This window comes from Bdellovibrio bacteriovorus, from assembly GCF_048286975.1.
Classification (GTDB): Bacteria; Bdellovibrionota; Bdellovibrionia; order Bdellovibrionales; family Bdellovibrionaceae; genus Bdellovibrio; species Bdellovibrio bacteriovorus_H.
The window spans coordinates 346030-402061 of record NZ_JBLVRT010000003.1; the positions used below are offsets into that span (position 1 = coordinate 346030).

The following is a 56032-nucleotide window of genomic DNA, read 5'->3' on the forward strand; positions in this document are numbered from 1 at the left end:
TGCGCAGATAAAACACGTGATCCTGCTTGATCCCCGGAATCGGCGGATGAATCGGGTCCCCACCGGTCGCCAGCAACAGTCGGTCATAACGTAAAGTTTTTCCATTTGATAAGAACACACTGCGCCTGTGAGCATCGACCTTTTCTGCCTTGGTCGAAAGTTCAAAATGAATTTTGTGAGTCTGATAGAATTCCTCGGTCTCCAAAGGCACCCAATCTTCCGGCACATTCCCCGCCAGATAGTCCTTCGACAGATTAGGACGGTCATAAGGCAAGGACTTGTCTTCGCTGACAATAGTGATCGAACCAATAAAACCCTGCTTGCGCAGCATGATTGCCGCAGCGGTCCCCGCTGCACCGGAACCCACGATGACGTACCTTTGCGATTCGCTCCACTCCCGCGGTCGCACCGTGCTTTCTTTTTTACCGGTGACAAAAACTTTGCTCCCGCGCACTTCCACATTATAGGCCGAAACTGGATTCAAAGCCGGAGCCTTCAATGCCTCCCCCGTGCGCAGATCAAAGCAGGCATGGTGCCATGGACAGTGCACAGTTTCTCCGACCACCAGTCCTTCGGAAAGAGGGCCGCCATAGTGGGAACAGGTCGCACCGATGGCAAAGTACTCTTCGTCGTGGCGAACCAGCATCACAGCTTCTTCACCCACATAACCCAGCAGACTTTTATCTTCACGCAGCTGGCTGAGATCCACTCCCTTGGAAAAGTTCGGTCCTTTCAATTCAGCACTTGTTCCCATAAGACGCTCCTTTGAATGCGGATATCATAGTAATTTTCCGCTTCAGGCTGGAGCAGGACCTCGACGAAAATGCTAAAAAGCAACACAGTTGCAACGTAAATAAAAATAAATGTATTTTTCGCCGTTTCAAGATGAGACAGAACCCCCAAAAAATCACCGCCCCATCTTCAAACAAAGCCCAATAAGTCCGATAATAAAGTGTTGTATCCGTGGCCAGGAGGCTGAGTTGAAACAGTGGGTGAAAAAACTAGTTGATCAGTTTGACATGGACTGGGGCTCGAACAATGGTGGCACTGAAAAGCCAAAGGAAGTTCCAGCCATGAGCGAAGAGCGTGCAACACTGCTCTTTATTCTCGACGTTATGAACAAGCACCTTTTTGAAATTCAAAATCACTCGGTGCGCAAAGTGCGCAACAAGCTGGATAATTTCTCCAAGTCATTGGTGAAGCAGGACCATGCTGACACCGAACGAGTGCTGTTTGAAATCCGTCAGTTCATTTCCAGCTATCGCATAGATGAATACAGCTACGTGCAAAACACCTTTGATGATTTCAAACGCATCATCTGGGAATTCGCCGATCATCTCAGTGAAGAGGTCGACGCCGAAGCTTCCGCCAGCGGAGACATCAACCAGAGCCTGGAACAGCTGCGTGAAGCGGTCGAGTCCAACTCTATTGAAGAGCTGCGCGCCAAGTCGCGTGAATTCATCAACTTCTATCTGAAGCATCAAAGCACCCACAACGAACGCCGCTCCAAACGCATGGAGGCGATCAAGAAGAACCTGACCACGGTCAAAAAACAGCTTATGGAGGCTAACACCACCATGAGAAAAGACCACCTGACCGGGGCCCACAACCGCAGAAGCTATGACGAGCAAATCCGCCGTTACCTGCAGTTGCATGAGATCGACAAAGATCCTATGACGTTGATCATTATGGATATCGACTTCTTTAAAAAGATCAATGATTCCTACGGCCACGACATTGGCGACTTTGTCCTGCAGGAATGCGTTCGCCTGATCCAGGAAAGCTTCTCCCGCGAAGAGGACTTCATTGCCCGCCTGGGTGGTGAAGAGTTCGCGGTGATCCTGCCGGGCTGTGATGCCCAGGCGGCGGTGCGTATGGCGGAAGAAGCCATGAACCGCATCCGCAAAGAGGTCTTTGTTCACGAAAAATTTGAAATTCGCTTCACCGTTTCCCTGGGCATCGCTGAAGTGCTGCCGGGCGAGAAGGCCGACGCTTTATACAAGCGCGCTGATGAAGCTCTATACGAATCCAAGCAGACGGGACGCAACAAATACACTGTTTCCAAGGGTTCCCAGATCAAACGTGTGGCCTAAGGAACTGTCCAACTTTTAGACAGTCGTCAATAGAACTATGGTGACTACAAAAGCCTGAACAATTGTTCGGGCTTTTTTTATGTTCAGATTTTTCTGAACACTCGCAGCGAATTTCCGGTTCAGATACATTCCACCCACTCCCCGTGTTGGCTTCATGCTTGCTTTAGCACTTCAGCATGAAAGCAATTCTGTTTTTAATCACTACAGTTCTGGGGGCCTCGATGAATTCATACTCTCAAGAGAATTCAGAAAAGGATATTGTGGTCGCGATCATCGACACCGGCGTGGATGTGAACCATCCACTGCTTCGCGACAACCTGTGGGTGAACCCCCGCGAAAAAGACAATATGAAAGATGATGATGGCAATGGATATGCCGATGACCTCCATGGATGGAACTTTGTTTCCAACAACAATGACCTGACCGACAACCACGGTCACGGGACCCACGTAGCGGGCATCATCCAGCAGCGCACCCGTTCGTCGCGTGTGAAGTTCATGATCTTGAAGTATTATGATCCGTCGATTCCGGCAAACGACAACCTTATGAATACTGTGAAGGCCATTCGTTATGCCACAAAGATGAAAGCGGATATTATCAACTATTCCGGCGGTGGTGACGAAAGAAGCCCCATGGAAGAGGCAGCCATTCGCGACGCCCAGGAACAGGGTATTCTATTTGTCGCTGCCGCCGGCAACGAAGGGCGCAACACCGACCTGGTCGGTTATTACCCCGCGGGATACAAACTGAGCAACATCATTTCCGTGGCCGCCATGGATTCACAAAAACGTCTGCTGGCATCAAGTAACTTCGGCACAAGCTCCGTCGATATTGCAGCCCCCGGGAAGAATGTCTTTTCCGCCCTTCCGGGTGGCAAGTATGGCTATATGAGCGGCACATCCCAGGCAACGGCATGGGTCAGCGGGCTTGCCGCCTCTTTGATGCTGAACCGTCCATGGGAAACCCTGCAGCCGCAGGATATCAAGAGTGCCCTGGTGAAAATTGGCGTCAAAGACCGTCAGCTTTCGAAGAAAATCCGTTCCCAGACTCGCATTTCAAACCTTCAGGTGGGGCTGAATCTGGAATAGTTGCTCGCAGTCCCCAAATGACGCTACACTGGGCGTATGTTGAAACCTGCATTGATTCTGCTGCTGCCCCTGATGATCACCGCCTGCTCTGAACGTCTTCAAGCCCGCGAGGTCGCGACCATCAAAGCCTCTTGTGAACACGATGAAAAAACCTTCCGCTGTGTGGAGGTTCTGAAAAACTATGACGGCGACACCTTGACCGTAAATATTCCCAACGTCCCGGCGCTTATCGGTAAAAAAATCAGCGTGCGTGTTTTTGGTATCGACACCCCCGAAGTGAAAACGAAAAATAAGTGCGAAAAGGAAGCCGGTCGCATTGCCCGCAATCTTGTGGCCAGCACGCTGAAAAATGCCAAAAACGTTGAGCTGCACAATGTTCAGCGCGACAAGTACTTCCGCATTCTGGCCGACGTGATGGTTGACGGCAGGTCCCTGGCGGACATCCTGCTAAAGAACAATCTGGCCTATGCCTATGATGGCGGCACCAAAAGCCATCCGGACTGGTGCAAGTCTTTGCGCCAGCCTGCCAGCCGCTAGATCCTGCATGATTGCACAGCCAGGCTCGCCAATATTGCGGGTCTGCGCCCCTTTGGCCAGAATAACTCCATGGCACATGAATTTCAAAAACAGCTAATTTCAGACTGGCATCGTTCCACATTAGGAAGCCATATCACTGACAATGCCCGGGATGTCGACACGCGGGACTTTACGCCTTCGCCCCAAAGTTCGGACCTGCACTTTCAGGTGGACAACCTGAAGCCACTGCTGAATGAACTTGCCAAAAAGGGCATTCAAATTGAAGAACAAATGGTTGAAAATGACTTTGGCTCGTTTGCGTGGATCCAAGACCCGCAAGGACACCGCATTGAATTATGGGAACCCGCCCCTTGGCAGAATAATCTGATCAATCTGCCTGAGCCGGATTGAATTACTTCATGTACTTGTCGAAGATCTTTTTGGTCACGCCTTCTTTTTTCAACTGCACAAGGGTTTTATTAAAACGCTCTGTAAACTGTTGATGGTCCCTGCCCGCAGCTTTGGAGAAAACCACATAGGAGGGATTCTCTGAAACCACAAAGACCTGTTCGAATACGTCTTTATAACCCATTCTTTTGACCAAAAACCAGAAAGCCTCTTCCGATGCAATCACCACATCGACGCGCTTGACGTCATCAGCACTCAGCTTTTTTACCAGCATTTCCTGAGTCGTGCTGTGATCCAGACGCAGTTTCTTTTTGAACTCGTCAAATGCCGGACCATAAGAATAACGATCATTCACCCCGACCGTCAGGCCTTTGAAGTCCTCAAAGCTTTTGATCTTCACATTGCGCTTTTTCAGGGCAAAGGCCATGTTTCGAGTGTTACTGACAGGCTCGCGCGGAAAATGAAAAACCTTCTTGCGCTCTTCGGTCAAAAAAGGCGGGAACAGCGCATCGACTTTACCCGTTTCAGCCATCACCACGGCCCGGGGCCACGGATAGGTTTCAAACACCGGCTCAACACTCAGGCGTTTGCAGACTTCACGGATGATTTCAACGTAAGTGCCTTTAAGTTCGCTCCCCTCTCGGTAAATCTTGGGAGGAATATCGTCATTTGAAGCAAAAACTATTTTTTCAGCCTGGGCTGCCACGGCAAAAAACCAGACCCCCAGAAAAAATAAAACCCGGAACATACTCATAACCTACACGTACAAAAAGAGTTGGCCACAGCATGAAGTTGGATACGAAAATGTTCAACCTTTTTTACCCGGCAAACCACCGATATCAGGGACAAACATGACAGGAATTCAGACCTAAAACTTCTGTCTAAAAAACGGTGAATCCTGTCGTTTTTACTCTATCCCAAGCCTCCGGAGGGACCCGTTTGCAAGGTGGCGGACTTCAGCTGGCAGGAGGCTTGCTTGGCCTTTACGAGTTGAAGGAATTTTAAATACTGGAGTGTTTGTGAAGTTGCTGTTGACCCGTCTTATCCTGGCGTTGGGCCTGCTATGTTCGTTCTTTCTGGAAATGGCCCTGGCCAAACAAGTGGACCTGCGCCCCCTGCAAACCGAGGTCAAAGATCAAAAACGCCGCGACACATGTGCGTATTTTGCCGTGTCGGCATTGATTGAATCCACCATTAAAGGATTCAACGGCCAGGACTATGATATTTCGGAAGAGTACGAAATCTATCGCCATAAAGTGCAGTCCCCGTGGCGTCCTGAGGTGGAATTCGGAAACACCTATCAGTTGCTTTTGAATTTCTCCAATGGCAACAATCTGTATCTGGAAAAAGACCTGCCTTATCAGGAAAGCAGTCTGGATTTCACCAAACCCTTCACACCGGAACAAACCAGCTTCTTTGATTTACGCCAGCAAAAAGTCACCCGTGTCGACTACCGCAGTCTCCGCACAAAAATCATCACGCAGATGTGGGTGCGTAAACCATGGTCTGAACTTTTCATGCAGGAGCTGGATGCCAAGCGCCCGGTGGTTGTGACTTTGAAAGTATCCCTGTCCCATATCAACGACCAAAAGGGCACGTTCACCTTCAGCCCGCAAATCAATGCTGACTGTGACAGCGGCAAAATCAACTGCGGCGGCCATGCGGTCCTGATCGTCGGCTATGATGACGAGCAAAAAGTATTTATGTTTAAAAACTCCTGGGGTCCGAAATGGGGCAACCAGGGTTACGGATATGTGACTTTCGATCATGTCGATGGCTATTCAGATCAACCACTGACGGCGTATTTTGACAAACTCACCGGTCCCATGGTGAGAGTCACTGAACCCTAGCTTAAAATCCAGACCATGAGTGCATTTCAGGAAAAACACTGGCATCACATCTTCAGCAACAAGGCTCGGGTTCTTTATCCGAGTTCGGACCCTGCCCATGACTATCTTCATATCATGCGGGTCGTACACATGGCCAAGCAGCTGTGTCAGGCCGAGCAAGCCCGCTGGGAAGTCGTAATGCCCGCGGCTTTCTTTCATGACTATATCAACGTTCCAAAAAATGATCCGCGCAGGCCCTATGCTTCAAAGCTTTCCGCCGAAGCCACCATCGAGTATCTGAAGTCAGTGAACTATCCGCAAGAGTACTTCGATGACATCCGTCACGCTATTGAGGCCCACAGCTACAGCGCCGGAATCAAGCCGGAAACCCTTGAAGCTCGTATCGTTCAGGACGCCGACCGTCTGGACAGCCTGGGAGCCATTGGCATCGCCAGATGCTTTGCCGTGACAACACAGTTAAGCCGCCCCTTCTATGCCGAGGAAGACCCCTGGGCTGAAACCCGCGAGCTGGATGACAAAAGTTTTGGTATTGATCATTTCTTTTCAAAGCTGTTCAAACTGGTGGATCACCTGAACACGCCCACGGCCAAAAAAGAAGGCGAACATCGTGTCGCCTTCATCAGAACCTATCTGGATCAGATTAAAAGAGAAATCTAGCGACCGGTGTCCTCACCGAACATCGGCGCGGGTACAGACTCTACAATTCCTGCTTCAGTGACGAATTCACGCATCAACAACGCCAACGACGCGGTTTTTTCCGGCGGCATATTCTGAAGCGTGTCGATCATGTGTTCTTGAACTGTGCGGGGGATTTCGCTGAGTTTTTCCAGACCGGAGGGAGTGAGCGATACAACCACTTTGCGGGAGTCTTCTTTCGAGATCGTGCGGGATACAAGCCCTTGTTCTTCGAGCTTTTTGACCACCACTGAGACGGAGCTTTGATGGGTGGTGGTCCTTAGTGCCAGGTCGTTGATGGAAAGCCCTGGTTCCTCTTTGAGTTTCTTCATCACAAAAATCTGTGCGGCACTCAAACCTAGATCTTTCTCGAACTGACTGGAAGAAACGCGAAGGGCTTTGAAGATATGGCGGATATAATCCATGACTTCACCCACCTCGGACCTGTACTCGGAATAAGTATTACTCATGAAATCAATTAAGTACTATTCGCAGAGATCGTGCAAACGATTTTTATATGCACTGCCATACATGACATTTTGCAAAGCCACACAAACACTATGACGAAGATATCTCAAGGAACTCCGGCAAGCCTAGAGCTGTGGCTCCATTTGCGTTCGCAAAATCAATTCTGTACGAGCGAAGAGCGATGCGATTGTCAGCAAGCTCCACATTTGATCCATAAAGTTTATCGCCCACTATCGGAAAACCATGACGACTTAAATCAAAACGCAATTGGTGCGAACGTCCAGTGACAGGTTTCAAATCCCAGACCTGAAAATCACCCTGCATGCCCCGGAAAACCGCGACAGTAAGGCATTCCTTGCCCTGCGGGCTTTCATAAGCCCGGCGCTTTCCCCGCAGCAGACGACAGCGCCACTCAAATGTGTTCCCCACTTGCGGGTTGAGTTTCAGTTTTTCATTCGGAACATTGGCGGGAATGTGCGCGTAGCTCTGACCGGTGGTCAAAGCACGGTAAGTTTTTTTTACGGTCTTGTGTTCAAACCAGGCATTGGCTTTACGATGGGCCTCTGCGGTCTTGGCATAAACCACAAGGCCAGACACCTCGAAATCCAGACGGTTCACCGGATAGATCTGAATCCCCTTTTCCTTCTGCAACGCCGTTCCCAGGCACAGACGGGCGTCATCTTCCTCAAAGCGGCTGGGGGTGGAAAGCACGCCTGCCGGTTTGTCACAGATGATAAAGTGAGTATTCTCAAATACGATCTGGATCATTTTTTACTAAGGCCTACGAGGAATATCTCTTTTGAAATCTTGCGGGTGGAATCCGGCTTTACGGCCTCGACTTTCGCAAAAGTCTTTTTCATTTCATCACGAAGCTTGCCGAAGTCATCACTGTGGAAGAGCTTGCACACGAAATGTCCGTCTTTTTTCAGAAAGCGACGAGCGACATCCAAAGCCAGCTCACAAAGCTCCATGGACCTTGCCTGATCGGTCATGCGAATGCCGGTGGTCTTTGGTGCCATGTCTGACATCACGATATCAAACGGTGGTACGAAGCCATGTTCTTTGAAAATGTCTTCCAGATTCAAATCGCGAAGATCAGCCTGGATGAAAACAGCGTTCTTCAACTTCACGGTCACCGGGCTCAGATCCACGCCCAGGACACGGCCTCTTTCTCCTGCCATCTTGGAAGCATACTGTGACCAGGATCCCGGAGAGGCCCCCAGATCAAGCACCACCTGACCGGGCTTGAACATTTTGAATTTCTGGTCGATCTCTTCAAGTTTGAAGACGGAACGAGCCGCAAAGTTTTCCTGCTTTGCTTTTCTGAAGTAGTGATCGCGAGGATTGTAAGTCATATCGGAGGGTTATCCAGCGAACCCCCGTCAAAGTCCACCCCTTTTTGGGGCCTCGGTAAAAAGGATTAAGCTTCGCGAGGCTCTTTCACCAGGGCCAGCAGAATGCCGCCAGAAACGAATAGGATCAACAATCCCACCATGCCCCAGCGGGAGCTTCCGCTGAGCACAGCCCCGGCAGCAACCACCAGAGGGCCCAAAATGGAGGCAAAGCGGCCTACCAGATTAAACAAACCAAAGTACTCACCACTGGCCTCTCTGGGGATCATACGGCCAAACATGGATCGGCTGAGCGATTGCACCCCACCCTGCACCAGCCCGATCACCGTCGCCAGCAAATAGAAATGCGTCGCTGTTTTCATCTGAGTGGCGGCAATCACGGTCACACCGTACACCACGATACAAACCAAAATAGGCATCTTCGCACCCCAGCGCTTGGTCAAAGTCCCAAAGAAATAAGCACAAGGGAAACCGACAAACTGCGTGATCAAAAGGGCAGCAATCAAATCCTTGGATTCAAAGCCGATCGAAATTCCATAATCCACCGCCATGGTCATCACGGTGTAGACGCCGTCGATGTAAAGCCAGTAAGCCACCATGAACATAAACAGGTTGCGTTCCTTCATCAGGGCCTTCAGCGTGCCCTTCAGAGTACGCAGACTTTCGCGAGTCAGTGTCCAGACACCTTTCACGGATCTTTCCGCCTCTGGCTCCGGCACGTTTTTCATCAAAGGAAGGGAAAACGCCAGCCACCACACCGACACAATCATGAACGACAGCTTGGTCGCCACCGTTGCATCCGGGATACCAAAACTCAGAGGATAAAGCGCCATCAACACATTCAGCAGCAACAGCACCCCGCCCCCCAGATAACCCAGCGAGTACCCAAGTGAGGAGGCAAAATCCATGTATTTATGTTCAGCCACGTAAGGCAAAAGCGAGTCATAAAAGACACTGGCCGCATTGAAAGCCGCCAGAGTGATCCCATAGGCCCAAAGTGCACTGACCCAGTCCCCTTGCGGAATGAACCCCATCCATGCGCATCCCACAACACCAATCAAAGTGAAGAGCATGCAAAAGAGCTTTTTATAGCCCTTCATATCCGCGATAACACCCAGAGTGGGACTTAGTAATGCAATTGCCAGACTTGAAACGGAAATAGTGACACCCAAACGGGCCGTGGAAACAACAGCGTCCGTGCCGACGCTCCAATATTGCTTCAGAAAGACCGGAAAAAAAGCAGCCATGACCGTCGTGGCATAGCCACTGTTGGCCCAGTCATAAAAGGCCCAGCTAAGAATTTTCTTTTTCTGATTTGGATTCATGCTTCCCCCGCGCTTCAAAGAAAACACGGAACGCGGAAGAACGGAAGAAGAAAATCAGCGCCAGCAAAGTCATAACAAACATCAGACTGGATAGCGCATTGAGCTTGGGACTGACCCCCAGTTTCATCGCCGTGTAAAGCTTGACTGGCAGCGTGTCCTGCCCCACGCCATTCACAAAATATGTGATAAGGAAGTCATCAAAGGACAAAAGAAAACTTAAAGCCCCGCCGCCGATGATCGACGGCACCAACAGCGGAAACACCACCGAACGATAGGTCTGCCACTCGGTGGCTCCCAGATCGCGGGCGGCGTCTTCAAGGCTGCGATCCATTGTCGCAAGGCGGGCCCCGACCGTCATCATCACGTAAGAAATACTGAAGCTGACATGGGCAATCACCACCGTTGTCAGACCCAGCTCAAACTGCAAAATGAAGAACAACGACAACAGTGAAAGCGCAAAAACTATTTCGGGGAATACCAGCGAAACCACCGACAGTCCTTCGACCGCCCAGCGCCAGCCTCCGGCGGAGCGGTACAATCCCACCGCAGCACTGGTGCCAATCACGGTTGAAAGCAGACTGGCCGTCACTCCGACCAGCACACTGTTTTGCAAGGCATCCATCAAGGACTGATCATTTACGACTTCGGTAAACCAGCGCAGCGTCCAGCTCCAGGAGTCCGGTGTTTTTTCTATCAGTGCGCCCACAATCATCACCAGAATCGGGGTGTGCAGCAAAAGCAGCGTCAGCCACAAAACGATCTTTGCCAGCTTGGGCGCCTGAGGGCGGCTTCGTTCAATTACGGGCACGGCGCGCCTCCCACATTTTGAACACCAGGGCCAGCACCAGCAAAAGCACCATCATCAGGACCGACAACGCAGCCCCGAAAGGCCAGTCCCGGGCTTTTAAAAACTGCTCGGTGATCAGATTTCCATAAAGCATGTTTTTAGCACCGCCCAAAAGATCAGGGATCACGTATTCACCCAGCGAAGGAATGAACACCAGCAAGGATCCCGCCCACAGAGCTTTTTTCAGATTCGGCAAAATCACCGTGAAAAGAATTTTCCAGACATCCGCCCCCAGATCCTGCGCAGCTTCCACCAATGAAAAGTCAAACTTCTCAAAAGCGCCGTACAAAGGCAGAACCATAAACGGCAAATAAGTCGTGACCATCCCGTATAGCACCAACCACTTGTTCTGAGTCAGTGCGAATGCATCAAAGGGAATTCCCAACAAGGTCAGCCCCGCCTGCAACGGACCGTCGGCCCCGACAAAAAGACGGATGGCATAAATGCGAATCACCAGATTGGTCAAGAAAGGCAGAACGATAGCCATCAGATACAGCTGGCGCAAACGTGTGGATGATGTTGCCATGGCCCAGGAAACCATCACACCCAAAACCAGACAAATCCCGGTGGTGACCAGGGCCAGCTTGAAGCTTTCAGCAAAAATTCCCAGATAGGTCGGCGAAAAAGCACGCACATAGTTCGCAACGGTCCATAACCACTCAATACCACCGTAAGTTCCACGCGTGGCAAAACTCACAACGCCGACGATGATCAGCGGCAGCAGCACAAAGACCACAAACCACAACCCCACCGGCAGAAGGAACAGGTCTCTTAATTTCACTTTTCACGCTCGCCAAAGACCATGGCGCGACGAACGTAGGCTTCGATGCTCATGCCCAGACGGATCTGATCCGGCGGCACGTTAATTTTACCTTTGATAAGACTGCCATCTCCCAGACGAATGGTGGCCAAATCCTCACTGACCTCAACCAGCTCCCCGCGCAGCAGGCTGGTGGATTCAACAAACTGAGAAGCAAAGATGGTTTCGGGATTTTCGTATATCTCGCGCGGCGAACTGACTTGTTCCAAAACCCCACGGCTCATGATGCCGATACGGTCTGACAGCGCCAAAGCCTCTTCCTGATCGTGAGTCACACAGATAAATGTCAGACCCAGCTTTTGTTGCAAAGCGCGCAGTTCTTTTTGCATGTGTTCACGCATGCGGTAATCCAGCGCCGACAAAGGTTCGTCCAGCAAAAGCACGCGGGGTTCGTTCACCAAAGCTCTGGCCACGGCCACACGCTGGGACTGCCCGCCGGACAAAGTTTCAGGCTTGCGGTCACGGAATTCACCCATATCCACCAAGGCCAGCACTTCGGCCACCTTGGCCTCGATCTGATCTTTACCCAAGCCCTTCAGGCGCAGCCCATAGGCGATGTTTTCCCCCACCGTCATGTGCGGAAAAAGAGCATAGCGCTGAAAGACCATGTTAAACGGACGTTTTTGAGCAGCAAGATGATCCACGCGCTGACCATCCAGCAGAATCTGCCCGGAAGTGGCGCTTTCAAGACCGGCAATGATACGAAGAAGTGTTGTCTTTCCACATCCACTGGGACCCAACAGGGAAAAGAACTCCCCTTCCCCAATGGAAAGGTTGATTCCCTTCAGGGCCGTTTGACTGGAAAAACTCTTGCCGATATTCAGAAGTTCCAACATGCTTCTAACAATAAGAAGGAAATAAAAAAATGTCGAGAATATTGATGGTCGGCCTGGCTCTTTGTGGGCTGCTGGCGGGATGTACAAAGAAGTCTGCTGAAGTTTCTGAAGCCAAAGAAGTCAACCTGTCCATTTGGGGCAACTATATCTCCCCGGAACTGCAGGCTCAGTTCGAGAAGGAAACCGGCATCAAGATCAACATTTCCAACTATTCCTCGAATGAAGAATTGCTGGCAAAAGTTCAGATGGGTTCCTCCGGCATCGACGTGGCCGTGCCTTCCGACTATATGGTCGAAGTCATGTCCAAGATGAATCTGCTGGAAACACTGAAACAAGAACAGATTTCAAACAAAAATCTGATTGATCCCCAGTTCCTGAAGCAGAACTACGATCCAGAGAACAAGTTTTCGTTGCCGTACATCTGGACAACCGCCGGAATCGCCGTCAATCGCGACCTTTACAAAGGCCCGATCAAGAGCTGGAAAGATCTTCTGGAAAATCCGCAGCTGAAAGGCAAATTCGCCCTTTTGGATGACGTGCGCGAAACTCTGGGTGCCGCCCTGAAAATGAACGGCTTCAGCGTAAACAGCACCAATCCGGAAGAAATCAAAAAAGCCAAAGACACACTGTTGAAGGCAAAAAAGAACGTGAAGATGTTTGCGTCCGACACCATCGACATCCTGAACAACAAGGAAGTCGCCGCGGCCCAGACCTATTCCTCTGACGCCCTTCAAGCCGCAGACAAGTCCCCAGGCAAAATCGAATACATCATCCCGGAAGAGGGCGGAACATTCGCCATCGACAACCTGGTCATCATCAAAGGCGCCAAACACCCCGAAGCCGCCCACAAGCTGATCAACTTCCTATTGAGCGAACAGGCCGAAATCAACCGAGTAAAAACGATCCTAGGTGGTCCTGTTCTGAAAAATACCAAAGCCGCCCTGCCAAAAGAAATGCAAAACAACAGCGCATTGTTCCCGGATGAAGCGACTCTAAAAAAACTGGAGCGAATCCAAGACCAAGGCGAAAAAAACAAACTCTTCGAAGACTCTTGGACAGAAATTAAAACTCACTGATTGTGGGTTCGTTAGTTCCGGGTGGCGCGGGGTTTGGCTGGGGTCTTGAGGGATCCCGCCTCCGCGGTACGCCATCCGGGCTCAATTGCCGCTCGTCCCCTTCGGGGCCGAGTTCGCGCCATCCAGGCGCCGGCAAAGGCCGCTGCGTCGGGCTCCCTCAAGTCCCCATCCAAATTGTTCCAGTCGGAAATAGCTAATAACTATCAATGTGTTCTTAACTGCGCAGGCACGCGACAATAGGTGCCAGTACGGTAGAAATTCGAAGTGCTTTGTTTTTCAGAGCAGGTACACGACGATGTGCCTTAGAAACGATGTCTTTGTGATGGGGTTTTCGGAAGTGGTTTCTTTTGCTTCATTCAACGCAGATTTGGCGGCTTGTTGCCGCAGGCTTGGCCGAAGGGGGCTTTGTCGGCGCCTGGATGGCGCGTATTCGGCCCCGAAGGGGACGAACGGCAACTGAGCCCGGACGGCGTCCCCCGTAGCGCCAAGSCTGCGGCAACAAGCCGCCAAATCCCCCGCGCTAGGAAGGAAGTAAAAGGAACTACTTCCGAACAGCTTCCTCAGCGATGACTTCGACCTGTTCGATGGCTGCATCGTTGTGGACCCTTGAGTCTTCACTTCGAAGTTCGGAGTACAAGCAAGCGACTCCGATGACGGTCAGAATCAAGCCCGTGCCTATATACAAGGTCACGCTTCTTCTGCTTTGGTTAAAGAGGAAGTAACAGAGTCCGATCAGGATTAAAATCGGCCCCAGAACTGCTGTTGAGGCAAGCACCTGCCTGAGCGCAAATGCGCCAAGCTCCGTATTCATAACCACCACCTACGTTCAATTATTTTGGTTATTTCGTATAACTTTTCGGCAGGACTTTGATAGAGCTAAAGGGGTTTAGTGTAAATTTCCCACCTGGGGGAGAAATCGTAATACTGACGGCTCAAAGTGAAATTTGCGACAACCAGACATCCGGTTTCGAGACGATGGTGAGGTGATTCAGGCCTTCCACCACACGGATGTTCGCTCCGGCTGCAGTAAAAAGATCCACATGGCGCTGCGGGATGATGAGTTCATCCTGATCAGCCACCACGACTTGCACCGATGGCTGAATCTTCTGAAGATCCGCCATGATGTTTTCCGACGGAGTCACCGCTGCAAGATATGCCGCACTGTAAGCCAGCTTTTCCTGACCGCTGATGAATTCCGCAGGCATGTTGACCTTGAAGCCACCAACGCTGTCAGGTGAAATCCACCCGCCGAAACCCTCGCGGAAAACATTCAAGCTGGGTGGCAGATACGGAGAGATCGCCAGGAATTTGGCGAACTGCCTGCGAATGTCAGACACCGCCACACGCAACACGAAGCCGCCACCCAAAGAGTGCCCGGCCAGCATCACGCGGGAAACCGCGCGGGTCATTTTGATGTGGATGATAAGTTCTTCAAGATCGATTTCGAATTGATGCGGCGACTTGGGATCGGCCGCATTCAGGCTGGCACCGTGACCGCGCAGATCCGGGGTCACCACGGTGCCCAGTCCGGCCTGGACCATGGCGGTGGCCAGCACACACATGTACCGGCTGTCACTGCCCACCCCGTGATACAGGACAATCAGGTTGTCTGACCATGCGGGGTACAGGCGATAAGACAGGACATCCCCCTGGCGTGTGCGAAAAGTTTCAAGCGGGGAAAGTTTTCCCAGCGGGATTTTGAAACTTTTCAGATCCAGGGTTTTGCCAGTCATTAAGCCATCTGCTCTTGTTGTTTTTTATGCTGATAGTATTCGTAGTCGCCGTCATAGATGCGAATCTGATTCTTGTCGACTTCAAATACTCTTGTGGTCACTTCGCGCAGGAAGTGACGATCGTGCGATACGATCATCACAGTGCCCGGGAAGTTCTTGATCGCATCCAGCAGCAATTCGCGGGACTTGATGTCCAAGTGATTCGTCGGCTCATCCAGAATCAGCAAATTCACCGGCTGCGCCAGAATGCAGGCCAGAACCACGCGGGATTTTTCACCACCCGACAGGATCGAGATCTTTTTTTCAGCTTCTTCGCCCGAGAACTTGAAAGCACCCAACAGGCTTCGCACCGTGCCCATGCCAGCATTCGGAATACGAGAGTGAACTTCGTCAACGATCGTCATTTTCGGATCCAGAACGTCCAAAGAGTTCTGAGAGAAATAACCCAGATTAATGGAAGCACCCAAAGTCATTTTGCCTTCGGTGGCATCGGCGTGACCCGCGATGATTTTCAACAGCGTGGATTTACCCGCGCCGTTCACACCCACAACCGCAATACGGTCCAGGCGTTTCACCAATGCATTTGCTCCAGAGAAAACCAGTTTCTCTTTGCCGTCATCACGTTTCCAGATTTTGGAAAGGCCTTCCAGCTTCACAACCTCGTCCCCGCCACGCGGAGGCACCGGCCATTCAAACTTGATTTCAGCTTCCTCATCCGGAATTTCAATACGGTCGATTTTTTCAAGTTTCTTCACACGGGACTGAACTTGCGCTGCGTGGGAGGCACGGGCCGCAAAGCGGGCAATGAACTCCTCTTCCTTGGCCAGCATGTCTTCCTGGCGTTTGGCTGCGGCGATCAGCTGTTCTTTGCGGATGTCGCGCTCTTTTTCGTAGAAGTCATAGTTGCCACCATAAACCGTGATGGTTTTATTGGCGATCTCGACGATCTTGCCAACCAAACGGTTCATGAAGTCACGATCGTGACTTGTCATCAGGATGGCGCCTTTGAAATTCACCAGCCACTCTTCCAGCCAGACGATGGATTCCACGTCCAAGTGATTCGTCGGCTCATCCATCAAAAGCACTTCAGGATTCAAAGCCAGGATTTTCGCCAGAGCAATACGCATTTTCCAACCGCCCGAGAAGCTTTCGCTGGGACGGTGATAGTCATCCGGGCCGATACCAAGACCGGTCAGGATTTCCGCGGCGCGGGATTCCAGGTCATAACCACCCAGGCGCTCAAATTCACCCTGCAGTTCACCGTAGACCTCAAGGATCTTCATCATCTCATCCGGATCCAGATCCGGGTCCGCAAGCTTGGCTTCACATTCCTGCATGCGCACTTGCATATCGCCGATGTTACCCACAGCGGATTTCACTTCCTCAAGGGCGGACTTGCCTTTCATCTCTTCGATATTCTGGGAGAAATAGCCGATCACAGTGCGATCTGATTTGGAAATAGTGCCGCCGTCGATGCCCTCTTCGCCCATGATGATGCGGAAGATGGTGGTTTTACCGGCGCCGTTGGGGCCGACCAGACCGATTTTCTCTCCGGCATTGATCTGGAAAGATCCGTTGCGATAGAGGACTTTGTTACCCTGCTGCTTGGTGATGTTCGATAAATGAATCATAGGTCCTTCGTATAACTTTTTTTACTTCTGAAGGCTTCAAAAAATTTCGGGAAAATCTGCCTTCTTTTTTAGCACCTCTCAGAGTCTACACAAAAAATCCCAAATTCGCGATTTTTCTGGTCCAAATCCCCAAGAGATATCAAGGACTTCGCCAAATATAGACCCGCCTCACATGGTCCCGACGTTGCTCTGGTAGCTCTGCGGGGGTTACACATGATCGCAACAAAGAACCACACTGCAGTTAAAAACAATACAATCGCCGCCGCCTTGATTTCACTCGTTGTTCTGTTCACAGGTTGTGCAAATTCCAGTCAATTTCCAGTCACCAGTCTGGATGATTCCAACCAAAGTGCAGGGGTCACAGATCCCGGCAGCACCGATCCCGGTGATGATACAGATACAGGTGTGACACCCACACCAACGCCGACCCCAGAGCCTGAACCAGAGCCCGGCTATAAGATGCAGGCCCTGGCCTGGGAAAGCACCAAATACCCAGAGCGCACTGAATGGTCCAAATACCTGCAGGAGCTGATCTTGAACGAATGGAGCAGCTTGCTTCCCGGCGCTGATGACATCACCACCTTCTGCCCGAAATACAACACTCTGGACAACAACCAGCGGGCCAACGCCTGGGCCCAGCTCTTTGTCGCCATTGCCAAATATGAGAGCGCCTACAGTCCCGTTTCGCGAATGCACGAAACCACGATGGGCACAGACCCCGTGACTGGAGGCAAGGTTTACTCTGAAGGGCTTTTGCAGCTTTCCTATCAGGACGTGCAATGGGCCCGCTATTGCAAATTCGACTGGCAAAAGGACAAGAACCTAGCGCCCACCGATCCGAAGAAAACCATTTTGGATCCCTACATCAATCTGCACTGCGGAGTGGGCATTATGGCCGGCCAGATCAAGAGCAAAGGTCGTATTGTCGTAAGTTCAGGGGTGTATTGGGCAGTGATCAAATCCGGCGGAAAGTACCAACAAATCAATAACATCGCTGCTATTGTGAAGACCCTTCCCTTGTGCAAATAGTTCATTATTCTGGGAAATATTAAAAATATATAAAGCTTTTCGCGCCAAGATCGACTATCTTGGCGCATCTTTTTGAAGTGGGCTTGGATCTGCCGCAAGCAGTGCGGTATCAATGCACATATGGTGTTTTTTATTTGAGACCACTTCCAATACCTGAAAGGTCTCTAATGACTCCGTTAACAACCGTAGACAATTTTGAAAACTTTGGACTGAGTGCACCTGTGATGGCTGCGATGGCAGACATGGGCTTCACCACTCCAACTCCGATCCAGCGTCAGGCTTTGCCGATTCTGCTGGCCGGTGCCAATGACTTTATCGGTCTGGCATCGACTGGTACGGGCAAAACCGCTGCCTTCGGTATCCCGCTGATTGAGAACATCGACAGCACCACCAAAGACACTCAGGCTCTTGTCCTGAGCCCAACGCGTGAGCTGGCTCTGCAAGTGGCAGAACAGCTGACTTTGCTGGGTAAGAAAAAAGGCGTTCGCGTAGTTACAATCTACGGTGGCGCTTCTTACCGCACACAAATCGACGGTGTTAAACGTGGCGCGCACATTGTTGTGGCGACTCCGGGCCGTCTGGTTGATTTCCTTGAACAGAAAATGATCAAACTTCAGAGCGTTAAAACTGTCGTTCTGGATGAAGCTGACGAAATGCTTTCCATGGGCTTCAAAGAAGCTCTGGAAACAATCCTTTCTGCAACTCAGCCGGAAGACTCTGACTCTGTTCGCGCGGCTTGCCGTACTTGGTTGTTCTCTGCAACCATGTCTTCGGAAGTTCGTCGTTTGACTTCCACTTATCTTGAAAATCCTGAAACTGTCTCTGTGAACAAAGTGGGCGGCACTGCTGACACTATCGAGCAGATCTACTACACAGTTAAAAACTCCTACAAAACAGAAGTGATTGCACGTCTGTTGCAAACCGCTCCGGAATTCTATGGCATCATCTTCTGCCAGACGAAAATGGAAGTGGCAGAGCTTGCTGACATTTTGACTCAGCGTGGATTCCCGGCAGACTCCCTGCACGGTGACAAGTCCCAGCAGGAACGTGAAGCGACTTTGAAGAAATTCAAACAGCGTCAGGTGAAGGTGATCGTGGCGACAGACGTTGCTGCCCGCGGTCTGGATATCAAAGATCTGACTCACGTTGTGAATCACTCTTTGCCTTGGGATTCTGAATCTTACGTTCACCGTATCGGCCGTACAGGTCGTAACGGTCAAAAAGGAACTGCAATCACCCTGGTGAATCCAGAGCAACTGACTCTTCTTCGCCGTGTGATGCAAAACACGAAAGCGGTTTTGACCAAAGGTGTTGTCCCTTCTGCTGATGAAGTGGCTGGCCTTAAGATCAAAGACGTTATGGACAAAGTCAGCACAATGGACCCTGAATCCGTACCATTGCAACTGGCGATGGACCTGATCCAGGATCTGATCCAGGCTGAAGACATCAACTTCAAAGAGCTTTCCAAAGAAGAGCTTCTGGGTCGCTTCATCGCGGCTTACTTCCCGAACGTGTTCGTGAAAAAAGATCTGATGCTGGACTACATGGGCGACCGTGTTCCTCGTGAATTGTTGCCACGTGATCCAAACGACAACCGCTTCTCTCGCGGCCGTGGTGGTGACCGTCGTGATGACCGTGATGATTCCCGTGCCCGCCGTCCATTCGGTGGTGGCCGTGGCGCCAGCGCCCCTGCCCGTGGCTTCCGCTCGGAAGGTGCCCGCGCTGATTTCAACGGTGGCGAAGTGCGCGCAGAAAGAACTGAAAGACCGGTTTTCCGTGATCGTCCGGAAAGAGCTGAGCGCACTGAACGTCCTGAGCGCAGCGAACGTGCTGAACGCGCAGAGCGTTCCGAGCGTTCTTACCGTGCTTCTGGCAACAGCGACTCTCGTCCCCCTCGTGCGGAACGCAGTGAGCGTTCTGAGCGCCCTCAGCGCTCCGAGACCGACCGTCCAGAGCGTCGTGGTGACCACCCGGGCATCAAACGCTTCCGTGGTCCTAAACGTCAGTTCCGCGACTAGTAACATCCCTGTCTCGTTCTGAGACAGCGCAGTTTTGTCACGACAGTGTGATATTTCTGAACAAGAGCAGACTCTAAGAGTCTGCTCTTTTCGTTTTGAGTCTCCGGCATCATGCTTGCTTTGCAATGTTTCGGAGACATTATGAGACAATTCTTAACGGCACTAATCATATTTAGTCTGGGACTGCCGGCTTTTGCGGAGACCCGCAAAACATTGCGATCTGACGGAGCCCGGGGTGTTTGCCTTGGCTGTGAAGACCGTGGCGACAAGTCCGTGGATCAGGTCCGCGCCCTTCGTTCCGCCGTGGGCGGCGATCAGTCCTATAAAGACATTTACAAATACAACTACAACAAACAGAAGGACCGCAAGGTCGCAGAAGTCTGCAGCAGCATGGTCACCAACACAGGCTACGGCCCCTGGGGCCAGCATATTCTGAACATCCTGAATGAGCGCGAGTATCCGAACCTCTTTGACGGCACACCGGATCTTGTCAGCCTTTGCCCGGCCTATCCCCAGTTGGGACCGGAAGAAAAGAAGGTGGTCTTTGTCGCCATCATGAATGTCATGGTCCTGGGTGAAAGCACCTGCGGAGCTGGCCCGCACACGGCCAAGGGTCCCAATGGAACTGCCGTGGGCATCTTACAGCTTCATCGTGGCAAAGAAGCCTCTTATGAAAGTGAAGGACGACATGGACACGGTCCCGAAATCGGCTGCAAAAACGGCGACGGGGAAAAACCGGAAAGCTCTTTGAAGTGCGGATTGCATTTGCTGGATATGCAGTTCGGTGCCAAAGGCGAATTATTCAGTCGTTCATCACACTGGGAAGTTCTGCGACCTCAAGGGCGAAAACTGAAATACAAGTGGACCAAAAAAATTGTCAGTGAACTTTCAATCTGCAAATAACAAGATCTTGCGCCACTGATGCCGGAACTCCCCATCCCGTATCAGTTGGTTGTAGGAACGTTCTGAAAACAGCACCCCCACAAACTGCCGTACGGGCAGACTGACTCCGGTAACCGAACGGGCATCAAAGTGGTAATACAGCATTTCATGCATGACCAACGCCGCCTGCTGGTCCAACGACATGATATTCCACAGTGGACGATGAATGAAAATCTGCTTCTTTTTTCGCACAGCCAATTGAACCAGCCTTGCCGGATCCACCGCCGGAAGTTTTTCCAGATCATCCGTCATTTCAAGTTCACCTCGGGTAATCTCCCAGCGCAAATCATTCAGGAACATCAAAAGCAGCAAATGCAGCTCCGGCGAAAACCTTTCGATGTCCGCCAGTTTCTGCGCAATCAATTGCACCGGGAATCCCTTGGGAAGACTCAATCGCAAATCCCAATAGGCCTTTTCAGAATAGGAGCCGCCAAAGAACGGCTGATCAACAGACGCTTCATAAAGATCCAACAGCACCACTCCCCGATCTGTCAGCACACCCTTGCCGCCATTGCTTTCGCGATAGGCCTGGGCGGTAAAACTCAACAGCGTCAAAGAAATGGCAAGCATCAACAGTGCTTTCACTATTCCTCCTTGTTCAGTGGATACAACGAAAGACTGAGCTGAAACACCTGATCCTTGGTTTCGCTATCGGACAGAAAAAGACCCAGCTTGCGCCGGAACGCTTTGATCATCTGTTTGGCTTCATGCAATTTACGCGAATCGGTTGCCACCAGGATCGAAGACTGATCACGATGCCCCAACGACAGATCCTGCAAGGCCTGCACGGAACGCAACAACACCGCTTTCTGGAACCGACGATGTGCTTCGGACGCCGCCACATCACTTAAAATATCCGTGGTGAATCCTTCCGAGTTGTCGATCCAGGTGCCCTCGTTTTCTATCTGCAACAAACCCACGGCCTGCAACCGGTCGATGCACTCCTGCGCCTGGGAAACTGGAATCCCCATCACCAGAGCCACCCACTGCACATCCGGCTGAAAGCTCTTCAGCTTCAGCAGTTCCAGAATATGATAGTGCCGGGGATCGGAAATGATCTTAAAGGTCTCCAGAGGAATCTTCTGAAGTTTCACCATGTTGTTCTTCGCGCGCCGGGTGTGGCGTCGGTATTTTTGCAACTCGGCTTTTTTGAAAGTTTCAATGGCCTGGTCGCTCAGTTGAATCTTGCGCCCGATGGCTTCGACCAGTTCGGGATGGATGGGACGTTTGCCGCGCAGGATTTTTGACAGGCGGGAGTCATCAATCCCGATATAACGAGCGTAAGCTCGTTGGGAAAAATGACGGTCACTGTCACGCTTTTCTTTGTAGTGATCTTTCAGGACATCGACAAAGTTTTTTGTATTCATGCCAAGATCAGATCAGGCACTGATCGGCAAGGCAATCACAGTGCGGGTGCGCAACCTTAAGTGTTTGCAACCCGCAACAACAAGAATGAAATCAATCCTTGGAGCCACCGTGAATCATATCTGAAACAAGTCCCTGATCATGTCGATTTTCAGCAATAACCAATCCAAGAATATGCCCAACAACAAATGCCACAAAGAACCACATCATCAGTTCGTGCACTTCTTTGACTGGATTCAGGGCTTCTTTACTGATCCCCAGTTCGGTTTTGAAATAGAGAGTAAGCCCTGACACCACCATAAAGACCGTGACCAGGTAAAACAGTGCGTAACCGGATTTAACAAGCGTATAATGAATTGCATTGGTTTTCTGCCCTGCTGGAACCTTGCGCAGATTCCAGGCGCTTTCAGCCGCATGCGTGGCCGGGCACTTTTTAACAGCAAAGATCCCCACCAGCACACGCACCAGCATCAAGCCCCCCAGCGTGAAGCCCAGGACATAATGCCAGTCCCACATGGGAGTGCGAATACTGACTGCAATATCCTTGGCCAGCTCAGGAGTGATTGTGGTTCCGGCTTCCTGAAGTTTGCTTTCAATCAGGGCCGAGTTTGTGCGCCAGCTTAAAAAGGTTTTACGCAAAAATGCTGTCCCCAGCAGCCCCAGAATTGCCAGAGCATTCAGCCAGTGCCAGACACGCAGACTTAACGGTTGGTATTTTTTAAAACTGTAGTTGTTCATGCCGTCAACTTAGCACATCAACCAGCGCGGCTGAAGGACAAAAGAGCGGACTTTAAATCATCTGCAACTTCCAACCCCCGGATGACTCCCATGCGCACAAGCCGTTCCCGCAGATTTTCGCGCAGGGAACACAGGCGAATCTCTGCGGGCTTCAAACGAATCTCCCGTTGCACCTGGGCCAGCCACGGTATGGCGTCCGCACTGATGGAATCCACATCCTGGAAGTACAAGACAACACAGCTGACCTCGCGCTTGGCCAGCAGTTCCTGACGGCAGGCCTCCAGGGCGGGCAACACCGGGGTGCTGATCTCGCCAGAGAAACTCACCACCAGCATTTTATTTTTCTGGTTAAAACTATACTGAAACGACTTCTGATCTTCCAACGTACAACTCCTAGAAATCGGCTTCTTTAATTTTTTCTATGGTAACACAAGGACTGCAGCATTAAAGTTTTCCAAGACATCCATATCAACTTGAGCCGGGCCCCTGGGTTGCTTTGGGACACTGACAATTTCCCTCCCGGGGGCAGCGTGGCAAAAGGGCTGAAAAAACCTCCAAGATCCCCCTATTTCGGACTCCGAATAACACTCCGTTTGACAAGGAATAGCCGTCCAAATACATCTTTCATGGTTTATTTCGGAGGGATTCATGAAAGTATTCGCAGCACTCTTGCTTGCCGTCTTTGTCACGACTTCAACGGCCTTTGCCGCACCAAAAACCACGGCTCAAAACAACGTCATTGTTAAAGTTAATCCCGACACTCTTCGCCGCATGTTCCTGGATCGCAACGTTGGAATCGCGATCTCCCTGAACAACGTTCACCAGGCCAAACAACGCGTGAACGTAGCGCGTGGAAATCTGCTGCCTTCTGTGAATCTGGGCGGGGCTATTTCCAGCGGCCCCTCCTTTGCTTTGAACTCTGTTTCCTTCCTGCTGCCTTTCCTGATGCCTTCCAACTGGATGGACCTGAAAGAAAACACTTACCTGCTTAAAGCGCAGGGTATGTCTCACTACATCGCTCAGCTGAACGGTTATTCTTCCGCTTACTCCATCTACGTGACGATCCTTGGGGATATCGAACTGCGTGGCATCCTGGCTCTGCAATACGAAAACCTGAAAGCCATCGAAGAACAACTGCGCCTGCCGGCTCAGTTGGGCATGATCCGGGAAGAGGAATACCTGCAAGCTCAGGCTCAAACCCAGATGGCACTGGTGCAGTTGTCTCAAGTGGACGAACTGGTTCTTCAGGAAAAAGCTGCCATCCGCGAATTGCTGGGCTTGTCTTTGACGACCGAAATCGTGTTTGAGGACGCGACTGTCGCGGTTTCCCCGGTTGAAAACTGGTCCCCGCAGTCTTTGCTGACTCAGGTGCACGAAAAATCCCCGGAAAGCCGCCAGATGGCTGCCATGATCACCTCTGCTCAATACAACAAATGGAGCAAGGCTTTCAGCTTCCTGGGTGGTCATTCCCTGGGGGCATCCCGCATGAACGGATCCATGGGCGGTCTTGAGCACTCCGGTTCTGTGAACTTTGGTTTTGCTTACTTCCCTAACTTGAAAATCAGCAACCTGAACATCGAACAGCTGAAATTGCGCAAGCAAGAACTGCAATTCGAACAAGCCAACCTGATTGAAGTGACTTTGGGTTCTTTGATGGAAGCACAAAAGCAGTACAATGCTGCGGCTTTGGCCCACGCAAACCTGGTGAAAGTTTATGATGCAGAAGTTCTGCGCTATAAGCTGGGCATGACGGACTTGCTGCACGTGCTTGAGGCCTCCAACGGCCTGACAAGCTCTGTGACCAACAAAATCAAAGCCCAGACAGCTTTGAATACTTTGCGTATCAGCCTTCACCGTATCATGATTTCTGAACAGTTCGCGAAAGTGGAAGACTGTGAAATCGAACGCCGCGGTTCTGGCGGTATCAAAGGCAAATTAGGCCGCGTCTTCAATCCTGAAAAATATCAGGTGACCCTGGATGAGGTCTGCGGAAACTAACGCAGGTACTGGACATCAAAGTGGCCGTTGGAGGTTTCTTCCGGCCACACCAGAAAGATGTCACCATCAAGCTCCGCCACATAAAGGCGTGTAAACACCGCCTCACCTTCCCAGTAAAATGAACTTCCGATCCGGAAGTTCTGACTGACAGTCTCCGAAAGCATCTGAAACCCGACAACCCGCAAGCGATCTCCGCGATGCAAATCATCGCCCCGCTCAGATTCCCTGATCACCAATTCCTGCCCCACGCGCAGTGAGCATCTATCCAGTGTTTTCACAAGCCCTCCCAAAAAGTTCCTTTGGACTCTTGGACCTTAGTTTAACCCACCAAAATCCAAGAATCCCTTCATGGTCTCATTTTGACTATTGCACACCACTGGAAGCAGAACGTTCCGGACGACCTTTGCCCGGACCACCGCTGCGGCCGAATTTCGCCGGTGATTCAAAGCCCTTCTCTTTTAGGCAGGCATCAATCTTGGCGCGGGTTTCATCATCGGGGGCCTGAGGTCTTTGGCCGGGTTCAGGTTGCTCGATGCCCAGTTCTTCGTGACAGGCACGGAACGCCTCACGCATGGCTTCGTGGGACTTTTCCTGCGCCAACGTGGTGTGTGCGGAAGTGGTAGCCACCAACATCAGGGTCGCGATCAATTGTTTTTGCAGAGTTTTAAACATAAGGACCTCCTCGTCCTTTTCAAGAATAGAAAAGGACTATGGAGGCAGAATGGAACAGTCCCGGAACAGGACGCCCTAGCGGACTCTTAACGAGTTTCGCACACAATTCCCGGCTCTAGCGGGGTGCCGGTCAGATTGTAATAATTGCGGGAATCCAGATCATTGATGAAAAGATCGCCGGTGTAACGACCCATGAACGCGCCGTTTTTCAGAACCGGGTTGACACGGATGTGCACCATCCCAGCAGCACCACCACGCAGATTCACATCATCCATGGATGTTGCTGGAACCAGCACAACATCAGACCGCGTGTACGTCTGACCAGTGATTTTGTCGTGAAGTTTCAATACCGCCCCCAGATTATAGCTGCCAATCACTGGCTTCAGCGGATCAATGGCGCGGTTAAAGATGACTTCAATCACAGCCTCGTCGCGCATCGGCTCGTAACCCGGCACACAGACAATTCTAGAAATAGAAGCCCCTGCGTTCAGGGACAAGGAAAGAACAAAGGCAGAAATCAAAAATGTTTTCATGAGGGGACTTCTACCTGAAGCCCATCGCCGATTGCAAGTGTCATAAATGCCAGTCTTACTTGGCTTTCAATTAAGCTAGTTTTTGGCGTGCAAAGCCACTTTATTGCCTTCGGTGTCCTCGAAGGTCGCAATAAAACCGTACTGGCCGATGCTCTTTTTATCGGTCAGGGTTTTACCCCCCTTGTCTTTGATCTTTTTCAGGCAGTCTTCGATGCTGTTTACACTGAAGTAAAGCAAACAGCCGTCATGGGATGGCTTGTAATCGGCCCCCTGCACCAGGGCTCCAGTTGCGCCCGGCTCTTTTTCTTTCATCGGAAACATGGCCATCTTGACCGGCCCCATTTCACTTAGCGTGAACGAGACATCAAAAGACTGTTCATAGAATTTCATGGCGCGCCCCATGTCTTTCACGGGAATTTCAAACCAACCGCAGATATGCATAAGGACTCCTTTGTGATGATCGAGTCCATTGTAAAGGCAGGTGCTAAAAAAAATAATGCCCACGTGTAAAACACATGGGCACAGAGGATCTGGAGAAAAACGAATTGTTCTTTTTTGAATAGAATCAGAGTCACTCAAAAGCACACTCTATTTTTTTCATCTAAGAAACAACTATATTGTTTGAGCTCCTTTTAGTGAGGGATCAATTCAATTGATCCTATTCACGGTCCTCTTTGGACTCTTTGATGCTTCGGTTATTTCTAACTTTCATTCATCCAGAGTTCATACCCCTATAGTACTCCTGCAAAAAAATATGAAAACCGCAAACCCGCTCCCTTACTGCATCTTAAGCCACAGCAGGACTTTGCAATTTCACTTTCGTTTGTTCACTGAACGAAGGAATTGAAGAACCTGAATCCATTGCAAATTCGCCCACGCACAAGGTCCTAAAAATTATGTCGCAGTAACAATTTTTCCGACGAACACCTCGTGTCAGCTAGCATCTGTCGAAGAACACACAGCATCTTTCACGGAGGATCGATGAATTTAATCTCTAAAAAATCCCTGGTATTGGCCGCTTTCCTTTCCATGACCGCCTGCGCAGGCCAAGACTACAGCTCCGCCGAAGTCCTTCCGGACGACACCGAGATGGAGCAGACAATTCCCGATACAGAAACAGTTGATAAATCCACAGCCGAAGAAACTGAGACGGCAACAAACGAAGACACCACCACGGTGATGGAAAGCGAAGCGATACTGAAGAACTATGATCATCTTGATCCAAAGAGGCTGATCAACTCCAAAGCTCTGGCGGAAGCCGTTGTTTACTTCGACAAGAACCAATCCCGGATCAAAAACAAAAAGTATCTGTCGCTGATTGATTTCGGCAAACGTTCGACGCAAGCCCGTTTTTTTATCATTAATATGTCCACGGGTGAAGTGACTGCGATCCACACCGCCCACGGCAAGGGCTCTGATGCCAACCACGACGGTTACGCTGACAAATTCAGCAACAAGTCCGGTTCCAATGCCAGCTCTTTGGGTTATTACCTGGCGGCAGAAACATACACAGGCAAGCACGGTCTGTCTTTGAAGTTGGATGGTCTTTCCAGCACAAATTCCAACGCCCGTGCCCGCGCCGTGGTGATTCACGGAGCAAGCTATGTGAAGGAATCCAGTGTCATCCAGGGACGCAGCTGGGGCTGTCCAGCTGTGGCAAATCACCTGCGCGACAAAGTTATCGGCATGCTTAAGGGTGGTAGTTTGATTTACGCCTTTGCCAAGTAATTATTTGATAACAGGTTTTGTATTCGGCGGAGTTTTAATCTCTCCACAGGCGATCCGATCCCCGGCATCGCCTGCAGGCTGGGATTTATAATCATCCGCTTTTGCATGAATCACAATCGAGGTCCCCTCTTTGGAGACCACCGAATTTTTTCCTGCCTGGACGGTCAACATGGGGTTAACCACATCCACTGACGCAGTCCCATCTTCTTTCACGACAATATTATTGAAGTCGCCTGCATGTGGGCCGCCTTTGCTTTTGTGCCCATGCTTCTTTTTATCAGGATTAAAGTGGCCGCCGGCCGATTTGAAATCAGGAGCAGTGCAGAGGCCCTTTTCATGAATGTGAAAGGCTTTTTCGCCGGGCGGAAGGTTTTGCAGTTCCATCTGAATACGCATTCCGTTGGTCACATCCGTCAGTGTTGCATTCCCCACCTGCTCACCCTTGGCGTTGCGAATGATGATGGCGATAGGGTCCTGCTGTGCATAGACAGAGCTTGCTCCAACGAGTGTCAGCACCAGAGCTTTACTGAGGGCTTTATACATGAAATTCCTCCCGCGAAAATATCAAGTTACGTTAAGGCGGATTTGGGGAATCTCCAAAATAGAATACCTTGTAATTTACCAGATTTAACCTAGGCTTAGTTATACACCACTGCGAGGGGATATTTATGAAATGGATTTTTGCCGTTCTTGTGGCTGTACTTGCCGGATGCACCACCACTCCAAAGAAAGAATCCCCGGCGTCAGTGACCGTAGTGCCTGATGTAGCGGCACCATCAAGTATTGACTACGTCGCTTTACAAACTTTCCTGGGATTGGATCGTGCCCCGGAAGAGCTGGGCTTTACCGAACGTGCATTCAACACCTGTGATGCAGGGTATGGCTATTCCCGTTCGCAAAACTGCAGGCAGGAGGTCTTTGTAGTGTTGCATTTTCGTCTGCTGTGCCGGGATTCAGAAGGCACCATCTCGACAATCCTGACGGAATCGGACGTAACACCGATCGCTGGCAAGACCGTGAAATGGAGTTTAAAAGGAATGACTGGAACAACCATCACCGATGGTCTGGGTTATGGACAGATTCGTACAGTGTCTCCAAGATCCCAGCGCCGCGAGCGCGCCCGTCTGGCGGTGGGTCCGGAGTTCCTGTATATGCGAGCCAACGAGATCACAAAAATCATCACACCACGTCCGTGGTGCAATCCTTAATTGCAATCCACCTCCTGAATGTCGAGGGTCACATTTTTAGCAAATGCACGACCCTTGCCTTCACCAATGACAGTCGCTGACAAGTTTCCGCGCAGGATATCAGAGCCGCCACAGGCGGTTTCAAGCAAGACGTCTTTCTGCCCCACATACTGGGTTGTTTTTTCAGCTTTTTCTGCCGACACGATTTCCAGAGTCTGTTTCGCGCCCTGACTGCCGGCTTTGAAGATTTCGACTTCCGCTTTCACACGGGTTTGCTGGGGATAAGCGCGCAGGCTGATCAATTGCTGACTGTCACGCACGACAATCTTTTTTCCAGCTGGAGCTTTCAATGTCAGTGCAAAGGTGCAACTGCCACGGGCAATCTTGCTGGTTTCTTCTTTCTTGACGTAAAGTCCGTTGGGGATGCGCACACGACCCTCGGTTTCGCTCAGCTCATAGCGCCCCGGAGTCCATTCACAGGCGTTGCCCGCAGTTTCGACAAATCCCGCTGCCGCAGCCGAAGCGGCCAAAGACATAAAGGTGAATGAAGCTGCCAACAAAGTGTGTGTGATCATAATTCCCCCCGGAATTTCACTGGGGCCCGTTTGCCACCAGAGGACTTCTTAAAGGAAGTCATGAGAGAATCATTTCAAGAAGAGTGCCAGAAATTTTGGCTCCAGATTTAGAGCGCGGACTTACCTGAAAAACATTGAACCCAGTGGAGCATGCCTTGTGAATTAGCAGCGATCCCCACACCCATGGTGCGAAAGTTGGAACTTAAGATGTTATTACGATGCCCAGTGGAACTCATCCAGCCCGCCATCACTTGCGCGGCGGTTGAATATCCGGCGGCGATGTTTTCACCCCAATAACTTCCCGACAGACCAAACCGTGCAAAACGCTGCGAGGTGCTTTCCGTCGGACTGTCATGGGCGAAGAAGTTTCGCGCCACCATGTCGTCAGCATGGGCCTGGGCTTCGGCCACACAAGCTGGCAGGGCCTTCAGTGCATTCAGCCCGCGGCTGGTGCGCTCTTGATTGACCGCCACCAGGACTTCGCAGGCCATGTCCACCATGGTTCCACACTCGGAGCCATTGCTTTCTCCAGAGGATTCCTGGTCGCTGGAATCACCCCCGGCAGGCAGCACACTGCCCGAACCGCCGCCGCCCCCACAGGCCGCCAGCGCCAGCGCAAACAAGAACAAAAATGAGACACGAATACCCAGTGTGGTCATGCCGTCCTCCTGCTGGTTTTAAAGCAAAGACAGCGCCAATAAATCAAAACTGCTGAGGTGACTGAAATCGGGAACTTAGCGTGGAAGTGGACTTTATGAATTACAGAGAAAGTGTAAGCTGACTGATGCGTCGACAGAAAAGACAGGATTCAGAAATAAAAAAAGGGCGGAAATTTCTTTCCGCCCTTTTCACTAAGATTAAAATCTTAAATTAGAAACGACCACCACGGTTGCCGCCGCCGAAGCCGCCACCACGGTTACCGCCGCCGCCACCGCCGCGACCGCCACCGAAGCCACCACGGTTCTCACGAGGAGCCATTGGTTTAGCTTCAGATACGTTCATCGCGCGACCCATCAACTCAACGCCGTTCAATTTAGCGATTGCAGTTGCTGCTTCGTCGTCAGTAGACATTTCAACGAAAGCGAAACCTTTAGAACGACCAGTTTCACGATCGATCACGATGCGTGCAGATTCAACATTTCCGAATTCAGCGAAAGTGTCAGCCAAAGACTGATCATCCAAAGAATAAGAAAGATTTCCAACGTAGATTTTTTTACCCATATAAACCTCCTAAGATTTGCTTTTGGGAAGCTCTTAAGAGGTCTTGGGCCCTATGCCCGAAAACTCTCCAGAGACTAAATTCTTGCTAGAGAATTTCTAGCGAATTTCTCGGAAAAGGGGAAGCAATTAAAATGAGAATAACCTAAATGAGCATTATTTCGCTGAAAGCTGCGAACACTCAGGCACTGGCGGCAGTGCGCAAAAACAAACAAAATATTGTGAAATCAATAACTTAAAGGCCAAAAGTGGGTTTGGGTTGTAAAAACCCACCCTGTAAGAGGTCCAGACCTGTCCGGGGGCCGGGAAGCCCCGTGGCGGCCGTTTAGCGGCCATCCACCAGGCGGATGCCGTCATCATGGACCGTGATCAGGCGCTTTTTATACAGCCCGCCCAGCGCCATTTTGTACTTCTTTTTGCTGACTCCGAACAGATCATAGATGGCTTCAGGATCTGTTTTGTCGGTGATTGGCAGGAAGCCGCCTTTGGATTTCAACAACTCCATAATGCGCTCACCGATGTCAGCCGTGGCTTTGTGACCGGCTTCGTTCAGGCGCAAATCAATTTTTCCATCGTCACGCACCTGCTTGATGAAACCTTTCAGACGCTGACCATATTCCAGCTGCTGAAACACTTCGTTCGCATACAACATGCCCCAGTGACGACCGTTGATAATGGCCTTGTATCCCAGATCGGTTTTGGCTGCGATCAACAGATCCACACTCTGCCCGGCTTCGTAATTTCCGGATTCTTTGTCCATGAAACGATCCAGACGCATAGAGGACGAAATTCTGTCGGTGTTATCCAGATACAGATACACCAGCACGTTCTGACCGATCTTCAGCTCACGGGTTTGTTCACTGAATGGCAGGAACAAATCCTTCGGCAAACCCCAATCCAGGAAAGCCCCCACACGCTCAATGGATTTCACTTTCAGCAAACCGAAAGTTCCCACCATCGCAAACGGCATTTCCGTCATGGCCACCAGACGGTCCTCAGAGTCAAAGCAGACAAAAACTTCCAGCTCGTCACCGACCTCACATTTTTCGGGTTGATAACGCGCGGGCAACAGGATTTCCCCGTCACTTCCACCATCCAGAAAGACCCCGTATTCCATTGTTTTGACGACTTTAAGTTTATTGATTTGACCGATTTGAACCATGGCGCAGTGATGCCACAAAACTGCAGGTGGGGGTACCTAAATCTGGGGCGGGTCATTTTTTCGTATTTCCATTCAAGACTCGACATTAAATGCCCTGCCTGCTACCTAAATATTTTTCATTTTCCCGAGGTGCCTGTGTCGCAAAATCAATTCTCATCTCTTCCCCTGTCCCCCGAACTGCTGGCTGTTGTTCAGGAGCTGGGTTTTGAGACACTGACACCCATCCAGCAGGAAAGCATTCCGCTGCTTCTGGCGGGCAAGGACCTGATCGGTCAGGCCAAAACCGGCAGTGGTAAAACCGCGGCGTTCTCACTTCCGATCCTGAACAAGATCCAGATCGACCTGCCTGAACTGCAGGCCCTGATTCTGTGCCCGACCCGTGAACTGGCAAGTCAGGTTGTCACTGAAATCCGCAAATTGGGCCGCCGTCTGCCGGGCTTGAAGGTTCTGGCCATGACCGGAGGCCAATCCGGCCGAGAACAGGCTGACGCTTTGGAAAATGGTGTGCAGATTGTTGTCGGTACACCAGGCCGTCTGGCTGACTTTGTCGGCCGCAGCCGCATTGATCTTTCTGCGGTGAAAACTGTGGTCCTGGATGAAGCGGACAAAATGCTGGATATGGGCTTTGCCGATGAAATCAAAACCGTGATGCGTGATCTGCCAGGATCACGACAAACAGTTTTGTTTTCCGCGACCTTCCCGGAATCCATCGAACATCTGTCCCGCAAATACCAGCGCCACGCCCAACAGCTGATCATCGAGGATGAAGAACAAAACTTGATCGAGCAGCTGGTTTACGACAGCGAAGACAACGACAAAACCAATGTGCTGATGCGTATTTTGCAACAGCATCCGTCGGATTCCACAATCATCTTCTGCAATACCAAAAATGCGGTGGCGGAAATCGCAGAACGCCTGAATGACCTGGGTGCTGCCAGCGGCTGCCTGCATGGTGACATGGAACAGCGTGAACGTGATCGCGTGATGGCGATGTTCCGCAACGGATCCCACCGCATTCTGGTTGCCACCGACGTGGCGGCCCGGGGCCTGGACATCGACAATCTGGAACTGGTTATTAACTTTGATTTGCCACTTTCCCCGGAAATCTATGTTCACCGCATCGGTCGCACCGGCCGAGCTGGCAAAACCGGCGTGGCGGTCACGATTGCGCACCCTAAAGACACTCTGAAACTGGGGCAGTTCGAAGAGCTGACCGGCGGCAAGTTCGCCCGTCCGTCACTGGGCTTTAAAAATCAGTATGGTTTGAATAAAACCCTGAAAGAAGCTCCGATGAAAACCATCTCGATCTCGGGAGGCCGCAAGGATAAACTTCGTCCCGGCGATATTCTGGGGGCCCTGACCGGCGCTGCGGGTGGTTTGACTTCGACAGATGTGGGTAAAATCGAAATTCAGGACAAGATCTCTTTTGTGGCGGTGTCTGCGAAAGTCGCGGACGGTGCCATGCAAAAGCTGCGTGACGGCCGCATCAAAGGTCAAAAGTTCCAGGTCAAATTTGTAAAGTAACTATTCGCGCGAACGGAACAGCGACAGATTGCCGCCGTCAAATTCCTGACCCGGCAACCAGCCTTCGCGTTCGGCGATTTCTTTCAGCCACAGCCGCGCATTGCCCTTGGTGACCACGACAATTCTTTGACGGTGTGAAACCTCCACCAATTGATTCAAGACATGCTGATAGGTGTCTTTGCTGAACGGATCAAACATGTAATAGACCTCGGCATCGGGGATACGGAAGTCTTTTTCGGAAAGATCCTGCGTGAAAAAATGCACGTGATCCTGCAAACCGAACTTGGCCGTGGATTCGTTGGAAATATCCACGCGGTGTTTGACGTACTCGTACCCGATAAAGTCAATATCCGGCCTGAGCACGCCCACCACCAGGCCCACCCGTCCATAACCGGAACCCAGGTCAATGAAGCGCGTTCCTTGTGACGCCTGAACTTCACGCAAAGCCGTCAGTAAAGTTGAATACGAAGACTGCACCCCCAGGCCCGCGCCTTCATACAATCTTTCAGTGCCGTTCACGTCCGTTTTCATTCCCACGTCGGCGTCATAGTTCAAACCAAAGATCTGATCCAGTCCATCAAAGGTGCGATACAATGAAAGCGCCAGGGACCGAGCCTGCGTGTTTCCCTGTAACGACAATGCATTTTCATGAGCAAAAACGCTTTCCATCAACTGCAGGGCTCTGGCTACAAAGCGGTTTTTCTGTTCCTGACTCGCTGACTGAACGTGGGACAACAGCAGACGCTCCAGCTCTTCACAGAGCTCGGCCGTCTGGCGCAGTTCTTTTGCATTCATGGTTTGCAGAGTGTCCTGCAGGTAATTCAAAGACAAAAGATTGGAGGCAAAGGTCTGTTCGGTGAAACGAAGATAATTTTCGGAGCTGGTGTCAGGATCCTTTTTCAGGTTCCACTGCTCCCCTTGCAGAAAGGTCAGAGCCGATCCCAGAAAGGTGACATCAATAAAGGCCTCTGCCACTTCTTCCGGATTCAGGCTGGCAAACTGCTGCCGAAAACCCTGCAAGAAAGGCCCGCGCAATTCTTTTTTATAAGAGACCAAACCCTTGATAACGAACTCGCGAAGCAGGCTTTGATTTATATTCATATATAAAGCTTAGCATGGGTTCGTGGAAATAAACGGAATTAATGAAAATAACGCCCGACCTCCGCTGTTGCCAAAAAGAATTTGACCTGGGCGGCCTCCTCAATCATAACGCTGACCTGACGCTAGGGGTGTTGGTGAATTCACCGACTGAGAATAACCCTTTGAACCTGATAGAGATAATGCTCGCGCAGGGAAGCAAGAATAGAAAGATCCGGCTCATCCCAAAGGCCCCTTTCTGTCCTGCCGACCTGCCAAAGGAAGGCTATGAAAAAACACGTATCAATCCTCTCTGCCATGACAGTTCTGCTGACCAGCCAGGGCCTGCACGCACAAAACGCTCCAACCGAGATCAACACCATCACTGTTCAGGATGATCAGGTTCAGGAACCGCTGGAGGCCTTTGGTTTCCCGGAAGTGCCAGCCCAGAATCTGCCGCTTTCCTATTCCCAGATCAGTGACAAGTCCTTGCGTGAAAACCGCATTCACCGCCTGTCTGATATTACCCTGATTGAAGCGTCGGTTACCGACAGCTACAACGCTTCGGGATACTGGGACTATCTGTCGATTCGTGGGTTCACTTTGGACAATCGCGCAAACTTCCTGCGTGAAGGCCTGCCGATCAATGCGCAAACATCCATTCCCTTGGAAAACAAAGAGCGTCTTGAGGTGCTGAAAGGACTCAATGGCCTGCAGACCGGTGCAAGCTCGCCAGGAGGCATGGTCAACTATGTCGTCAAACGCCCGACAGCGCGTCGCCAACTGCTGCTTGAAACGGAAGTGGGAAGCTATGGGAACTGGCTGATCGCGGCCGATGCCGCTGGCCCGATGAAAGGCTCTGAACAGTTCGGCTATCGCCTGAATGTGGCCCATGAAAACTTAAGCCCTGCAGTGGAAGACAGCAAAGGTGAACGAAGTGTCCTGGCTTTGGCCAACAGCTGGCGCATTTCAGAGAACCAATTGCTTGAATCTGACATCGAATGGTCCAAAAAATCCCAGCCGACACAAGCTGCGTTCAGCCTTTTAGGAAATGATCTGCCCTCTGTATCTGATCCGCGCCTGAACCTGAACAATCAAAGCTGGTCCCTGCCGGTGGTTTTCACCGGTCTGACCGGAAGCTTGAAGTATACTCACCGCTTTAATCAGAACCTGACCTGGCACACCGCCGCGGGCGCACAAGAACTGCACACCGACGACCGCCTGGCTTACCCGTTTGGCTGCTCGGCTGAAAACAATTATGACCGCTATTGTTCTGACGGCACTTTTGACATGTATGACTTCCGAAGCGAAAACGAACGCCGCAGCACTCAGGCCGTCAAAACGTCCCTGCAAATCAAAGCGGAAACCGGGTCTGTTTCCCACGACATCAATATCGGTTACCTGGGATATGTATCCCGTGAACGCTATGACAAACAGGCTTACAACCCGGTGGGTGTGGGTAATGTGCAAGGCACGGCGAAGCTTCCGGCAGATCCTGCGTTAACAGATGAAAACACCAATAGAGATTCTGAAGTGAACGAACTGTTTGCCTTTGATTCAGCCAAATTTGGTCCTTGGGGCGCGTGGCTGGGGCTTCGTTTCAGTGACGTTCATCGCAGCAGCGTTCGCACCGATGCATCCCGCGCCACTGATTATCGCGAAAACTTTGTGCTGCCGTGGCTGGCGCTGTCTTATCAGTTCCCGACTTGGATGACTTATGTCAGCTATGGTGAAGGTGTAGAAACCTATGTCACCCCGAACCGCAGTGGCTACACCAACCCAGGGCAATTTGTGCCGGACGTGATCAGCAAGCAGGTTGAAGTCGGTGTGCGCGGTGGTGAAGCTGTGACTTGGAGTCTTGCAGCCTTCCAAATTGAACGTCCTCAGGTGGAGGACCAACGACCGGACTATAAAATCGACGGTCTTAGCCGCCATCAGGGGCTTGAGGCGGAACTGGGTGGCGAAGCCGGGCGTCTGCAATGGACGGCTTCAGCGATGTGGCTGAAGGCCCGCCGTCTGGACAGCAATCTGAACCCTGCCGTCAATGACCAGCGTCCAACGAATCTGCCTGAGCATACTTTGCGCGCCCATGTGAATTATCTGATCCCGGGGGTTCAGGGATTGTCAGTGAATTCCCGCGTGTCCTATGAAGGTGAACGCGCGGTGACTGCGGATAATTCCATGATGCTGTCAGCATGGACCCGTTGGGATACGGGAGCCTCTTATGAATTTGGAGCAAAAGAGGGAAAAACCGTTGTACGTCTGGCAGTTGAAAATCTGACGGATGAAAGTTACTGGAAGGAATCCCCGACTCAGTACGGGCACATCTATCTGTACCCAGGGGAAGTCCGCAGCGTCTTTTTGACACTGCAGACGAATCTTTAGGCCAATTTACTGACGCTCGGTCGTAAAGACAGGGGCGTCAGCACCCATAGCGGCAGCTTCATCCAAAATGAATGTTTTGAACATCGTAGCATTGGTGTATTCACCGAAATGACGGCAGTCAGGCGCAAGATCGTGCGGTCCGCGAGTGATCCCGACAACAACAAGTCCTTTGGAAGTTTCCAAATAAGCCGGGCCACCGGAATCACCAGAACAAGCACCTTTGGCATTGTTCTGATCTGTCACCAGAATGGATTCCCACAATTTAGCCAATGGCACACGCACAAAGTTCAAACCTGTTGCCGGAACCGGATTATCGATTTCATTCAGCAATCCATAACCTGCAAGCAACAAGGTCTCGCCCGCTTTCAGCTCCACGGACTCATCCAAAATTGGCACTGGAACAGCATTTTCCGGAGCATCCAACAACAACTTAATCAAAGCCACGTCGTTACGGCCCGTCACCGGAAAGCCGCTATCATTATAAACCAGGTGATAGTCCTTGTGGGTTTCGTATTCCGCCACTCGCAAAAGCTTAGTTTCATCAACAGCTGTCGGAAGCACCTCACCGATATGAACAAAGATTTCAGCGCCCTGCAAGTCCACCAGACAATGAGCCGCTGTCAGTACCAGATTTTTTGAAATCAAAGTTCCCGTGCAGATGGAGTAAGGTTTTCCCTGATAGTTGTAAATCAAAGAAACGGTGGAAGCCGTCACTGGATTTGTGGCGTCGGCCTTTTCGCCACCAATAATCGAGGTCTCTTGACCGTTCAGCTCAACACTATTTGTCTTTTCATTTTTAGTACAGGCAACAAGGGACAAAAGCAGCAAGGATGACAACAACAGCTTTGAATTCAACACAAGGACTCCCCTTACGACGGCGTGAATCGCCGCCGGGGAATCTATCAAAGAGTTATGAAAACTCCTAGGAATTGATCGGTGTCAAATTCCTGGACAGTATTTATTTCAGCTGAAAGATACAAGGACGGGCCCGTGGATCTCTCAAGTTGCAAATCACTGAATTCGCGGGCAGATTAGCCCACCATGAGCACACTTTCAGAACATATCGACAATGCCTTTGACCTTAGCTATCTGAACTTCCCCAAATGCCCGCCGACGGACATCAAAACCATCGGCATTCTGGGCGGCGGTACCGCCGGATACCTCGCAGCCCTGGCACTAAAAAAATATCACCCTGAAGTTGAAGTCACTGTTATTGAGTCCAGCAAAATTCCAGTGATCGGTGTTGGCGAATCCACGACCACCGAGATCGTGCCGTTCCTGCACCGCGGGCTTGAGATCGACCCGGTGGATTTCTTCCGCGAAGTGGAACCGACTTTGAAGTTCGGGATTCGTTTTGACTGGGGCTGCCCGGGTGATTACAAATTCAATTTCAGCTTCTTTGCCGGACACCAGTACGAGTCTTATTATTATGAAAATGACATCAAGAATTCCAACTGGCCATCGGTGCTGATGAATGAAAATAAAATTCCGGTCATTCGCAACAAAAATGGCACGCTGACTTCATTCCTGCCAAGCATTCCGTTTTCTTACCACATCGACAACAAGAACCTGATCCGGTTCCTGAACAAGGAAGTCAAAAGCCGCGGCATTGATATTCTGGATGCCGAAGTTCATGAAGTAAAACTGGATGAGCGTGGTTATGTGGCATATTTGGAATCCAAAGAAGGTCACAGTCTTTCCTATGATCTGTACATTGACTGTTCCGGCTTCCGCTCCAAAATTCTGGGCCAGGCACTGAAAACAGAATTCACGCCGTTCACGGACACGTTGGTCACCGATCGCGCACTGACCTTTGATATGCCGAACAAAGACGTTGTTGACTGCTACACGTCTGTGATCACCATGAACAACGGCTGGTGCTGGAAAATCCCTATGCGCACGGAAGATCACTATGGGTACGTGTTCTCGTCCAAATTCTGTGACGAAGAAACTGCGTTGGCTGAAGCCCGTGCCCGCTTCGGTCACTTTGAAAAATACAAAATGGTTGAATTCCGCTCAGGCCGTCACACTCAAGCCTGGGTGAAAAACGTGTTCTCTTTGGGGAACTCTTACGGGTTTATCGAGCCTTTGGAATCCACGGCCATCCAGACCGCTGTTCACAGCATCAATGTTTTGTGCCGTTTGATGCCGAAAACTTTGGACGATCAGATTTCAATCACCGGTATCAACAATGAAATCGCCGTGACTTGGGACACTTTCCGCTGGTTTGTGGGCATGCATTATAAATTCAACAAGAAACTGGACACTCCGTTCTGGAAGCACTGCCGCGAAAAGACCAACATTGGTCATGCTCAAACTATCGTGAATCTGTTCAACCAAAGACCTCCGCTGAGCGCGGGGAACTTTGGTTCCAACTCACAGTTCACGGCGACAGAGGCTTTGGTCTTTAACAGCTACAGCTATGACACTTTGATCTTCGGGCAAAAAGAGGTTCATAAACCTCTGGCCGCTCCGGAAATGACCAAGGAAGAATACTTCGGCAAACTGAAGTCCTACCAGGAACTAACCAGCCGGTCCCTGTCTCTGTTTGAATTGTTCAAAGGGGATCATTTGTTTGAAGATGAGATCCTGGAGCAGCTCTTCAATGACACTGACACCTGGATCATGGAAGCCGACGTCTAAGTCGGCTTTGGCAGAACTCCCCGTCCCATCAGAGTTCTTTTTAGTTTTTCCTGATACAAATCCATCAAGGCCCCACCGACCTCGGGGCCTTCCGCCACCATAAAGGCCTGCGCAATCGCCTGCAAAGTCGCCATGCCTTCCTCGGTCGTTTCCGCCCGCAGATGGTGCTGGGATTTGTTGGGTGCACTGATCATCACTCGCGGAATCCCGGCAATTTCAGGATGACGGGTGTTGACCTTGCTGGCCTGCCGCCAGTTTCCATCCGGCACAATCAACTGCAAAGGCCTTGGGTCTTCCGCCATAAATCCGGCATTTAGTTCGCGCGCATCTTCTGCAGGAAAAAACAAAACCGTGCGGTATTCGGGCACCAGCAAATCAGACAGATCCAGAGCTTCCTGACTGTCGCCGCGCACGCGCATCTCGCTGTTAAACAAAGCCTTGATCGCCAGACGGCCGGTGTTGGTGGTGCGTTTTAATTCTTTGGCGTGAATTACCAGACACAATCGGGAGCGGGATTCCAGGCGAGGTATCAAACTGCAAAGGCACAAATCCCGGTGCAGGTAACATTCAGGGCAAGGGTCTTTGGTTTTGCGTTTTCGTTGCTGGATCATCACCTCACCCTGCCCGCAAAGGCCGCCGTGATCAACAAATTGACACACTGATGGGGCAAAAATTCCCTGAGCCGGGCTCTCATTCCAATTGAAGGGCCGATTTTCATGGCATGGCCTTGGCATTTCCAGCTGATGATGAATTTTAAGGCTTCTGCCAAAGGATGAAACATGAAATTGCCCGTTGTACTGCCTGCCCTGTTCACCCTGCTTTTGACCACCACCGCCCTAGCGGCAGAAACACGCTTACAACCCAGCTCCGAGGGACACCTGATTCAAGGACAAGCCCCCGTTTCAACGCAGATTTCGGCCATGGCGTTTTATTCCCCGGCTTTCACCTTCAATAAAAAGCTGGATGCCTCTGTTTGTAAGTTTGCGGAAGACCGCATGAGCCCTGCTGGTCACGACCGCACGCTGGTCATCAAAGCCCAGCGACAGGAAGACGGCAGATATGCAGTGAAAGTTCCAACAGCGGGTCTGCGTGGTGCGTGCCCTTATGTTTTAACTTCCGTGTATCTGGATTTGAATGACGCTAAGGTCAGCCAGAACTTAAGCCTGTCCACTGAAAAAGAAATCCAGCAGACACGCGATGCCCTGTCCGACATCACCGAACTTGATCCGGTCACTCCGTTTGACCAAGTCGAAGCCATTTACTGTGAATTTGAATCCGAGTTTGAAATCGGTCTTTGCCATGTCGCTGACGGCCTGCCAGAGATGAGCTACAAAATCTCTGACACCGCCACCAGCTACACTCTGGATGTGAAGGACGAATCCCAGCGTCCTTCCCGCGAATTCTAGATTTTTTTGAGGGCCTCGTTGAGGTCCTCAATAATGTCATTCACGTTTTCAAGACCGATACTAAGGCGGATGGCGCGCGGATCAATACCGCTGTCGCCACGCTTGTCATCCGGGATCGCCGAGTGAGTCATAAAGCCCGGAACCTCGATCAACGTTTTGGTCAGACCCAAGCTGACAGCCAAAGTGATCGAGTATGAATTCTTGGCGATATCATCGACAAACTTCTGACACTTTTTCATGTCACCTTTAAGCTGGAACGAAATCATCGTGCCCGGCGCAAACTTTCCTTCCGGGGACTTCAGATATTTTTTCGCCAGTTTATGTTGAGCATGACTTTTCAGGCCCGGATAAGTGACGCTGGCCACTTTCGGATGTGCTTCCAGGAATTTCGCCACAGCCGTGGCTGAAGCCTGCTGTTGTTCAAAACGAATGGCTTGGGTGGAAATACCGTACACCAGAATGTGCCAAGCTGAATACGGATGGATGATCGCACCAAAATCCTTGCGGGCCACGCGCAGAATGCTTTCATGCGCTCTTGGCGCAATCACGGCGCCACCCATTTCCGTACCGAAGCCGGAAATATTTTTGGTCAGACTCTGAATCACAAAGTCGACGTTCCATTCCACCGGACGAAGGGCCCACGGTGTCGCGAAAGTGTTGTCCACGACGGTGTAGATCTGATTGTCTTTACCGCGTTTTTTGTTGGCCGTCTTCACCAGTGCGGTGATCTTTTCCAGATCCGCGATCTCAAGAATAGGATTGGATACGGATTCAAAGTACACCACGCGTGTGGCCGGGTCCGCCAGCTGCAGTGCCAGATTTTTAAAGTCATTCACATCCATCAGATGCGTGGAAATATTCAAACGCGGCAGCCAGTTCGTCAAAAGACTGTAGGTGCAACCGTACAAAGTTTTATGGGCAATGACTTTTTGGCCGGAAGAAAGAAGTGACATCAGGGTGGAAGCAATCGCTCCCATGCCACTTCCGAAGGTCACGGCACACTCGCCTTTTTCCAGAAGAGCCAGCTGGTCCTCCAGCATTTTTGTTGTTGGTTCTTCCAGACGATCATAGATCCAGATGGGTTTTTCTTCGCCCTTCTGTGCCCCGAAAGTGCTAAAACCTTCCGCGCCTCTTTGCAGGGACTCCAGACGGAACGTCGTCGACGCCGTCATCGGCGGAATCAAATGGTGAGAAAACTCCCATGATTTTGAAAGGAACTCCCCGTGAATGGCTTGAGTTCTTGGTGACTTGGATTTGGCCGCTTTTTTCTTGGTCATTGGATCCCCACAAATTGTATGGGGATCACTAGAGCACAGGTTCTAATTGAAGGAAAGCTCTACTCTTAAGACCACGACGCGGCGGTAAATGGGACGTCTGTTCCCAGACAGTCTACGCCAATGCGCTTCATTTTCTGGAAAGTGGCTTCGTCATTGGCATTCCAGGCCGTGACCGTGAATCCCGCTGCATGGCATTCAGCCACCAGTTGCTGATCAATCCAGTTCACACTGAGCGAGATTCCCTGCGCCCCTGCGCTTTCCATTATCTGCACGGGATTCAGTGGCAAACCAAAAAGCAAACATGTTGTCTTGATATCGGAATGGTCCCGGAATTCACGCAACCAGCGATGATTAAACGAAATCACGGTCAGTCTTTCTGCCGGATAGTTGTTTTTTAAAAGTTCCGCCAGGGCACCGAAATTCCCCGCTGACTTCACTTCAATCTGTAACTGTGTCTGAGAACTTTTGAAAAGCTCCAGCACCTGTTCCAAACGCGGCAAAGGGTCGCCCTCTTTTGTTCGGACCTTTGCAAGTTCCGCCCACGTGCGGGCATCCACCCGGCCCGTATTGGTGGTGGTGCGATCCAAAGTGTCGTCGTGATGAACCACCCACACCCCGTCCTGGGATTCGTGAATGTCGAATTCCACGGCAGCGACGCCGGATTGCAAAGCAAACTCAAAAGAACGCAAAGTGTTTTCCGGCGCCCGGTCCCGAGCCCCGCGATGTCCCATCATTTTCATAGCGCCATTGAAGCAAAAAAACCGCTTTCGGGGCAATCTTTTCTCGCTTTCACTGGGGAAAACCCCTATGCTACGCCCCATGGCACAACCCTCCAAACTGTACCGGTTTCGGATTGATCTTTCCGACATCGACCGCGGCATTTATGAACAGCTTGATTTCCGTCTGGCGATGCATCCGTCTGAGTCCATGCCCTATATGCTGACGCGGGCTCTGGCTTATGCCTGCAATTATTCTGAAGCCCTGGAGTTTTCAGCGCAGGGGTTGGGCGATCCTGAGTCCGCAGCCCTGAGCCACAGCGATGCCACCAGCGGCCGAACACTTTTGTGGATTGAAATCGGCAATCCCAGCCCGAAAAAACTGCACAAAGCTTCAAAGGCCTCGCAAGCTGTCAAAATCTACACGTACAAAGATGCCTCCCAGATTCTGCGCGACTGCGAAAAAGAGAACGTGCACCAGCCCGAAAAGATTGAAATCCATCAGCTGGATGACAAATTTCTGTCGGCACTGGGGGACGAAAGTTCGCGTGAATTTCGTTTCAGCCTGATGGTGCAGGAAGGTTCCCTGACCATCACCCGTGGTGAAGAAATTCTGAACTCTGAATTCAAAAGATTTTACCTGAAAGACCCGGCATGAGCAGCGAAAGCCCCTTGAAAATCATCTATCAGGATGAAAACTTTTTTGCGATAGACAAACCGTCTGGGTTCTTCGTGCATCCGCCCGAACTGTCGCCTTATCCTGTTCCGAAGGAGCGTATTTGCCTGTGGCATCTGCGCAAAATGTTCAGAAAAGACGTCTTTCCGGTGCACCGTCTGGATGCGCCGACCAGCGGGATTGTTCTGTTTGCAATGAGCCGCCAGGATGCGCGCGAGCTGAACTTTCTTTTTGCTGAACGCCGCATGCACAAAACCTATCATGCCGTTGTTCGGGGGTTTGTGCCTGAATCCGGCAGCATTGATTTGCCTCTGGAAGTCGACGAAGGACAAAGCATTGTTGAGGCCCAAACGGTGTTCCGCAGTCTTGCACAGGTGGAACTTCCCTATGCAGTAGGTAAAAAGTATCCGACTTCACGCTACTCTCTGGTGCAGGCTCACCCTGTCACCGGACGCTGGCATCAGATCCGCCGGCATTTTGACCGCATTGCTCACCCTCTGCTGGGGGACATCGAACACGGTGATTCCCATCACAATCGCTTCTTCAGAGACACTTTAAACATCAAAGGACTGTGTTTAAAGGCGACAAAGATCGAAATGGAAAGTCCGTGGAACGGCAACAAGGTCATTATTGAGGCTCCGCCCTGCGAAAAATGGGACCACATCCACAAGCTTTTTTCATGGACGCCGCCTACATGAAGCCGATGCAATTTGCCTAAAAAACACCGGCCTTGTAATATCGCAGTCAAATGCCGAACAAAATGGATCTTCCATCCCTCACTTCGAACAACTCCAATTACGAATCTTTGGATTTGGCTGTTCGAAAAATTGATCTCATCTACCGCCAAAGCATCAATGGCGTGATTGTTATCTTCGCCAACGCCGCCGCCTTCTTGTATATCTCCTGGAACAATGTCTCTCATGCTTTTTCAATAACCTGGGTCTCAGTGCTATTCACATCGGTGCTGATCCGTTTGTCCATGCTGTATCGCTGGAACCGTGTAAAACCCACTTTGCGCCATATGGATGAAACGCACTTCTGGCATCGCACCATGTGCGGGCTGCTGCTGATATCCGGCCTTTGTTGGGCGGCGGTGGGATTGGTGGCACCCTTCGGATCCACAACCCAACAAATTCTGACGGCGCTGCTGGTGTGTTCGATGTCCGCTGGAGCCATGATCACTTATGTGTCCTCCCGCGTGGCAATGATGTGCGTTGTGGCGCCCGCGATGCTGGGCTGGGGAATTGGCTATGTCACCTCGGGGCAGCCTCACCATCTGCTGGTGGGAATGCTGGTGATGGTTTACTGCGGATTGATGATTGTCATGGGTAAAAACCTGAACCAGGCGATCATCAAACTTCTGACCTTGGATACGAAACTGCAAAAAAATGAAGAGCATCTGCGCATGTCCATGGCTTCTTCTGATGCCTTGACCTGGGACTGGGACATGACGACTGACAGCCTTCACTGTGAAGGCAACGCAGACCTTTTTCCACTTGGCACCCAACAACTTAAGACCCTGCTAAAAGAAAATCGCAGTGCGACCCCGGAGCTTTATACCGAAGCCATCTTCACCGACAGTTTTGGTTCGGCCCGCCATGTGGCTTTGAAAGGTCGCTTCTATCGCAATCCGGACAACGTGCCTTACCGGGCCACCGGCATTGCCTGGGATATCACAACCAAACGCAACGAAGAACTCTTGCGCCGTGAACGTGATCTGCACGAAGCCGCCAACAATGCCAAGTCGGTTTTACTGGCCAATGCCAGCCATGAAATTCGCACTCCTCTGGCCGCAATCCTGGGTTTCGCCGACACACTGTTGCGCAATCCCCATCTGGACGATCAAAGCCGTCGGGATGTGCAGTCCATTCACCGTCAGGGGAATTTCATGGCCTCACTGGTGAATGACCTTTTGGACCTTTCAAAAATCGAAACCAATCGTTTGTATATCCAGAAAGCCCCGATGAACCCGGCGCGTGAGCTGGAGGACTCTCTAAGTGTCATTCGCTCGGCGCTGGAGGATCAAAAACATGACATCCAGATTTACTATGAATCCCAGATTCCCGAAATCATAGAATCGGATTCTGTGCGTTTTCGTCAGGTGCTGATCAATCTTTTGTCGAACGCCGTGAAGTTCACTCAAGAGGGCACCATCACCGTGCGAGTGGCCTTCTTTTCAGACACGGACAACAACGGTCATCTTACCATCGGCGTGACTGACACAGGCATGGGTATGGATGAATCCACGCAAAAGAATCTGTTCCAGCCCTTTGTGCGCGGTGAAAGCGCGGAAGTTCAGCGGGTGCAGGGCTCTGGCCTGGGGTTGGCACTTTCAGAACGCCTGGCGCGGATGATGAACGGGCGTTTGCATCTGGTGACCTCGGAACTTGGCAAAGGCAGCACGTTTGAACTTTCACTGAATGTCGGACCGGTGAAAGAATTAAAACTGGTCGCACCTTCACAACAGAAAACCCAGGCGCTGGACCGTGTGAAGATCGCCAAAGAAACAGGCTTCCTGAAGGACCGTCGTGTGCTGGTTGTGGATGACTCCGAAGACCTTCGCTTGCTGATGAATCGCTACCTTAAAAAACAAGGTGCCGACGTAGACACGGCAGAGAATGGCGAAGAAGCCGTCACCAAAGCCATGGCCCGACCCTTTGATGTGATTCTGATGGATATCAAAATGCCAATAATGGACGGATACAAGGCCACCACCCAACTGCGCACCAAAGGCTACACGCGGCCGATCGTCGCCCTGACGGCCCAAGCCAGCGTTGAAGGCCAGAAAAAATCCATGGAATATGGTTTTGACGGATACTTAAGCAAACCCGTCGATATGACTCTTTTGAATGATATTTTAACCCGAGTGCAGGGACCGCTGAACTAAAGTTCCGCCTCGCGAGACTTTTGTTTCGGAAAGTCCAAACTCAGCACACGCTTAAGTTCAGCCCGATCCAGAGGCTTTTGCAAATATCCATCAAACCCCGCAGCCAGACATTTTTCGCGATCGCCCTTCATCGCATGAGCCGTCAAAGCCACGATGGGACCGCGATACCCTTGAGTGCGCAGCTTCTTAAGTGCCTGAAACCCGTCCATCTCGGGCATCTGGATGTCCATCAGAATCAGACTGTAGGATTTCTGCAATGACTTGCGCACAGCTTCGGCACCATTTTCGGCCGTTTCAATACGCTCTTCAGGAACTCCGGCACGAACGATGAATCGTTTGAAAAGCTCACGATTGTCCATGGCATCGTCGACCACGAGAATACTTTCGACCTGTTTTGCAGAGACTGCCACAGATTCTGCACTTGCCTTGCGCGGGTCAACACCTTGAGCACTGATTACTTCTTTACCCAAGATCGAAATCAAAAAGCTGCTGCCGATACCCGCTGAACTGGTGTTTAATATCACATCACCACCCAACAGGCGCGCGAGCTTGCGCGAAAGAAACAGGCCAAGACCTGTCCCCCCAAAGCGGCGTGTGGTCGAACTGTCGGCTTGGGAAAAAGGCTGAAACAGATTGTTCCGTTGTTCGGAAGGAATCCCGATGCCAGTGTCCGTGACAAGGAACTCGATTCGCTGGCGTCCGTCACGGCGATTTCCGTTGCGCGAGCGAACCTCCATCTCGACGTATCCCGAATCAGTGAACTTGATGGCATTACCAATCACATTAATTAAAATCTGACGAAGCCGCGTGGGATCGGACTGAATCATTTTTGGCAAGGCTCCCAGGCGCAGCCTTAACTCAATGCCCTTTTCCTCGGCACGGCCGCGAAGAAGATGTATCACGTCATGCAACAGATCCGGCAGATCAAAGACAATGCTTTCAATCTGAATGCGCTCGGACTCCACTTTGGAAATATCCAATATCTCATCGACGATATGCAACAACTGCTGCCCGTTGCGCAGAACCGTCTCCATGGCCTCTTTCTGTTCTTCCTTAAGACTTTCATCCTCTTTCAAAATCTCGGCAAACCCCAGCATGGCCCCCAGCGGTGTGCGAATTTCGTGGCTGACGTTGGCAAGGAAGGCTGTCTTCGCACGACTGGCCTCCTGAGCCCGATAGTAAAGGCGCGAATTTTCAATCTGCACCGCCAGACGACGGCCGATTTCCTCGGTCATACTTTGGTCTATCGCAGAAAAGTGCCTGCCCGGTGTCGTTGAAATCAGACTGATAGTCCCCAGAGGTTTTTCGTCCCGCAGCAAGATGGGCACGGTCATAAAGGCCTCGGCGTGAATGGGCCTTTCGGTCAAGGCCGCCTCAGGTCCGAAAGTGAACTTCAGGAACTGATCCAGATCCACACCATTGATGACTTCAGTTTTGCGTGAGCGCATCACCTCGGCTGCTCCATAGGGGGCATCCCAGCGCATCGGAAACTTTTCACGCCAGCTTTGAATGAACTCGGTGTCTTCGGATTTATTGGCGGATATCTGCGTATGGGAAATCTCAAGCCCCTCTTCATCCATCAAGTCCACAATACAGATGTCTGCCAGAGTCGGAATGGACTTTTCCGTAAATGCTTTCAAAATATTGTCCAGATCAAAAGACTGGGTCATGGCAAAGGTCAGATCCGACAAAAAACCCATTTGCTGGGCTCGCAGTTCCGCAGCACTGCGGGCAATTTGCTCTTTGACCAGAACGGAACGCTGCTTTTCAGCCTTTTTCAGCTCGGTGATATCTTCAGACACACCCAGTAAATACTGAGGCCGGCCTTCCTTGTCGAAAACCGGAATCTTGCGCGTATGCAGATAACGAACACCCCGGGCGGTGTTGATTTCCTCTTCGGGAATATCCACAATTCTGGATTCTTTCAGTACATCACGATCCTTGGAGGTAAAAAAGTCGGCTTGTTCCTTCGAGAATAAATCATAGTCATTTTTCCCGATCAACTGAGCCCTGGGAATGCCAATCAAATCCTCGCCTGCTTTGTTGAAACGAACGAAGCGCAGGTCCTTGGCGTCTTTGACGAACACCATCGTCGGCATATTTTCAAAAATCGCCGCCAGAAATGATTCTGATTCCACCAGTTGCAGAGTGCGTTCCGCCACGCGTTTTTCCAACAGGGCCTTGGCCTCTCCGAGCTTTCTTTCACTTTCTTTTTGCTGGGTGATATCCTGAACCAGGGTGATGACGGTTCCATCCTCAAACATCGTCAGTCCCAGCCGCACTGGCACCAGATGCCCGCCTTTGTGAATATATTCCTTTTCAAAAACCGGAACCGAGCCTTTGGCTTTTAATATCTCGGCCACCTGCTGGCTTTGTTCAAGGTACTTGGGGTGAGTCAGGGTTTTCCAATTGAGCCTTCCGGCTTTGAGATCCTCGCGGTTATAGCCAACCATCTCCAGAAAGCAGTCGTTCGCATCCAGTATCTGGCCGTTCATATCCGTAGAAAGGATACCCACCATTTTTGACTCAAAAATGGTCTTATAACGCCGCCACAGCTGGTTACTCTGATCCTGTTCTGCTGACATGAAAGCTCCCTCTACTATGGTAAAAGAGCTTCCTGGAACCGTCATCGCCCCCTACAGAGGCTGTCAACAATCACTACTCATCCAGAAAGGAGCGCAGATTTTTCGCGTAAAGGTCTTTTGATTCGGGCGTGGCCCAACGCAGAGCCTGCTTTGCACTTTTTCGAGCCGCGGAAGTTTGCCCCAATGCCGCCTGAGCCATTGTCAAATTGTACCAGGCCACGGCGGACTCGGGCTGCAGGTTCGTGGCTTTCTGCAAATTACTGATCGCCAGAGAATACTGTCTTCGCGAATAATGAATATTTCCCAGTCCCACATAAGCTGCAAGACTCTGTGGCCAGCGCGACAGGATGCTTTGATAGGCCGTTTCGGCTTCGACATTTTTTCCCAAGGATTCCAGAGCCGCTGCCGCCGTCACATGCGCCCTTTCAGAGGCGGTGACCGACAACTGTCCGGCCGGAAGCACAACCAGCCCCCAATAATCACCAAGCTTCCAGGAACGTTCAAACTTGCGGATGTCCCAGCGTTTTCCCGCCTCGGGGCCCGAGTGCATAATCACCTCTTCGCTGGCAGGATCAAAACCATAGACGATGGCATAGTGCCATTGCGGCAGCCAGCTTAAAGCAAGATTTTCAAAGACGATCACGGGATGCCCGCCCCGCACTTCACGCAGCAGATTCTGAACACCCGAAACTGGCACAGCCATCATTCCCTGACGACGGGCACCACTGATCATGTCAGTTTGCAGGCTGCCTTTCATTCCAGGCGTATAAACCTGCGACGTCACCGTCGACAACGGCACTCTGCTGCCCGCCCATTGCAAAGCCATCGTCAAAGTGGCCGGACCACAATGACCTTCACTTTGTTCAATGAACGGCACGCCGGATACTTCTGTTTTTTGCGGAATCACCGAGTATAGATTCAATGCATCCACCTGCGGAGTTGTGCTGGCACAACCCGCAGTCATCAAAACTATTCCTGTTATTTGCCAGATAAGCCGCATCTTAAATTCGCTTAATCAGGAAGATGATCAGAACCACAATAAGAATCGTCACCAGAATGTCGCCCCCGGCCTTGGCCTCCTGGACTTGTTTGGACAAATCATTAAGCTCAGCCACAGACAGGCTTGCCAGACGATCCGAAGCTTCCGCCGGCGAAAGTCCGCGCTGAATCAAAGCTGACTGTACATCATCGCGGCTCAAAAAATCCTGCACTTGGGCTGTGGCTTCTTCCCGATTTAACTCTTCAATGAGTGTCGAGGTGGGAAGCATACGGTTGACTTCAGCAAAGGCCACTGCCGGAGCCTGGGAAATGAATGCCGCCATGGAAAGCGCACAAACCGTTTTAAAAGGTTTAGAAAACAACATAGAGCAACCTCCTTGTTCAGCATTATTATACTAAATCCCCCCTCAAAGGGCGGCAAAGATCCACACAGTATTTTGTGAAGTGGCATTAAGTGCTTTTTCAGAGGAGAATCGTCAAATATTTCGACAAAAAACGGAAATCAGAATCTCTGACAGAGACGTGCTATTCTTTAGTCCATGATCAAGGAACTATGGCATTCATTCCCACGTTTATTGGAACAAAAAATCAATGCCCTGCTGGAAGAGGCCGAGCCAACTCCTGCCAAAGCCTTTCAACTTTATAAAGCCTGCCAGAATGAAGGCCTGTGGAACGATTCCTTTGAAAAGTTCTCGGATCATCTGGAAAGCTTTTTTGCCGTTGCTCGCAGCGAGCGTCGCAAGTCCCACATGGATCAATTGCTGGATCGACCGATGAGCATGGCCGTGTACGAAGGGTTTCATTTGAACTTCCGCAGTGGCCTGGTCAACAGCCATGCAGTCATGAACATTGTCAGCTGGGCCCACAATCTGATGCGCCTGGGGCATAAAACCGACAGCGCGGTGATTTCTATGGATGTCTTAGGCAGAACCCTGCACTACATCACCCATCCGCCATTTTTTGAGAAGGCCGAAAACATTGAATTTGAGGATTTCTGTGCGGCCTGGAAAAAAACCGTCTTCGCCCTGTTTGGAAAAAAGCACGATGCCGAGTTCACGGCCATCGTCAATGAACTGCGCTGGTTGAACACTCAGCTTAAAAGCGAAGAGCAGGCGATCAAAAAGACCGGCTTTGTGCCGACCATCTATTTGACCCAGACCGAAATTGACTGGACGGAAGCCGTCGAAAAAGCCGTCACCCTGAACCGCGAGATCCCAAAGTATCCGCTGTCACGGGGCCCGGAAAAACAAAGGCTGATAGATCTGGTCAGAACCATCAGCCTCTATAAAATCGTGCAAACCAGTCAGCATCCGGAGTTTTCAGAGCAGCGTGATAAAATCCGCGCCACCATCCTGGATCGCTGTGCCGGCTTGTTGCGGGAATGTGCCCGCTAAAGGCCGGCTGGAGAAATGCGATAAACCGCGTCTCCGGTGATCTGATTGTCGGTGGTGGCCACCACACAGGCAAAGACCACTTCATTCTTTTCATTGATGTCGATATCACCGGCAAAGCCCGGGAAGTCTTTTCTTTGCAAAATCTGCCCCGGCCCCAGGTCGGTCGGAATGCTGTCGCCTTCACCAAGCAGACGTTTGATACCGTCCTTGGAGGCCACATAGATGCCGCGCAGACCTTTTTCATTTTTCGCACGGAAAGCCACCACACCATTGGAATTCACTTTCGGAGAGAACAGCTCAATTTCTGAAATCCCCCCCTGCCCTTCGCGAACCAGTGTTGTGATGTTTCCGTTTTCCCAAAGGATCAACGACTTGAGGTTGCTCTTGTCATAACCCACAAAGACCACCAGGCCATTTTGTGCCATGGACACGCCGTTGCCAAATCCGGTGAATGGAGAATTCACATCGCCTTTGTTATCCTGAGCCACAATAGTTTTGTCGTACCCTTGAGGTGTTGGCTTCACCAGCAGGATCTGATCCGACTGTTCGTTGCCGATCTCACCACGTTCACCCACCCGAACTTTGAACGCCCAGTGCTTTTGATCGTTAACAGCTGGCTTAAACAGGTAAGCCGACGGAGTGCCGAAGTTTTTCTGACCTTCCATCGCAATTGTTTTAAGCCCCCCATTCACTTCATAGAAACCCCGATCAAAATCGGTTCCCATGCCTCTGAACACCGACGTGCCGTCATTCAAAGTTTGAACGTAAGCCATAAACACCATTTTATGGGCCGGGCCCGCCAGCTTTTCGATGGTTGTTCCTGATTTCGTGTCGAACACAAACAAACCGTCACTCAACACTTCGCTGTAGGGACTGAAGGTGATCTCGCCGCGGTCATTCACCGTCGGATCCGAGACATAACGATCTTCCGGAGCCACATAGACAATTTGCCATTTGCTTTCATTCTTGGCTTTGTACCACACAGCCTGATTTGGAGTGCCATCCACGGCCATCAGCTTAAAGGTCACATCCCCGTGATTGTTGATCGAAGGTGAAGTGTTGCTTAGGTAGGTCAAAGGCGGCAGATTGTAGGCATTGCGATAGTGCGCGCGCACCTGCATTTCCGGCGCTTGATAAGCAGGCAAAGCCCAGGAAGAACTCGCCATAAAGAACAAAGACAATCCCAGTGTTTTCATAGAAACTCCATTTTCCATGAAAATCATATGTCGAAAAACTGCTACAAAGCAAAGATGTTCCAGTCCTTGAGGTTGTATTTCTTCAGAATTTTCTCCAGTTTTCCTGACGCGCGGTGATTATCAAACCACTGATTCAAAATCAGTGGAAGTCCACCGTGCTCAGGATCTTTAGGATGCCCGACCAGAACAAGGGCGTTGTAGCCAGCCAATGAGGTCGGTTGGATTTCGAAGCTGAGCAGCTGACGGCGCAACATATTGTAACGAAGAACATTATAGTCCCCCAAAGCAAGATCCACCCGTCTTTCAGCGATCAGTTTGGTCATGCGATCGCCAATTTCACCACCCGAGATTTTCAGTGATCTGTTAAAATCCGAAGGAGGCAACTGCATGGGATTTTCGTGGGCCAGCTGGGCAAAGACAATCCGTTTGTCTGCCAAAGAATCTGAATCCACCAGTTGCAATTTCACCCCCGGGGTAAACAACGCCCCGGCAAGGCTCATCCCCAGTTTGGGGCCAACGATGCGCACATCGGGAGTGTAGCGAACTTTGGAGATAGGGCTGACTACGAAGTGAACCTCCTGGTTCTGCAAAGCTGGAAGAAGCTTTTCACTGGGCAGGCTGACGATCTCAAGTTTGATATTGTTTTCTTTTGCGGCACTTTCCAGTATGTCAAAAAGATACCCAGACCAGCCCGCAGGACCCATTTCACACAAATACGGGCAAGAAGGTGTCAGGCCTACTTTGATGACGGCTCCCCGCTTAAGCTGGCCGGCTTTGGCTTCTTTGATGTGCAAGTCCCGCAAAGACTGGTACCGAACTTTTTCTGTCGGGCGCCCCATCCAGCCGGGATAGTTCTTCATGGTATCAAGTGTGACTGGAAAAGTGGGAATGAACTTCACCGGCTCCACTTTGCCATTTTGAAAATACTGAACCATCGTTCGTGCTGTTTCCCGGCCCAGCTCCCCACAAAACTGAGCTGAATCTATCACGGTCATTTTCTTGTTTTTGATATTTTCAATCGAGGCCGGATCTCCGTCGACCGTCGCATGAATCAGCTTTTTGTGCCCGTCATCCCACAGGGTTTTGACAATGATAAGACCACCACCGTCATTATTGGTGAAGATCACATCGACACTGCCGCGTTTGAATTTCTTCATATACTCTTGCGCAGCCTTCAATCCCCCGACAGGCTCCACCGCCTCGAAATGCCCCAGGACGGCAAACTTGCGATTGCGACTGCGAAGCGCATCGAAGAAACCATCCATGCGCTCTACCGTTGCCGAAACACGAAAGTATTCAAACGGCACGATTTTCAAAACTTTGTCAGGGGGAAACTGGCTGTCGATATAAAGCCCATTGTCCCAACCCGCCTGATAATTGTCGCTGCTGATATAAGACGTCATCTTCGCATTGACGATGTACTGGTCATAGACAAAGACCGGAATGTTTTTGCTATTGGCGTCCTGCGCACCACGACTCAGAATCGTGATATCCGCTGGCTGAATGACGATGGCATCGGGATTGGATTTCACAGCCTGATCCAGCTGCTCGATCTGCCTGAGCAACCCTTCACGACCTTCGCCAGCCACAAAAGGAATCAATTTAATTTTGTTTTCTTCATTAACCTTATTGTACGCAGCAATCTCTTCTTCAAATCCTTCACGCATGGCCACTTGACCAGGGATCTTCATGCTCCAATATAAAACCGCCACGTTGTATGTGCGGGCATGACTGACCCCGGAAGTCAGAAGCAGAGTTACAAAAAAGGAAAGAGCTAGCTTGTTCACAAAATGATTCTATAAATCCAGAATCAAATCCACCAGCTCTCACCTCGGGGACGTCTTGATGATTTCGCAAACTTAATCGGGAACAGTGCCGATACTCAGTAAACTTTGATCAAAACATGAATAAACTCACATCGTATAGAAGAACTCTTCTTTGATAATCTTTCCGTCCTTCACCGTATACAGAGCGACTTCCTCCATTTTGACACGCTTGTTGGTTTTCTTCTCAGTGGCGTCCATTTTGTAGTGAACGGCAAAGCGATCACCGAATGGGAAGGGCCCTTCCACTTCAATCCCATGCATTTCCATTTGTTCGTCAAAGTCCTTATTCTTCCTGCGAATCGCCTCCAAACCGCGCATCTTCGCAGGCATGCCTGGCATGTCCATCGCCTCGAGGCTTTCAATATCCGGTGAATAAAGCTCTTCAATGGCCTTCATGTTGTCGCCCTTCCTGCAGAGTTCAACCAGCTTCTTCCCTACGTTCAAAGTTGTATTTGTTTCCACATTTCCTCCTACGACGTTAGTGCGATCTATAATCCTCCTGCTACCAAGCCAAACAAATATGTATCTGAACAGCGTTCCATTTTCCTGGTCCATGGAACATTTCACTTGCCAACTGTATCAGTCATCGACACTCTTGATGTCTAACAACACGCCAACACAAGGCGTGGCTTTGATTAACCTATTTTTTTGAACGTTGACTGGTATAGGGTGAATTAAAGAATGAGCGCGAAGCCTAAAAAGAACAGACCCCTCTCTAAAAAAGACGGCGATGAAAAAACCAATGGGATGACAACTCCCGTGACACTTGAACTGCCAGCCTCAGCGGCGGCTGTGTTCAAATAGTGTACATTCCATTTTTCCATGCTTGATGTTTCCAATGTAGAATCAGGCAATTACCAGCGTCTTGTCTAGAGACTGGGGATTGTCTAATTTATAACCCCTGTACTGCTGTTAAATTCCTCGAAGCACTCGGCACGGCTTTGCAATAGGACTTTCCTGGGGAGAGGGGGATGCATGCGCAAACGTTATATCGTGCTGATCGTAGCAGCTTTCATTGTGGCAATTATACTGACTCGTCCGAAATGGAATGTGGAATCTGACTTGAGAGGTTCCGCTTCTGGAGGCTCCCCGGCGATAGAACAGGCCCCTTTGCGCCAGGGCGATGAGAAAGCCAACGGCTTTGACACTTCCATGGAGGCCCAGGAAAGTGTCCCGGATTTAGACGCCGACTATGACTCTCACAAATGGTCGTCCTGGCTTAAAGCAGGCCAGGCCCCAGAACTCTGAATTTGTCTTTACAAGGTTTTGCACACCAAGCCTAATAGAGTAGACCCGCTTCCAGCAAAATGGAATTCACCTCTTCTGCAGATTTATCCTTCAATGTGTCTGCGAGAACCAAACCCACGACATAGCGGATTTTCTCAGAGGAAAAGATAAATTTTGCTTTCGGTGAAAGGCGGTAAAGCACTTCGTGCAGAATCGCCGTGGCCCGTTGTTCAGGAAACATCCAATCCCAAAGATCCGCATTGATCTTATAATAGCGGTCTTCAGGAACTGAAGGACGGCTTTGCGCGATCAGTTGCTCCAGCCGGCATCC

At 50.8% G+C, this 56032-nt stretch carries 59 protein-coding genes and 1 riboswitch (2 of these 60 running past the window's edge); of the genes, 22 read left to right on the forward strand and 37 right to left on the reverse strand.

The window, feature by feature from the left end; translation table 11 throughout:
• Positions 1–754: the start of an FAD-dependent oxidoreductase gene (locus ACNQKP_RS12325; protein ID WP_417864980.1), read on the reverse strand. 812 nt of this gene lie to the left of the window's left edge; the window shows 754 of its 1566 coding nt (coding positions 1–754); its start codon is at positions 752–754; its stop codon lies beyond the left edge, outside the window.
• Between the two features lie 226 nt (positions 755–980).
• On the opposite strand from ACNQKP_RS12325, the gene ACNQKP_RS12330 reads away from it, so the two are divergent.
• The 4 genes from ACNQKP_RS12330 to ACNQKP_RS12345 all read left to right on the forward strand — a co-directional run bounded on the left by ACNQKP_RS12330 (position 981) and on the right by ACNQKP_RS12345 (position 4108).
• Positions 981–2093 carry a GGDEF domain-containing protein gene (locus ACNQKP_RS12330; protein WP_015090575.1) on the forward strand — a complete coding sequence of 371 codons (1113 nt, stop codon included), beginning with the start codon at positions 981–983 and terminating at the stop codon, positions 2091–2093.
• Positions 2094–2269: 176 nt separating this feature from the next.
• The gene (locus ACNQKP_RS12335; RefSeq protein WP_417864981.1) at positions 2270–3181 is read left to right on the forward strand and encodes a S8 family peptidase; all 912 of its coding nucleotides are present in this window, start codon (positions 2270–2272) and stop codon (positions 3179–3181) included.
• 36 nt (positions 3182–3217) lie between these two features.
• On the forward strand, positions 3218–3718 hold the full coding sequence (locus tag ACNQKP_RS12340) for a thermonuclease family protein (RefSeq protein ID WP_417864982.1): 501 nt from the start codon (positions 3218–3220) through the stop codon (positions 3716–3718).
• A 69-nt stretch (positions 3719–3787) separates the two neighbouring features.
• A complete protein-coding gene (locus ACNQKP_RS12345; RefSeq protein WP_417864983.1) occupies positions 3788–4108 on the forward strand; it encodes a VOC family protein in 321 nt (106 codons plus the stop codon).
• 1 nt (position 4109) lies between these two features.
• Here ACNQKP_RS12345 and ACNQKP_RS12350 read toward each other — a convergent pair whose 3' ends face one another.
• Positions 4110–4811: a substrate-binding periplasmic protein gene (locus ACNQKP_RS12350; protein ID WP_417864984.1), complete on the reverse strand. Its 702-nt coding sequence runs from the start codon at positions 4809–4811 to the stop codon at positions 4110–4112.
• Between the two features lie 313 nt (positions 4812–5124).
• Between ACNQKP_RS12350 and ACNQKP_RS12355 the strand changes: the two genes are divergently transcribed.
• Together ACNQKP_RS12355 and ACNQKP_RS12360 are read left to right on the forward strand one after the other, a co-directional pair.
• Positions 5125–5955: a C1 family peptidase gene (locus tag ACNQKP_RS12355; RefSeq protein ID WP_417864985.1), complete on the forward strand. Its 831-nt coding sequence runs from the start codon at positions 5125–5127 to the stop codon at positions 5953–5955.
• A gap of 15 nt (positions 5956–5970) precedes the next feature.
• Positions 5971–6612 (forward strand): HD domain-containing protein, encoded by a 642-nt coding sequence (locus ACNQKP_RS12360; protein ID WP_417864986.1) that lies wholly within the window; start codon positions 5971–5973, stop codon positions 6610–6612.
• Here ACNQKP_RS12360 and ACNQKP_RS12365 read toward each other — a convergent pair.
• The 7 genes from ACNQKP_RS12365 to ACNQKP_RS12395 all read right to left on the reverse strand — a co-directional run bounded on the left by ACNQKP_RS12365 (position 6609) and on the right by ACNQKP_RS12395 (position 12278).
• Positions 6609–7100, reverse strand: a complete 492-nt coding sequence (locus ACNQKP_RS12365) for a MarR family winged helix-turn-helix transcriptional regulator (protein WP_417864987.1) — start codon at positions 7098–7100, stop codon at positions 6609–6611. The genes ACNQKP_RS12360 and ACNQKP_RS12365 overlap by 4 nt on opposite strands.
• 88 nt (positions 7101–7188) lie before the next feature.
• Positions 7189–7866, reverse strand: a complete 678-nt coding sequence (locus ACNQKP_RS12370; RefSeq protein WP_417864988.1) for an RluA family pseudouridine synthase — start codon at positions 7864–7866, stop codon at positions 7189–7191.
• Entirely contained in the window at positions 7863–8453 is a 591-nt protein-coding gene (locus ACNQKP_RS12375) for an RlmE family RNA methyltransferase (protein ID WP_015090565.1), read from the reverse strand. Before ACNQKP_RS12375 ends, ACNQKP_RS12370 begins: the two co-directional genes overlap by 4 nt.
• Before the next feature lie 65 nt (positions 8454–8518).
• Positions 8519–9775 (reverse strand): MFS transporter, encoded by a 1257-nt coding sequence (locus ACNQKP_RS12380; RefSeq protein ID WP_417864989.1) that lies wholly within the window; start codon positions 9773–9775, stop codon positions 8519–8521.
• Positions 9744–10583, reverse strand: coding sequence for an ABC transporter permease (locus ACNQKP_RS12385; RefSeq protein ID WP_417864990.1), 840 nt, complete (start codon positions 10581–10583; stop codon positions 9744–9746). The genes ACNQKP_RS12380 and ACNQKP_RS12385 overlap by 32 nt, the downstream gene beginning before the upstream one ends.
• Positions 10570–11403, reverse strand: a complete 834-nt coding sequence (locus ACNQKP_RS12390) for an ABC transporter permease (protein ID WP_417864991.1) — start codon at positions 11401–11403, stop codon at positions 10570–10572. Before ACNQKP_RS12390 ends, ACNQKP_RS12385 begins: the two co-directional genes overlap by 14 nt.
• The gene (locus ACNQKP_RS12395; RefSeq protein WP_417864992.1) at positions 11400–12278 is read right to left on the reverse strand and encodes an ABC transporter ATP-binding protein; all 879 of its coding nucleotides are present in this window, start codon (positions 12276–12278) and stop codon (positions 11400–11402) included. Before ACNQKP_RS12395 ends, ACNQKP_RS12390 begins: the two co-directional genes overlap by 4 nt.
• 29 nt (positions 12279–12307) lie before the next feature.
• On the opposite strand from ACNQKP_RS12395, the gene ACNQKP_RS12400 reads away from it, so the two are divergent.
• On the forward strand, positions 12308–13354 hold the full coding sequence (locus ACNQKP_RS12400) for a polyamine ABC transporter substrate-binding protein (protein WP_417864993.1): 1047 nt from the start codon (positions 12308–12310) through the stop codon (positions 13352–13354).
• Positions 13355–13895: 541 nt separating this feature from the next.
• On the opposite strand, the gene ACNQKP_RS12405 is transcribed toward ACNQKP_RS12400, so the two are convergent.
• From ACNQKP_RS12405 to ACNQKP_RS12415, 3 genes are all read right to left on the reverse strand, one after another.
• Positions 13896–14165 (reverse strand): hypothetical protein, encoded by a 270-nt coding sequence (locus tag ACNQKP_RS12405; RefSeq protein WP_041577309.1) that lies wholly within the window; start codon positions 14163–14165, stop codon positions 13896–13898.
• 121 nt (positions 14166–14286) lie between these two features.
• Positions 14287–15087, reverse strand: coding sequence for an alpha/beta hydrolase (locus ACNQKP_RS12410; RefSeq protein WP_417864994.1), 801 nt, complete (start codon positions 15085–15087; stop codon positions 14287–14289).
• Complete coding sequence (locus tag ACNQKP_RS12415) at positions 15087–16718, reverse strand: ABC-F family ATP-binding cassette domain-containing protein (RefSeq protein WP_417864995.1); 1632 nt, start codon at positions 16716–16718, stop codon at positions 15087–15089. Before ACNQKP_RS12415 ends, ACNQKP_RS12410 begins: the two co-directional genes overlap by 1 nt.
• Positions 16719–16931: 213 nt before the next feature.
• On the opposite strand from ACNQKP_RS12415, the gene ACNQKP_RS12420 reads away from it, so the two are divergent.
• From ACNQKP_RS12420 to ACNQKP_RS12430, 3 genes are all read left to right on the forward strand, one after another.
• On the forward strand, positions 16932–17747 hold the full coding sequence (locus tag ACNQKP_RS12420) for a hypothetical protein (protein WP_417864996.1): 816 nt from the start codon (positions 16932–16934) through the stop codon (positions 17745–17747).
• Positions 17748–17914: 167 nt separating this feature from the next.
• On the forward strand, positions 17915–19765 hold the full coding sequence (locus tag ACNQKP_RS12425; protein WP_417864997.1) for a DEAD/DEAH box helicase: 1851 nt from the start codon (positions 17915–17917) through the stop codon (positions 19763–19765).
• 141 nt (positions 19766–19906) lie between these two features.
• The gene (locus ACNQKP_RS12430; RefSeq protein WP_417864998.1) at positions 19907–20668 is read left to right on the forward strand and encodes a hypothetical protein; all 762 of its coding nucleotides are present in this window, start codon (positions 19907–19909) and stop codon (positions 20666–20668) included.
• On the opposite strand, the gene ACNQKP_RS12435 is transcribed toward ACNQKP_RS12430, so the two are convergent.
• The 4 genes from ACNQKP_RS12435 to ACNQKP_RS12450 all read right to left on the reverse strand — a co-directional run bounded on the left by ACNQKP_RS12435 (position 20654) and on the right by ACNQKP_RS12450 (position 23193).
• Positions 20654–21292 (reverse strand): hypothetical protein, encoded by a 639-nt coding sequence (locus tag ACNQKP_RS12435; protein WP_417864999.1) that lies wholly within the window; start codon positions 21290–21292, stop codon positions 20654–20656. The genes ACNQKP_RS12430 and ACNQKP_RS12435 overlap by 15 nt on opposite strands.
• A complete protein-coding gene (locus ACNQKP_RS12440; protein WP_417865000.1) occupies positions 21292–22074 on the reverse strand; it encodes a TIGR02147 family protein in 783 nt (260 codons plus the stop codon). Before ACNQKP_RS12440 ends, ACNQKP_RS12435 begins: the two co-directional genes overlap by 1 nt.
• Before the next feature lie 91 nt (positions 22075–22165).
• A complete protein-coding gene (locus tag ACNQKP_RS12445; RefSeq protein WP_417865001.1) occupies positions 22166–22810 on the reverse strand; it encodes a cytochrome b/b6 domain-containing protein in 645 nt (214 codons plus the stop codon).
• 17 nt (positions 22811–22827) lie between these two features.
• Positions 22828–23193, reverse strand: a complete 366-nt coding sequence (locus ACNQKP_RS12450; RefSeq protein ID WP_417865002.1) for an STAS domain-containing protein — start codon at positions 23191–23193, stop codon at positions 22828–22830.
• 265 nt (positions 23194–23458) lie between these two features.
• Between ACNQKP_RS12450 and ACNQKP_RS12455 the strand changes: the two genes are divergently transcribed.
• Positions 23459–24808 (forward strand): TolC family protein, encoded by a 1350-nt coding sequence (locus ACNQKP_RS12455; RefSeq protein ID WP_417865003.1) that lies wholly within the window; start codon positions 23459–23461, stop codon positions 24806–24808.
• Here ACNQKP_RS12455 and ACNQKP_RS12460 read toward each other — a convergent pair.
• The 4 genes from ACNQKP_RS12460 to ACNQKP_RS12475 form a co-directional block, all read right to left on the reverse strand.
• Positions 24805–25086 carry a hypothetical protein gene (locus ACNQKP_RS12460; protein ID WP_417865004.1) on the reverse strand — a complete coding sequence of 94 codons (282 nt, stop codon included), beginning with the start codon at positions 25084–25086 and terminating at the stop codon, positions 24805–24807. The two genes, ACNQKP_RS12455 and ACNQKP_RS12460, sit on opposite strands and share 4 nt — an antisense overlap.
• Before the next feature lie 85 nt (positions 25087–25171).
• Positions 25172–25480, reverse strand: coding sequence for a hypothetical protein (locus tag ACNQKP_RS12465; protein WP_417865005.1), 309 nt, complete (start codon positions 25478–25480; stop codon positions 25172–25174).
• Positions 25481–25566: 86 nt separating this feature from the next.
• Positions 25567–26013 carry a hypothetical protein gene (locus tag ACNQKP_RS12470; RefSeq protein ID WP_417865006.1) on the reverse strand — a complete coding sequence of 149 codons (447 nt, stop codon included), beginning with the start codon at positions 26011–26013 and terminating at the stop codon, positions 25567–25569.
• 75 nt (positions 26014–26088) lie between these two features.
• Entirely contained in the window at positions 26089–26454 is a 366-nt protein-coding gene (locus ACNQKP_RS12475) for a VOC family protein (RefSeq protein WP_015090544.1), read from the reverse strand.
• Positions 26455–26994: 540 nt separating this feature from the next.
• On the opposite strand from ACNQKP_RS12475, the gene ACNQKP_RS12480 reads away from it, so the two are divergent.
• Positions 26995–27741 carry a murein L,D-transpeptidase catalytic domain family protein gene (locus tag ACNQKP_RS12480; RefSeq protein WP_417865007.1) on the forward strand — a complete coding sequence of 249 codons (747 nt, stop codon included), beginning with the start codon at positions 26995–26997 and terminating at the stop codon, positions 27739–27741.
• On the opposite strand, the gene ACNQKP_RS12485 is transcribed toward ACNQKP_RS12480, so the two are convergent.
• A complete protein-coding gene (locus ACNQKP_RS12485; RefSeq protein ID WP_417865008.1) occupies positions 27742–28284 on the reverse strand; it encodes a superoxide dismutase family protein in 543 nt (180 codons plus the stop codon).
• Between the two features lie 125 nt (positions 28285–28409).
• Between ACNQKP_RS12485 and ACNQKP_RS12490 the strand changes: the two genes are divergently transcribed.
• Entirely contained in the window at positions 28410–28949 is a 540-nt protein-coding gene (locus ACNQKP_RS12490) for a hypothetical protein (protein ID WP_417865009.1), read from the forward strand.
• Here ACNQKP_RS12490 and ACNQKP_RS12495 read toward each other — a convergent pair.
• The 4 genes from ACNQKP_RS12495 to ACNQKP_RS12510 all read right to left on the reverse strand — a co-directional run bounded on the left by ACNQKP_RS12495 (position 28946) and on the right by ACNQKP_RS12510 (position 31883).
• Positions 28946–29503, reverse strand: a complete 558-nt coding sequence (locus ACNQKP_RS12495) for a hypothetical protein (RefSeq protein ID WP_417865010.1) — start codon at positions 29501–29503, stop codon at positions 28946–28948. The two genes, ACNQKP_RS12490 and ACNQKP_RS12495, sit on opposite strands and share 4 nt — an antisense overlap.
• A 107-nt stretch (positions 29504–29610) precedes the next feature.
• The gene (locus ACNQKP_RS12500; protein WP_417865011.1) at positions 29611–30162 is read right to left on the reverse strand and encodes a CAP domain-containing protein; all 552 of its coding nucleotides are present in this window, start codon (positions 30160–30162) and stop codon (positions 29611–29613) included.
• Positions 30163–30373: 211 nt separating this feature from the next.
• Positions 30374–30724, reverse strand: a complete 351-nt coding sequence (locus ACNQKP_RS12505) for an RNA recognition motif domain-containing protein (protein ID WP_011163890.1) — start codon at positions 30722–30724, stop codon at positions 30374–30376.
• Positions 30725–31046: 322 nt separating this feature from the next.
• Positions 31047–31883, reverse strand: a complete 837-nt coding sequence (locus ACNQKP_RS12510) for a S1 RNA-binding domain-containing protein (protein WP_417865012.1) — start codon at positions 31881–31883, stop codon at positions 31047–31049.
• A 135-nt stretch (positions 31884–32018) separates the two neighbouring features.
• Between ACNQKP_RS12510 and dbpA the strand changes: the two genes are divergently transcribed.
• Positions 32019–33407 carry an ATP-dependent RNA helicase DbpA gene (gene dbpA, locus ACNQKP_RS12515; RefSeq protein WP_417865013.1) on the forward strand — a complete coding sequence of 463 codons (1389 nt, stop codon included), beginning with the start codon at positions 32019–32021 and terminating at the stop codon, positions 33405–33407.
• Here dbpA and ACNQKP_RS12520 read toward each other — a convergent pair whose 3' ends face one another.
• On the reverse strand, positions 33408–34508 hold the full coding sequence (locus tag ACNQKP_RS12520; RefSeq protein WP_417865014.1) for an SAM-dependent methyltransferase: 1101 nt from the start codon (positions 34506–34508) through the stop codon (positions 33408–33410).
• A gap of 114 nt (positions 34509–34622) precedes the next feature.
• Positions 34623–34719: riboswitch (TPP riboswitch) on the forward strand.
• A gap of 53 nt (positions 34720–34772) precedes the next feature.
• Between ACNQKP_RS12520 and ACNQKP_RS12525 the strand changes: the two genes are divergently transcribed.
• Complete coding sequence (locus ACNQKP_RS12525) at positions 34773–36869, forward strand: TonB-dependent siderophore receptor (RefSeq protein ID WP_417865015.1); 2097 nt, start codon at positions 34773–34775, stop codon at positions 36867–36869.
• 6 nt (positions 36870–36875) lie between these two features.
• On the opposite strand, the gene ACNQKP_RS12530 is transcribed toward ACNQKP_RS12525, so the two are convergent.
• The gene (locus tag ACNQKP_RS12530) at positions 36876–37727 is read right to left on the reverse strand and encodes a S1 family peptidase (protein ID WP_417865016.1); all 852 of its coding nucleotides are present in this window, start codon (positions 37725–37727) and stop codon (positions 36876–36878) included.
• A gap of 183 nt (positions 37728–37910) precedes the next feature.
• Between ACNQKP_RS12530 and ACNQKP_RS12535 the strand changes: the two genes are divergently transcribed.
• Positions 37911–39512, forward strand: coding sequence for a tryptophan halogenase family protein (locus tag ACNQKP_RS12535; RefSeq protein ID WP_417865017.1), 1602 nt, complete (start codon positions 37911–37913; stop codon positions 39510–39512).
• Here the strand turns inward: ACNQKP_RS12535 and ACNQKP_RS12540 are convergent.
• Complete coding sequence (locus ACNQKP_RS12540) at positions 39509–40123, reverse strand: tRNA-uridine aminocarboxypropyltransferase (protein ID WP_417865018.1); 615 nt, start codon at positions 40121–40123, stop codon at positions 39509–39511. The two genes, ACNQKP_RS12535 and ACNQKP_RS12540, sit on opposite strands and share 4 nt — an antisense overlap.
• Before the next feature lie 168 nt (positions 40124–40291).
• Here ACNQKP_RS12540 and ACNQKP_RS12545 point away from each other — a divergent pair, with 168 nt between their 5' ends.
• Positions 40292–40918, forward strand: a complete 627-nt coding sequence (locus ACNQKP_RS12545) for a hypothetical protein (protein ID WP_417865019.1) — start codon at positions 40292–40294, stop codon at positions 40916–40918.
• Here ACNQKP_RS12545 and ACNQKP_RS12550 read toward each other — a convergent pair.
• Both ACNQKP_RS12550 and ACNQKP_RS12555 read right to left on the reverse strand, forming a co-directional pair.
• Entirely contained in the window at positions 40915–42195 is a 1281-nt protein-coding gene (locus ACNQKP_RS12550; protein WP_417865020.1) for a trans-sulfuration enzyme family protein, read from the reverse strand. The two genes, ACNQKP_RS12545 and ACNQKP_RS12550, sit on opposite strands and share 4 nt — an antisense overlap.
• A 65-nt stretch (positions 42196–42260) precedes the next feature.
• Entirely contained in the window at positions 42261–42935 is a 675-nt protein-coding gene (locus ACNQKP_RS12555; protein ID WP_417865021.1) for a glycerophosphodiester phosphodiesterase, read from the reverse strand.
• A 79-nt stretch (positions 42936–43014) separates the two neighbouring features.
• On the opposite strand from ACNQKP_RS12555, the gene ACNQKP_RS12560 reads away from it, so the two are divergent.
• Genes ACNQKP_RS12560 through ACNQKP_RS12570 form a run of 3 tightly spaced genes read left to right on the forward strand, consistent with a single transcriptional unit; the run spans position 43015 to position 46474 of the window.
• Entirely contained in the window at positions 43015–43569 is a 555-nt protein-coding gene (locus ACNQKP_RS12560) for a YaeQ family protein (RefSeq protein WP_417865022.1), read from the forward strand.
• A complete protein-coding gene (locus ACNQKP_RS12565; RefSeq protein ID WP_417865023.1) occupies positions 43566–44285 on the forward strand; it encodes a pseudouridine synthase in 720 nt (239 codons plus the stop codon). The genes ACNQKP_RS12560 and ACNQKP_RS12565 overlap by 4 nt, the downstream gene beginning before the upstream one ends.
• Before the next feature lie 50 nt (positions 44286–44335).
• Complete coding sequence (locus ACNQKP_RS12570; protein WP_417865024.1) at positions 44336–46474, forward strand: hybrid sensor histidine kinase/response regulator; 2139 nt, start codon at positions 44336–44338, stop codon at positions 46472–46474.
• Here ACNQKP_RS12570 and ACNQKP_RS12575 read toward each other — a convergent pair.
• From ACNQKP_RS12575 to ACNQKP_RS12585, 3 genes are read right to left on the reverse strand one after another with little or no spacing between them, the layout of a single operon-like run.
• On the reverse strand, positions 46471–49104 hold the full coding sequence (locus ACNQKP_RS12575; RefSeq protein WP_417865025.1) for a PAS domain S-box protein: 2634 nt from the start codon (positions 49102–49104) through the stop codon (positions 46471–46473). The genes ACNQKP_RS12570 and ACNQKP_RS12575 overlap by 4 nt on opposite strands.
• A 28-nt stretch (positions 49105–49132) precedes the next feature.
• A complete protein-coding gene (locus tag ACNQKP_RS12580) occupies positions 49133–50023 on the reverse strand; it encodes a PA2778 family cysteine peptidase (RefSeq protein WP_417865026.1) in 891 nt (296 codons plus the stop codon).
• A 37-nt stretch (positions 50024–50060) separates the two neighbouring features.
• Positions 50061–50423: a PA2779 family protein gene (locus ACNQKP_RS12585; protein WP_417865027.1), complete on the reverse strand. Its 363-nt coding sequence runs from the start codon at positions 50421–50423 to the stop codon at positions 50061–50063.
• Between the two features lie 174 nt (positions 50424–50597).
• Here ACNQKP_RS12585 and ACNQKP_RS12590 point away from each other — a divergent pair, with 174 nt between their 5' ends.
• Positions 50598–51452, forward strand: coding sequence for a hypothetical protein (locus ACNQKP_RS12590; protein ID WP_417865028.1), 855 nt, complete (start codon positions 50598–50600; stop codon positions 51450–51452).
• Here ACNQKP_RS12590 and ACNQKP_RS12595 read toward each other — a convergent pair.
• From ACNQKP_RS12595 to ACNQKP_RS12605, 3 genes are all read right to left on the reverse strand, one after another.
• Complete coding sequence (locus ACNQKP_RS12595; RefSeq protein ID WP_417865029.1) at positions 51449–52648, reverse strand: hypothetical protein; 1200 nt, start codon at positions 52646–52648, stop codon at positions 51449–51451. The genes ACNQKP_RS12590 and ACNQKP_RS12595 overlap by 4 nt on opposite strands.
• 41 nt (positions 52649–52689) lie before the next feature.
• On the reverse strand, positions 52690–54435 hold the full coding sequence (locus ACNQKP_RS12600; RefSeq protein WP_417865030.1) for a substrate-binding domain-containing protein: 1746 nt from the start codon (positions 54433–54435) through the stop codon (positions 52690–52692).
• A gap of 126 nt (positions 54436–54561) precedes the next feature.
• Positions 54562–54936 carry a SnoaL-like domain-containing protein gene (locus ACNQKP_RS12605; protein WP_417865031.1) on the reverse strand — a complete coding sequence of 125 codons (375 nt, stop codon included), beginning with the start codon at positions 54934–54936 and terminating at the stop codon, positions 54562–54564.
• Between the two features lie 513 nt (positions 54937–55449).
• Between ACNQKP_RS12605 and ACNQKP_RS12610 the strand changes: the two genes are divergently transcribed.
• Positions 55450–55722, forward strand: a complete 273-nt coding sequence (locus ACNQKP_RS12610; protein WP_417865032.1) for a hypothetical protein — start codon at positions 55450–55452, stop codon at positions 55720–55722.
• Between the two features lie 31 nt (positions 55723–55753).
• Here ACNQKP_RS12610 and ACNQKP_RS12615 read toward each other — a convergent pair whose 3' ends face one another.
• On the reverse strand, positions 55754–56032 hold the 3' end of the coding sequence (locus ACNQKP_RS12615; protein WP_374032499.1) for a hypothetical protein. 393 nt of this gene lie beyond the right edge of the window; only the last 279 of its 672 coding nucleotides appear in the window; the start codon falls outside the window, past its right edge — the gene reads right to left on this strand; its stop codon occupies positions 55754–55756.

What these genes read in the sequence shown, in the direction of transcription:
- ACNQKP_RS12335 (WP_417864981.1), top strand. Translation starts at nt 2,270, where the DNA reads ATGAAAGCAATTCTGTTTTTAATCACTACAGTTCTGGGGGCCTCGATG.
- ACNQKP_RS12340 (WP_417864982.1), top strand. Translation starts at nt 3,218, where the DNA reads ATGTTGAAACCTGCATTGATTCTGCTGCTGCCCCTGATGATCACCGCC.
- ACNQKP_RS12345 (WP_417864983.1), top strand. Translation starts at nt 3,788, where the DNA reads ATGGCACATGAATTTCAAAAACAGCTAATTTCAGACTGGCATCGTTCC.
- ACNQKP_RS12360 (WP_417864986.1), top strand. Translation starts at nt 5,971, where the DNA reads ATGAGTGCATTTCAGGAAAAACACTGGCATCACATCTTCAGCAACAAG.
- ACNQKP_RS12365 (WP_417864987.1), bottom strand. Translation starts at nt 7,100, where the DNA reads ATGAGTAATACTTATTCCGAGTACAGGTCCGAGGTGGGTGAAGTCATG.
- ACNQKP_RS12370 (WP_417864988.1), bottom strand. Translation starts at nt 7,866, where the DNA reads ATGATCCAGATCGTATTTGAGAATACTCACTTTATCATCTGTGACAAA.
- ACNQKP_RS12375 (WP_015090565.1), bottom strand. Translation starts at nt 8,453, where the DNA reads ATGACTTACAATCCTCGCGATCACTACTTCAGAAAAGCAAAGCAGGAA.
- ACNQKP_RS12380 (WP_417864989.1), bottom strand. Translation starts at nt 9,775, where the DNA reads ATGAATCCAAATCAGAAAAAGAAAATTCTTAGCTGGGCCTTTTATGAC.
- ACNQKP_RS12395 (WP_417864992.1), bottom strand. Translation starts at nt 12,278, where the DNA reads ATGTTGGAACTTCTGAATATCGGCAAGAGTTTTTCCAGTCAAACGGCC.
- ACNQKP_RS12400 (WP_417864993.1), top strand. Translation starts at nt 12,308, where the DNA reads ATGTCGAGAATATTGATGGTCGGCCTGGCTCTTTGTGGGCTGCTGGCG.
- ACNQKP_RS12405 (WP_041577309.1), bottom strand. Translation starts at nt 14,165, where the DNA reads ATGAATACGGAGCTTGGCGCATTTGCGCTCAGGCAGGTGCTTGCCTCA.
- ACNQKP_RS12410 (WP_417864994.1), bottom strand. Translation starts at nt 15,087, where the DNA reads ATGACTGGCAAAACCCTGGATCTGAAAAGTTTCAAAATCCCGCTGGGA.
- ACNQKP_RS12415 (WP_417864995.1), bottom strand. Translation starts at nt 16,718, where the DNA reads ATGATTCATTTATCGAACATCACCAAGCAGCAGGGTAACAAAGTCCTC.
- ACNQKP_RS12420 (WP_417864996.1), top strand. Translation starts at nt 16,932, where the DNA reads ATGATCGCAACAAAGAACCACACTGCAGTTAAAAACAATACAATCGCC.
- ACNQKP_RS12425 (WP_417864997.1), top strand. Translation starts at nt 17,915, where the DNA reads ATGACTCCGTTAACAACCGTAGACAATTTTGAAAACTTTGGACTGAGT.
- ACNQKP_RS12430 (WP_417864998.1), top strand. Translation starts at nt 19,907, where the DNA reads ATGAGACAATTCTTAACGGCACTAATCATATTTAGTCTGGGACTGCCG.
- ACNQKP_RS12440 (WP_417865000.1), bottom strand. Translation starts at nt 22,074, where the DNA reads ATGAATACAAAAAACTTTGTCGATGTCCTGAAAGATCACTACAAAGAA.
- ACNQKP_RS12445 (WP_417865001.1), bottom strand. Translation starts at nt 22,810, where the DNA reads ATGAACAACTACAGTTTTAAAAAATACCAACCGTTAAGTCTGCGTGTC.
- ACNQKP_RS12455 (WP_417865003.1), top strand. Translation starts at nt 23,459, where the DNA reads ATGAAAGTATTCGCAGCACTCTTGCTTGCCGTCTTTGTCACGACTTCA.
- ACNQKP_RS12465 (WP_417865005.1), bottom strand. Translation starts at nt 25,480, where the DNA reads ATGTTTAAAACTCTGCAAAAACAATTGATCGCGACCCTGATGTTGGTG.
- ACNQKP_RS12470 (WP_417865006.1), bottom strand. Translation starts at nt 26,013, where the DNA reads ATGAAAACATTTTTGATTTCTGCCTTTGTTCTTTCCTTGTCCCTGAAC.
- ACNQKP_RS12475 (WP_015090544.1), bottom strand. Translation starts at nt 26,454, where the DNA reads ATGCATATCTGCGGTTGGTTTGAAATTCCCGTGAAAGACATGGGGCGC.
- ACNQKP_RS12480 (WP_417865007.1), top strand. Translation starts at nt 26,995, where the DNA reads ATGAATTTAATCTCTAAAAAATCCCTGGTATTGGCCGCTTTCCTTTCC.
- ACNQKP_RS12485 (WP_417865008.1), bottom strand. Translation starts at nt 28,284, where the DNA reads ATGTATAAAGCCCTCAGTAAAGCTCTGGTGCTGACACTCGTTGGAGCA.
- ACNQKP_RS12490 (WP_417865009.1), top strand. Translation starts at nt 28,410, where the DNA reads ATGAAATGGATTTTTGCCGTTCTTGTGGCTGTACTTGCCGGATGCACC.
- ACNQKP_RS12495 (WP_417865010.1), bottom strand. Translation starts at nt 29,503, where the DNA reads ATGATCACACACACTTTGTTGGCAGCTTCATTCACCTTTATGTCTTTG.
- ACNQKP_RS12500 (WP_417865011.1), bottom strand. Translation starts at nt 30,162, where the DNA reads ATGACCACACTGGGTATTCGTGTCTCATTTTTGTTCTTGTTTGCGCTG.
- ACNQKP_RS12505 (WP_011163890.1), bottom strand. Translation starts at nt 30,724, where the DNA reads ATGGGTAAAAAAATCTACGTTGGAAATCTTTCTTATTCTTTGGATGAT.
- ACNQKP_RS12510 (WP_417865012.1), bottom strand. Translation starts at nt 31,883, where the DNA reads ATGGTTCAAATCGGTCAAATCAATAAACTTAAAGTCGTCAAAACAATG.
- ACNQKP_RS12520 (WP_417865014.1), bottom strand. Translation starts at nt 34,508, where the DNA reads ATGAATATAAATCAAAGCCTGCTTCGCGAGTTCGTTATCAAGGGTTTG.
- ACNQKP_RS12525 (WP_417865015.1), top strand. Translation starts at nt 34,773, where the DNA reads ATGAAAAAACACGTATCAATCCTCTCTGCCATGACAGTTCTGCTGACC.
- ACNQKP_RS12535 (WP_417865017.1), top strand. Translation starts at nt 37,911, where the DNA reads ATGAGCACACTTTCAGAACATATCGACAATGCCTTTGACCTTAGCTAT.
- ACNQKP_RS12540 (WP_417865018.1), bottom strand. Translation starts at nt 40,123, where the DNA reads ATGATCCAGCAACGAAAACGCAAAACCAAAGACCCTTGCCCTGAATGT.
- ACNQKP_RS12545 (WP_417865019.1), top strand. Translation starts at nt 40,292, where the DNA reads ATGAAATTGCCCGTTGTACTGCCTGCCCTGTTCACCCTGCTTTTGACC.
- ACNQKP_RS12550 (WP_417865020.1), bottom strand. Translation starts at nt 42,195, where the DNA reads ATGACCAAGAAAAAAGCGGCCAAATCCAAGTCACCAAGAACTCAAGCC.
- ACNQKP_RS12555 (WP_417865021.1), bottom strand. Translation starts at nt 42,935, where the DNA reads ATGAAAATGATGGGACATCGCGGGGCTCGGGACCGGGCGCCGGAAAAC.
- ACNQKP_RS12560 (WP_417865022.1), top strand. Translation starts at nt 43,015, where the DNA reads ATGGCACAACCCTCCAAACTGTACCGGTTTCGGATTGATCTTTCCGAC.
- ACNQKP_RS12565 (WP_417865023.1), top strand. Translation starts at nt 43,566, where the DNA reads ATGAGCAGCGAAAGCCCCTTGAAAATCATCTATCAGGATGAAAACTTT.
- ACNQKP_RS12570 (WP_417865024.1), top strand. Translation starts at nt 44,336, where the DNA reads ATGCCGAACAAAATGGATCTTCCATCCCTCACTTCGAACAACTCCAAT.
- ACNQKP_RS12575 (WP_417865025.1), bottom strand. Translation starts at nt 49,104, where the DNA reads ATGACGGTTCCAGGAAGCTCTTTTACCATAGTAGAGGGAGCTTTCATG.
- ACNQKP_RS12580 (WP_417865026.1), bottom strand. Translation starts at nt 50,023, where the DNA reads ATGACTGCGGGTTGTGCCAGCACAACTCCGCAGGTGGATGCATTGAAT.
- ACNQKP_RS12585 (WP_417865027.1), bottom strand. Translation starts at nt 50,423, where the DNA reads ATGTTGTTTTCTAAACCTTTTAAAACGGTTTGTGCGCTTTCCATGGCG.
- ACNQKP_RS12590 (WP_417865028.1), top strand. Translation starts at nt 50,598, where the DNA reads ATGATCAAGGAACTATGGCATTCATTCCCACGTTTATTGGAACAAAAA.
- ACNQKP_RS12595 (WP_417865029.1), bottom strand. Translation starts at nt 52,648, where the DNA reads ATGAAAACACTGGGATTGTCTTTGTTCTTTATGGCGAGTTCTTCCTGG.
- ACNQKP_RS12610 (WP_417865032.1), top strand. Translation starts at nt 55,450, where the DNA reads ATGCGCAAACGTTATATCGTGCTGATCGTAGCAGCTTTCATTGTGGCA.